Origin of the sequence: Nostoc sp. JL23 (genome assembly GCF_017115065.1) — a bacterium.
GTDB classification, from domain to species: Bacteria; Cyanobacteriota; Cyanobacteriia; order Cyanobacteriales; family Nostocaceae; genus Nostoc; species Nostoc punctiforme_A.
The window spans coordinates 115344-173014 of record NZ_JABXKN010000132.1 but is presented as its reverse complement, the minus strand read 5'-3'; the positions used below and the strand labels follow the sequence as shown (position 1 = coordinate 173014).

Sequence of the window (57671 nt, the reverse complement as noted above, 5' to 3'; positions counted from 1 at the left end):
CAGAATAAAAACCCTGATTATTTAGATAGACAGATATTGTTTGGATAAAGTTTCAAACAAGCTAAGTTAATTTTTTGGTTAAGCATAGAGATTACTATGCAGCAATTACCTAGTTACTTCAGGAAAATTACTACATTCTTAAGAAATTCACTGATTATTACTGATGGTAATTTTACAGAAGAATCGTTAATTTCTTGCCAAAGTTACTTTAAATATTAAGTATTCCTGCTCTTAAGCAAGCGACGCGTAGCATTCCCCAGAAAACCTGACTGTACTCCTTCCCTACGGGAGGCTGCATGAAGGGGAACGCAAGCTTCTGCCTCCAGAAGGCATCGCTTTTTTACATTTGAATAAAATAATAAAAGCTTTCAGATAAATTCAAGTTGATAGCTCATTTCTTCTGGCTCAAGAACTTCCCAGATTAAAATTGAACTCAGATATCTTGCACTCTAATTTGGTGTCCACCAATACGGGGTTTATCCCTATCTGGAGTAATTTTAATGTGTTCTGCGATTACTGGTATCTTAGACATATTATCCAAGACACGCTCCTATAAGAACAAATTATATTTTGATTATCGCTTGATTAGCGATCGCCAATCAAGTAATTTTATTTGTTTGCGCGATATGTGCAAAACTCCGTATTTTTAAATCCTAGATTGAATCGTTGAGTTTATAATTTAAAACTGTGACTCAGCACTCAAAACTTATAATTGGAGCGAAGCAACTGGTGAGCAGCTTATTACAAGGAGTCAACCTGTACTTAATTGGTATTATGGGCGTTGGTAAGACGACAGTAGGGCGCTTACTAGCAAAAGAACTGGGTTATGGGTTTGTAGATACCGATGATGTGATTGCCCAAGCCACAGGAAAATCTATCAATCAGTTATTTGCAGAAGTTGGTGAAGCCGGGTTTCGTCAGTTAGAAAGCGACGTACTTTCACAAGTTTGTGCTTTTACAAAGTTGACTATCGCAACAGGTGGGGGCATTGTACTACGGCGAGAAAATTGGGGTTACTTGCACCACGGTTTGATAGTGTGGCTAGATACGCCAGTGGAGATAATTTACAGCCGTTTAGCTGAGGATACCACAAGACCACTGCTGCAAGATGCCGATCCTAAAGCTAAGTTGCGATCGCTCCTCGAACAACGAACACCACTTTACTCTCAAGCCGATTTGCACATCATTGAGCGAGAGGGAGATACGCCTGAAGACATTGCCAAGCGAGTACTTGAAGGGATTCCTGGCATCCTGAAAAAAGCTGTTTCTAATTAATCGGGAATATTGATCTAACTGTGTCTGCAAAAGATGTTTTTCATGAATCAGTTTATGGTGTAGCGTAATGCGATCGCTCCTCGAACAACGAACACCACTTTACTCTCAGCGAATACTTGAAGCAATTCCTAACGTTCTCAAAATACAAGTTTCTCATTAAGAAAACTCAAGTTACCAAATTTTGCCCATCCGCAGGATAAACCCTGGTAATTCTGGATTGCCACTAACTGCTTCGGGATTATCCAAAATTTCAACTTCTCGATTCGGACGGTAAATGTAGACTTTTGTATTCTGCCGATCAATTAACCAGCCTAGTAACGCACCGTTATCGATGTACTCCTGCATTTTGTCCTGTAATTTTATCAGGCGATCGCTGGAAGAACGTAACTCAATCACAAAGCTGGGACAAATTGGTGCAAATGAAGCTTTTTGTGCATCTGTTAAGATATTCCAGCGCTCCAGTTCAATCCAAGAAGCATCAGGGGAACGCATTGCCCCATTGAGTAGTGTAAAACCTGCACTGGAGTCAAAGCCTATGCCAGTGCCATCTTGTTCAGTCCAATACCCAAGCTGTGCAGCAATGTTAAAGTTACGGTTGCCCGTATCTGAAAAAGCTGGTGGCATAATGATGACTTCCCCATTAGCAGTGCGCTCGATTCGCAAATCTTCATTGGCTTGGCAGAATTCGTAGAACTGCTCATTTGTCATCTGCACAAGGGAGGGGAAATTTACCATTAGGGGTGTGCTTTCAGTTTGGATTAGCAGCGTGGTCATTTTCATTCCCTAGCTTCAGCCGAATGATTTCAATTCTAGAGGTTTAAAGGAGCGATCGCTGTTATGTTGTGTCCGGTAATGTGGGAATAGTTAATTTGTAAGGTGTGTTACTTCGTTAACGCACCATCTTGATCTGTCTCATCCGTCGTATAGGATTGACTCTAGAGCTTGAAGTTTTACTGCTGTCTCACGAAAGAATTCAATGGATATTGAAGAGTTTTTTAGTCGTTTAGATGCTGGGGAAAATGATTTTTCAGGAGTCGATCTTAGTGGTGCAGTCCTAAGCGAAGTTGACTTGTCTGGCATTAATCTCAGTGGTGCTGATTTGAGTGGGGCGCTCCTCTGTAAAGCTAAGTTAGGGGGTGCTGATTTAAGAGACGCTAATCTGAGCGGTGCTGATTTACGTGGTGCTGATTTGAGAGTTACTCGTATGGAGGGCGTTAATCTTGAAAATGCTAATTTATTGGAAGTTAACTGGCACTGCGCGGAAATGTATGGGGCTTATTTCTACAATACCGTTATGCCAGATGGTGAACTCGTAACTGAACCAAACACCTATGAATGATTAGTACAAACATACTCGGCTTTGGCATCAGAGATTGTGAGGAGTTACAAAGTCTTCTACACTGACTGAAATAGGTTTTAACTCTCTCTGTTAGGCTCCTCATGACGGACAACGATTCTGAATACATCAGGCAAGATGAAGCCACTCGTGTGCGTGTACTAAGCGAAGCACTACCTTATATTCAACAATTCGCCGGTCGCACTGTTGTTGTCAAATATGGCGGCGCAGCGATGAAAGATAGCACACTCAAAGATAAAGTTATCCGCGATATTGTATTCTTATCCTGCGTCGGCTTGCGTCCGATTGTAGTCCACGGCGGTGGCCCAGAAATTAACAGTTGGTTAGATAAGCTGGGCATCGAACCACAATTTAAGAATGGTCTGCGAGTTACTGATGCCGCCACAATGGATGTGGTGGAAATGGTTTTAGTTGGTCGAGTTAATAAAGAAATTGTCTCCCTGATTAACCAAGCTGGTGGATTGGCTGTCGGACTTTGCGGTAAAGACGGTAATCTATTTACAGCCCGTTCCCAAGGTCAAGAAGGCATCGGTTTTGTGGGGGAAGTCAGCAATGTGAATATCAAGATTTTGGACACCCTCGCTAGCAATGGCTATATTCCGGTAGTATCTAGCGTCGCCGCAGATGAGACGGGGCAAGCTTATAACATTAACGCCGATACTGTAGCTGGGGAAATCGCTGCTGCATTAGGGGCAGAAAAGTTAATTTTACTGACCGACACCAGTGGAATTTTAAAAGATTACAAAGACCAATCTACTTTAATTCCGAAAGTAGATATCCGCGAAGCCCGCGAACTGATTGCCGATGGTATAGTTAGCGGTGGGATGATTCCCAAAGTGAGTTGTTGTGTGCGATCGCTTGCTCAAGGAGTTCGTGCAGCACACATCATTGATGGTCGCATTCCCCACGCCCTATTACTAGAAATCTTTACTGATGTTGGGATTGGGACAATGATTCTCGGTTCGCAGTTTACGTCGTAGAGGCAGGGGAGGCTGGGAAAATAATTTGTAACTGTAATTTTGGGTAAATTAAAACTCGTTTTTTACTTGTGGACAAGTCTTTGATATTCACCTCCCCTGCCCCTCTGCTTCCTAGCGGGGATAGGTAATAATAACTCGCGATCGCCCACCGCTAAATGGTGTACGACGCCATGAATTATTGATAATCACCGGATTAACTAGGGTTGAATCTCGAATTGTCGGATTAATCAGGGTGGAATTTCTGATGTTTTGCCTTACCTGGGGATAGGAATAATCGCGGTAATGATTGCGTTGTATCATTAGTCCCGTTGTTGGGTCTACAGGCATAGGCGTGGGAATCGGACTACCATAAATAAAGGAACCCACAGAAGGCGACGATCGCCTGACTCCATAACCACCATCAGTCCCGAACGCACGCTGGGCGGAAGCTGGAGCAATGGTTACACCGATCACTGCTAAAGTCATACCTGCTAAGAGCCAATTCAGTTGCGAATGCTTGATTTTCAACATAATTTTGCTCACTTGCATTTGATACCGGAATTTTTAATCAGAAAATAGTCGCAGCTACTTACTTAAAATTTTAGAAGTTTATCCACTTTCAGATTGCCAGCTTTTGAAAAGATTCCAAAAAGATTGCTGGCATTGGCAAAATGAAAATAGTGCTAATTTTTGTATAAGACGTGAGTACAGAAAGTTTAGAAATTGCTAAAACCCGCTACCAGGCTGGGAAAGTTGCCTTTGAGAATGGGCAATACCGTGAAGCCGTAGAAAATTTAGAAAAGGCCAGCGCTCTGTTAGCTCGTAATTCTCGCCTTGGGGGCGAAGTAGAAATTCATCTAGTGACAGCTTATGAAGCGGCTGGACGCACGGATGATGCGATCGCTCTTTGTGAAAGACTCAAACGCCACGCCCATTTTGAAATTAGCAAACAAGCGCGGCAGATGCTTTATATCTTAAAAGCACCAAAGCTGAAAAGACCCAGCGAATGGATGACTGAAATCCCCGATTTGGGTGCATTAGCCGATAATGAACTCAAAATTTCTGTACCTGCTAAGTCTCCAAAATCTTCTGGGGAGCAAAAGCCTAAACCTGCCGAGCCAGAATTTGTTGACCTCAGTCAGGTCAATACCAGAGATAATCGCTTTATCTGGGTGGCACTAATCGCCATTGGTTTAACCATCTCGTACTTGGTTTGGTTGAATTTTTCAGGAACTCCTGGCTGATAACAATTTTGGATTGGGGACTGGGAAGATTTGAATGAAGATTCAGATCCAAATCTTACTCATATTTTCTTACTCAGTCCCAGAGCGATCAAAATGGTATTTCAGGAATCTCAAACAATACTAAGAAGTCAAGATTGGTTAAAAAGTTTGACTTTTGGGGAGATTTATAGTTATGAATTCTTCAATTTTCGGAAAGATTTTCTTGTGGTTAGTCAGACCATTTAGTTTTGTGTTGGCAAAGATGAAATTTATCTCACCACTGAATGGTCGAAATCGAATGAATCGGGTCTTTCCCATGCGAAATCCTATTCTGTGGCTCGTGCTATTAACATCTTTGCTACTTACTGGCTGTGTGAAGTACGATGTGGGGCTTAATTTTGACAACTCAAATAGTGGCGAACTAGTACAGCATATTAAGTTGGGAGAACGGCTAACTAGTTTTAGTGGCGATTCTGTATATGAATGGTTAAAAAGCATAGAACGCCGCGCCCGTCAACTTGATGGTAAAGCACAGCGAGTTTCCCAAGAAGAAATCATCGTCACAATTCCTTTTAGCAGTGGTAGGGAATTGCAAGAGAAGTTCAACGAATTCTTTAACTCCCATACAAATCAACCCTCTGAGTCTGTGCAGAGCGAATCTGACTCAGAACTGCCGAAAATTGAATCAAACGTCCTCTTGGAGCAGAATAATTTTTTACTTTTAGTCCGAAATCGGTTAATTTATGATTTGGATTTGCGATCGCTCTCTCTAATTGCCAGCAAAGGTAATGTTCTGGCGAATGCTGGTTCAATTCTCGATTTGGAATTTAGCTTGAAGACCCCTTGGGGAGCCAAAAATATTCAACTAACTGAAACTGCAATTGAGCCAGAAAAAAATGGTAATCAACTAGTGTGGAAACTCCAACCTGGTGAGCTAAATCACATAGAAGCAGTTTTCTGGCTTCCTAGCCCTCTTGGAATTGGTGGGTTGTTAATTATCCTGTTTGTCTCAGGAGGATTGTACTTGAGATACAATTTCATGCCAGATCCTAGAATTCAGTTTCCTCCGAAAGCAGCAGCCATCCAGGAACAGTAGACTATTCATTTGTTCAATATTGTTAGTTAAGCCGATGGAAAATGCATCGGCTTTTTTACCTTTTCCCCAGCTTTTTGTAAAAATGAGTCATAGCGAATTAGCCAAAGAAATTGTTCGTGTTTCCTATTTAAAAGGCGAGTTTCGGTTACGTTCTGGTCAGATATCTGACCATTACTTTGATAAATATCAGTTTGAATCTAATCCTTTGTTACTGAAGCAGTTAGCTAAAGAAATGGTAAAAAAGATTCCACCAGACACGGAAATTCTAGCCGGACTGGAATTAGGGGGAGTTCCTTTAGCAACAGCAATTTCATTAGAAGTTGAATTACCAGTTGTCTTTGTTCGGAAGACAAAAAAAGAATATGGTACTGAGAAGCTAGCAGAAGGAATTGATATCCAAGGGAAAAAATTGTGTATCATTGAAGACGTAATTACAACAGGTGGTCAGGTTGTAAAAAGTACCGAAACGCTGCGTAATGAGGGAGCGATCGTGGACTTCGTACTCTGCGTAATCTGGCGCGGAAGAACGGAAGACAATAGTCTTGAAAAAGCTGGTATTCAAAAACTTCCTCTATTTGATATGGAGGAGCTTTCAGTGTGGATGGAACTGCCTTGAAGTCCGCAATGCAAATATCTTGGACAATAACCCTAAAAATACTTAGGTTTGAGATAAGACTTGTGTAATTTAGGGTTAAACATTAATATTGCTATGTTCTCGTTGTTCGCTGCCATACCAACGTTCAGCAAGTCCATTGAGTTGATGAAGGATTTCAACGAGTTCCTGTCCGCGTTCTGTAAGACCGTAAGTGACTTGAGGTGGGATAGTTGGTTCATACTGGCGATAAATAATTTCTGCTGCCTCAAGCATTCTCAGTCTTTCCGTTAGAACTTTGGTAGAAATGCCCTCTACTTGGCGTTTCAATGCACCAAAGCGAGTAGGCCCACTATTACACAACACCCACAGTATATACATTGTCCAGGGCCCTGATAATAAGGACATCAAAATATTTATTGGGCAAGCATCAGGATTTTTAGAAGCAGACATCGATAAGTTAGCCAAAATTATCCAATAGTTACTTTATGGTAACTACTTTACTTTAGTAACTAGTTACTTTTAGTATCTAATGTAATGCTTTGAAATAGAGACTCAAAAAAAGTAAAAGCAGTAAATCCTAGTTAATCAGGAGATATTTTGTGGTAAATATTCTACATATTGATTCCAGCCCCCGTGGTGAACGATCGCACTCTAGAGAATTATCTAAGGAATTCGTCAGTGCTTGGAAAGCAGCGCATCCTGAAGATGCGATCGCTTATCGAGATTTAGGGCATTACCCAGTTCCTCACGTTGATGAAGCTTGGATTGCAGCGGCATTTTCACCACCAGAAACCCATACCCCAGAATTAACTGAGGCACTTAGGATTTCTGACGAACTGGTTGATGAGTTTTTGGCAGCCGATCGCTACGTCTTTGGAGTGCCAATGTACAACTTCAATATACCTTCCACTTTTAAGGCTTACATCGACCAAATTGTTCGCATTAATCGGACTGTTGCAATAGAAGCTCAAGGTTTTAAAGGGTTAGTCGAGGGCAAAAAAGCGGTTATCATTACCGCTCGCGGTGGTGACTTTAGCGCGACATCTCCTTTCCTTGCTTATGACTTCCAAGAACCCTACCTGCGGGCAATTTTCGGCTTTATTGGGCTTACAGATATTCAATTTATTAACGCTAACAGCCTGAATGAGGGTGATGCCCGTACCCAATCTCTATCAGAAGCAAGACAAGCAATTCAAGATGCGATCGCCCAGTGGTAATGTGATGCGGGGCATTGAGCATGGGGCATTGGGCATTGGTTATAGATTCTTCTTCCCCTGCTCCCCCTGCTCCCTGCCCCCTGCCCCCTGCCCCTTCTTCAGGGTGACAATCGCTCAATTTTCCAAGTGCTATTATCTAAACGGCTATAGAGTAAGCGATCGTGCAGACGGCTAGGGCGTCCTTGCCAAAATTCAATTTCTGTAGGGATCACTCGTAAGCCTCCCCAATGAGGCGGTCGAGGAATCTCCTGATTTTCATATTTGCTCTGGAATTCCTGCACGCGTTGCTCAAGAACTTCTCGGCTTTCTATCACCTCGCTTTGATTAGATACCCACGCACCCAAGCGACTTTTGGCAGGGCGACTTTCAAAATACTGATCAGATTCAGTTTCGGAAACTTTCTCCACATACCCCGAAATTCTGACTTGACGTTCCAGTTCTGCCCACCAAAAGACTAAAGCCGCCTGGGGATTTTCAGCCAGTTGTTGTGCTTTGTGGCTGTTGTAGTTTGTGAAGAAGGCAAAGCCCCGTTCATCAAAATCCTTGAGCAGCACCATTCTGGCTGAGGGCTTACCGTCTGGTGTGGCTGTAGCAATAGTCATGGCATTGGGTTCGGGGAGTTGTGCTGCTAGTGCCTGATCGAACCATTTTTTAAATTGGATAAAAGGATTAAGTTCTACTTCAAGTTCGCTTAAACCTTCCAAGGTGTAGTCTTTGCGAAGGTCAGCTACCGTTTTGTCCATTGTGATTTGTTTCCTTGCTATCAGATACGCTTATATATATCTTTGTCAAAAATATCTATGATGATAATCAGTGCCATCAAGAATTTTACAAATTCTCTGAATAAATATCTAAAATAGGTTGCGTCAAATGCGCCGTTCAGCCTCCCTTCAACGCTTGTTAATTTATGGTCTGAGCGGTCCCATTATCGCTCTTAATGTCTGGTTGCTGTCTGTGCTTTTTCGCTATTTCCAGCATCCTCTTACTGTATTGAGCATTGCGACGATTTTGGCCTTTCTCTTAAATTACCCGGTTAAGTTCTTTGAACGTGCTCAGATCACCCGCACTCAGGCGGTGATCATAGTTTTACTGGCAACATTAACCCTGCTTGGGATTTTGGGCGTCACCCTAGTACCGTTGATTATTGACCAAACAATTCAACTGTTAAATAAGATCCCTGATTGGTTAACCGCCAGTCAAGCAAACCTAGAGCAGTTTGAGATGTTGGCAAAACAACGACGTTTGCCAATCGATCTGAGGGTTGTGAGCAGTCAAATCAATGCCAACATTCAGAATGTGGTGCAACAGCTAGCTTCTGGGGCAGTGGGATTTGCTGGCACACTACTGTCAGGATTACTTGACGTAGTATTAGTTATCGTGCTTGCATTTTATATGCTTTTATATGGCGATCGCGTCTGGCATGGTCTGATCAATCTTTTGCCCTCTAACATTGGAGATCCCCTTAGCGCATCCTTGCGCCTAAATTTTCAAAACTTCTTCCTCAGCCAGTTGTTACTAGGATTGTTCATGGTGCTAACCCTGACGCCAATTTTCTTAGTGATGAAGGTGCCTTTTGCCCTGTTGTTTGCCATATTGATCGGTATCTCAGAACTCATTCCCTTTATTGGGGCGTCTCTGGGTATTGGTCTGGTGACGATTTTAGTGCTGCTGCAAAATTGGTGGTTAGCAGTTCAAGTTGCCATAGCGGCGATTCTCATGCAGCAGCTTAAAGATAACCTGTTAGCTCCCAGGTTACTCGGCAATTTTATCGGACTGAATCCCATCTGGATTTTTGTAGCTATTTTGATGGGATTTGAGATTGCTGGTTTGTTGGGGACACTTGTTGCTGTTCCAATTGCTGGTACTATTAAGGGCACTTTCGATGCTATTAAGAGCGGCAAGCCGAGTGATTTTGTCTCAACTGTCACTATTGCCCATGATCCGCCTCCTGATTAAGAGGGCAGGTGAGACAAGGGGACAAGGGGGACAAGGGGACAAGGGGACAAGGGAGAATTATTGAACAAGTTTCTCCCTTGTCTTCTCTCTTTTCCTTGTCTACCTTGTCTCTTCTCCATGTCGAATGCCCAACTCAAAAGTTGCACAATCTAATATCACAATTCACAATGGTGATCGATTACAAATTTTAGAGGATACTGCCAGCAGGCAATTTCTGAATAAAAGAAGCGCAAGCGAATATATACAGTAAACGCTTTGCCAATAGTCAATTAGTTGAGTGTTGAATTTACAGTCTTTTGATTCTGATTAATTAACTTAGAACCTGTTGATGGAAGCTTCCGAGCTGTTAGAAACAATCACATTTTTGATTTATCAAGCCGAGCAGGGGGAAATTGATCCTTGGGATGTCCAAGTGATTGAGGTGATTGACCGCTATTTAGAACTGATGGCACCTGGGGCAATAACAAGAGGCTATGAAGCGGACTTGTCTCAATCTGGACAGGCATTTTTATCAGCATCAATGCTGGTATTGTTCAAAGCCAATACCTTGATGCAATTGTCAACAATAGGAGATGCACAAGATGGTTTAGAAGATGATGCCCTGTTGGAAGGTGAAGACGGTGTATTACATCAGGGTCATCGTCTACCATTAGAACGGCAATTGCGTCGTCGTCCAGCGGCAATGCCGCCACCAAAGCGCCGGGTGACTCTGCAAGAGTTAATCGAGCAATTGCAGATTATGGCTAACCAACTGAAGTTGGTAGAAAAAGTTAGCAAACCTATCCGTCCCAGGCGTCAACCTAGCGTCCAAAGTATGCGGGAGGCGCTGGAGTTAGCTCACCAGGAAAATCTGACAGAAGTCGCTGGGGAACTAGAGCAGGTGTTGAAATTGTCGACAAGAGAGTTAAGTTTAGAACAAAATTGGGTGAATTTAGAACAACTTGTAGAATTGTGGACTAAGACAAAGCTTTTCAAGCAAAGTGGGTCTGGACATGAGTCTGAACACAGTAACCTAGTTAGCGTTTTCTGGGCACTACTATTACTCTCGGCTCAATCGAAAGTAGAGCTATTTCAAGAGGACTTTTATCATGAAATTAAAATTCGCTTAATTAGAGATTCAGCTAATATCGGCAAACCTTTTGAGAATCCGATGAACTAAGTCCGTAAATTCGTGGCGAATTGAGAGTTTAAGTTTAAACGCAGAGGGGAGGCAGCGCGTTGCGGGGGTTTCCACGGCACTCGCTCATGGGGAGAACCCCCAAGACCGCGCTGCCTCACCGTTGTAACGGCTGCCGTCGTGCAAAGTATAGCGCAGAGTTTTTTGAGTCCATTCGCTATTAGAAAAATAGGAATTTATTTATGGGGTTTTCCTCCTAGCTTTCAGCATAGCTGCTTCCTACATTGTCATAGATTTTTGATTCAGCCCCAAAATCCGAGTAAATTGAAAAGATAAGCGATCGCTTGTCATCTAAGTATACCGATGGTTGTAATAACCACTAAATTCCTGTTATCCCTATTCTGGGGGATGACTTAGAGCAGAAATAAAAACTGATGATTAAGTATCACTCGATGAAAGTAAACTGGCTTGTGGTTGAGGAATAAATTTTTATGAAAGCGATGATTCTCGCGGCTGGCAAGGGTACTCGCGTGCGTCCGATTACGTACACTATGCCCAAGCCGATGATGCCCATCCTGCAAAAGCCAGTGATGGAGTTCTTGCTGGAACTGTTACGCCATCATGGATTTGACCAGATTCTAGTCAATGTTAGTCATTTGGCTGAGGAAATAGAAAACTATTTCCGTGATGGTCAGCGTTTTGGGGTGCAGATTGCCTATTCGTTTGAAGGAAAAATTGATGACGACGGTAAACTGGTAGGCGAAGCGATAGGTTCAGCTGGAGGGATGCGGCGCATCCAAGACTTCTCACCGTTTTTTGATGATACCTTTGTGGTTTTGTGCGGTGATGCTTTAATTGACTTGGATTTAACTGCGGCTGTTAAATGGCATAAATCCAAAGGAGCGATCGCTACTATTATTACAAAATCTGTCCCCAAGGAAGAAGTTTCTAGCTATGGTGTAGTTGTGACTGATGAAGAGGGTCGTGTCAAAGCTTTCCAAGAAAAACCTTCAACTGAAGAAGCCCTCAGCACCAACATCAACACAGGTATTTATATCTTTGAGCCAGAAGTTTTTGATTATATCCCCTCTGGCGTGGAATATGACATTGGTAGCCAATTGTTTCCCAAATTAGTAGAAATCAAAGCTCCCTTTTACGCCATTCCTATGGACTTTGAATGGGTAGATATTGGTAAAGTCCCAGACTATTGGCGGGCGATTCGCGGTGTGCTACTGGGTGAAATCAAAAATGTGCAAATTCCTGGTCATGAAGTCGCCCCCGGTATCTACACTGGCTTAAATGTCGCCGTAAATTGGGACAAAGTAGATATCACAGGCCCCGTTTACATTGGCGGTATGACGAGAATCGAAGACGGAGCTAAAATTGTCGGACCAGCAATGATTGGCCCCAATTGTTGGATTTGTAGTGGCGCAACAGTAGAAAACAGTGTGATTTTTGAATGGTCGCGGCTGGGTCCTGGAGTCCGGTTAGTCGATAAGCTGGTATTTGGACGTTATTGCGTAGATAAAACTGGCGCTGCGATCGATGTTCAAGCTGCTGCTTTAGACTGGCTGATTACTGATGCTCGTCAGACACCACCATCACATACCCCTGTTGAGCGACAAGCGATAGAGGAATTGTTGGGGACGAACGTAAATTAGGGGACAGGGAATAGGGAATAGGGTATAGGATATAGGGAACAAATCTGTAACCTATACCCTGTAACCTTTACCCTAACTATTTAAGTACGTATATCTTCTCAGACTCTGCTCGTAGGTTTGCAGTAGTCGTTGAGATTCTGCTAGGGTGATGCGATTTTCTTCTAATGCTTTCTCGCAGCGCTGGCGAATGTTTTCCACCATATCTTCGGAGTCATACTGGACGTAGCTAACTACTTCGCTCATGGTGTCACCTTTGACAATGTGTTCAATTTGGTAGCCTTTGGGGGTTAATTGGATGTGAACAGCGTTGGTGTCGCCAAACAGGTTGTGCAAATTGCCCATGATTTCCTGGTAAGCTCCATTCAAGAACATTCCCAAATAATAGGGTTGTCCGGGCTTATGGGTGTGTAGTTCTAAAACCGACTTGACATCGCGCAGGTCAATAAATCGGTCGATTTTGCCATCACTGTCGCAGGTGAGGTCTGCCAAAATTCCCCGCCGCGTTGGTTCTTCATCTAAGCGGTGGATTGGCATGATCGGAAATAGTTGATCGATCGCCCAGCAATCTGGTGCTGATTGGAACACTGACATATTCACGTAGTAGATGGAAGCCATGATTTTTTCTAGGTCTTCCAGTTCATCGGGTACGTATTCTTGCTGTCTAGTGATGGTAAGAATTTTTTGGCAACAAGCCCAGTAGAGGCGTTCGGCCTTAGCTCGTTCTCTGAGGCGTAAAATTCCTAAGTTGAAGCGGCTGATGGCTTCTTCTTTGAATTGTGCAGCGTCATGGTAGAACTCCTGATAATTCTCTTTGTTGATGGATTGGTAAGTTTCCCAAAGATAATTAATAATCGGGGATTCTCCCTCTTGTGGAGGTTCTGGGTTGTCGAGAGGGACATCACTAGTACTGAGAACATCAAAAATCAGCACCGACTGATGGGAAGCGATCGCTCGTCCACTTTCACTAATCAGTGTTGGTACGGAAATCTGCCGCTCTGCACAGGTATCTTTTAACTCTGCCACGATGTCGTTGGCATAGTTCTGCATGTTGTAATTTTTCGATGCATAGAAGTTGGTTTGGGAGCCATCATAATCCACACCCAAGCCACCACCAACATCAAGGTATTTCATATCCGCTCCCAGCATTGCCAATTCTACATAAATGCGGCTGGCTTCTTGGATAGCATCTTTAATTACATTAATGGCAGAGATTTGTGAGCCGATGTGGAAGTGCATCAACTGCAAAGAATCGAGCAGGTTTGCTTCCCGTAATTTGTCAACAGCCTCGATTACTTCAGGCATTGTCAAACCAAATTTAGCGCGATCGCCACTAGAGGCTCCCCAACGTCCCATGCCTTGGGTACTGAGTTTAGCACGAACACCTAATATCGGCTTAATACCTAACTGGCGATTGGCATCTATCACCAAATCAACTTCTTCAATCTGTTCTAAGACGATGATTGGTGTTTGCCCTAGTCTTTGGGCTAACATCGCCGTTTCGATGTATTCTCGGTCTTTGTAACCGTTGCAAACTAACAATGCTCCTGGTGTATCCAACACAGCTAGAGCAATCATTAATTCTGGCTTGGAACCGGCTTCTAAACCAAACTGATGGGGTTTGCCAAATTTCACTAAATCCTCAATCAAATGCCGTTCTTGATTGCATTTGACGGGAAACACGCCACGGTAGACACCAGGGTAATTGTAGCGAGCGATCGCTTTGGCAAAACAAGCATTCAACCGCTCAATCCGGTCTTCCAAAATATCGGAAAAGCGAATCAACATGGGAAGTCCCAAGTTGCGCTGTTTCATGGAGTTGACCAATTCAAACAAGTCAAGAGATCCCCCGCGATCGCCCTTGGGTGACACGGTAACGTGACCAGCAGCGCTAATGGAAAAATAAGGTTGTCCCCATCCTTCAATACGGTACAAGGCTTCGCTATCCTCAATTTTCCAGGAGCGAGGTAAATCTCCTGTGGTAGGACTCGGTGGTAAAAGTTTTTTGTGCTTATGATTTTTCACTTCTTTTTGTCCATTGGACGGTACTTGTACCACCTCGTCAGATGTAGCAGTTGACTCAACACCCATTTCTTCTTGACCTCTGTTTTTCACCCACGAGTTAACAATTTAGCGCATTCATCTGGGAACGTATATGCACCTAAAGATAATTTCTGAGATAAACTCTGATTGGTCAAGAGTCGTATGTCATTAGTCATTAGTCATTAGTCATTAGTCATTGGTCATTAGTGGAAAACCCTTGGATTCAAGACAAAAGACGACAAAGGACAAATGACAAATGACTAGATAAAAACTTTATTAAGCTTTGGGAGATAGCAATGGAGCGTACATTTTTAGCAATTAAGCCTGATGGAGTCCAACGGGGATTAGTGGGGGAAATTATCCGTCGCTTTGAAACCAAGGGTTTTACTCTAGTTGGTTTAAAGTTACTGAAAGTCAGCCGGGAATTGGCTGAACAACACTATGGTGTTCATCGAGAACGTCCCTTTTTTGGTGGTCTAGTCGAATTTATCACTTCTAGCCCAGTGGTGGCGATGGTATGGGAAGGTGATGGCGTTATTGCATCTGCCAGAAAGATTATTGGTGCGACAAACCCTTTAACAGCAGAGCCAGGAACGATTCGCGGCGATTTTGGACTGAATATTGGTCGCAATTTAATCCACGGTTCTGATGCTCCAGAAACCGCGCAACAAGAAGTAGCCTTATGGTTTAAGGATGAAGAATTGGTCAGTTGGCAACCACACTTAACGCCTTGGTTGCACGAGTAAGACATTAGGGGAGAGGTTACAGGTGACAGGTTACAGGGTATAGGGAATAATCTGTACCTGTACCTGTACCCTGTACCCTATTCCCTCTCCCCTCTTCTTATTTAGAGACTTCGCTCTTTTCCGGTTCTACTTGGGGTAATTCAGTACTAACGCGCTTAGAAAATCCCCAACCTAAAATCAGGAAGATGGCAGCAATCATGATCCATTCTGGTGGAACTAAACTATCGTTGACCACTTTCAACAACAAGCGTAAACCCACCAAGGCTACAGTTACATAGCCTGCGTCTTCTAGGTTTTCATATTCGTCTAGCCAACGGATAAACAATCCCGCCATGAATCGCAGCGTAATAATACCAATTGTTGCACCCGTTAGCACTAGCCATTTTTCTTGAGAAACTGCGATCGCAGTTGTCACGCTATCCAAAGAAAATGCCAAATCTGTAAATGCAATTACGGGTATGGCTTGCAACAACGAAGTAAAACGCGGTCCGTGATGGTGATCGTCCTTCGATTCTTCCGAGGTAAAGTGTTGGAATACCAACCACAGCAAATAAGTAGCGCCCAATAATTCAAATTGCCAGAATTGTTGTACCCAAGTGGCAGTAAGAATCAGGGAGATTCGCAGCACATAAGCAACGACTAAACCAAAGTTCAAAGCTTTACGCTCAAGTTCTTTGTCTTCCAGCCCCCTAGCGATCGCAGCGAGAGCGATGGCATTGTCGGCAGATAATAGCGCCTCTAAAAGCACCAGGATTACCAGAACTATAAGGGCTTCAAGGCTGAAATGAAAATCGAGGTAATCAAAAATTCGGTCTAGCATTCCGGGTTTCTCAAGCAGAAAAATTAAAATTTGACAAGAAGAGAGATTTGCATATTAAAAAGCGCAATAAATTGCCACTCTAATTCAGCTTAACGCGCTTGTGGTGCATTTTGAAGAGGGTTGAGTGTGTGCGATCGCAGTGGGACTGGGGTAATTTGCGTATAAGTCAATACACCAAAAGTTTTAACATCTAGCTTAGTGCGATCGCAATGGACTGCTGTTAGTTCGCATCTAAAATTAGAAGATGAGAACAAAAATATGGTAGTAACTTATGAATATTTCCTTAACAACCGAGCTTGAGCAGTTTATTCAAGGTCAAGTTGCAAGCGGGAAGTACACCTCAAATGAGGAAGTGATTCTTGCTGGTATTAGGCTGTTAGAAGAACGGGAACGTATTTACAAGGGTCGGTTTGAGGAACTGCAAAGAGAAATTGCGATCGGGGTTGAGCAACTCGATCGGGGAGAACGACTCGACGGTAGAGAAGTAATCGAGCAACTGCGTCAAAAAAACCAAGCTTTGAGAAAGACTCAGGCACAATAATAAGTTTATATTTTCTATCGCCTCAAGCTGCCCAAGATTTACAAGAAATTAACGATTACTTGTTTGCTGGAAATCTAGATTCCTCAGATAGGTTGCTCACACTCATTAATCAAAAGTTGGATACTTTGGCACAGTTTCCCAGTATGGGACGCAGACGAACGGTTATCACTCTTTTGAGCTTGAAGATTTTCTAGATTTTGCCGAACAGTAACCGTATTGGGATGATTTACCCCAAACACCTGCTGACGAATTTCTAAAGCTTGCAGAAACAGAGGTTCAGCTTGGTCATAGCGTCCTTGAGAATCATAAGCAGATGTTTACATTCCAGAGAGTTAAAGGCTAATCCTGTTTCTCTGCTTAAAGTCGGGTGTACTTTTTAAAGGAACAGTTTCAACCTGAATAACAATTGCTTCAGCATTGATAATAAAATATTTCATCTTTGTAAGAAATACTTAAACCTTTCTTATAAATGCTTCAATCTGAGTAACAATTGCTTCAACATTGATAATAAAATATTTAATCTTTGCAAGAAATGCTTAAACCTTTCTTATAAATGCTTTAACGTGAGTAACAATTGTTTTAACATTGATAAAAAAATAGTTAATCTTTGTAAGAAATACTTAAACCTTTCTTATAAATGCTTTAACGTGAGTAACAATTGTTTGAACATTGGCAATAAAAAATTGAAGGTTTGCAACAAATACTTAGGGTATGTGCAATTAAGATACCTCACCTTGATTTGATTATATAAAATTTTTCCCTCTCCTTAGTAACGCTATGGTGTACACACAAGTCTGAAGTAGCTGATTAACCAGGGTTTTACCCCACCCTAACCCTCCCCGTATGTATTGGGGAGGGAACTGGATTTCCGGCTTCCTCCCAATTCATCGGGGGGATTGAGGGGGGTAATTTGACTTGTTTAACCGTAGCCTCAGTAACAAGAGGGATGTCTGATAGGACAGGGTGAGTTTTTTTACTGTAAAATCAAACAGCGATCGCTCTTTTAAATGCTGTCTTATAGTAAAAATTAATAAAATCATGCGATCGCTACCATTATCTTTTAGTAGCTCAACATTACCATTGCGAATTCGATACTTTAAGGGCAATTGAATTTACCACTACTCAACTAAAAATCTCACAAAATCTCTGCTAACTTTCCCACCAAAGTGTTTGCCAAATCCAAGAACCTAATTTCATTTGTATCAATACTATTTCCTTCACCAGCTAATAAGTTTCTCACAGCAGATAACCTGTCATCTGTTTCAGAAATTCTCCAAGCTTCATCTAAGTTTACTGCAAAATCAAACAGCGATCGCTCGCCTAAATGCTCTCTTATCCTAACAGCTACACTATCATTACTTACCAGAAATTCTTTAATAGTATCTAATTGAAAATTACCTAATATTTCATCATGTCCCCACGTTTCTAGCCAGTCTCCCTCCACATCCTCAACGTAAATATTGACAAAATCAACCCCATAAGTTAGCCAGTTCTGCTGCATTTGTCGCGCCGTCGCTAAAGCTTCAGCAAATGTATCTACTTGATTGTTGCAGTGAGTTTCTCTTTTATTAGCCATAGAAGCTGTAATTAGCACGTAAGTATGTAGGCTAGACACAAATCTGAAATATCAAATTCCTGAAAGTTCACGAAAATTTTAAATATTTGCCACCAGAAAGGTAATCACTGTTATACAGGGCCACGTTGACTAACTGGTTAACAAAATTAGTATCCTTGGGATTGTAACTTAAGAACAATCCTCTCTCTATTTCCCACGATCGCAGTGTATTTTGCCAAGCTTCGTACTTTTGGTGATTGAGTTCTTCAGAAACACTGGTAATTTGAATGCACAGTGGTTGATTGTTACGACTAACAATTAAATCTGTTGCCATTGAAAGGTCGGCAATATAACGCTGCCAAAAACTACCTTCTCGCTGAACTATATCTTGAGCTATTGATCTAATGATATCATTATCAACCTGATTAAATTCGCCTGCCATCAATTTTTGCTTCCAAATATAAAACTTGGAGTCACTTGCATTAAACCATCGGGGAAAGAGATAACCATACCAATATCTTTCAATTGGCGTCATCATCTCGAATTTTGCTTTTTGTTCATCTTCTGAAGGTAAGGATTTAATCATCAGCCATATTGTCGAATCCGTAATCACCTCTAGCAGAAAGGCGATGACAAAAGGTTTTGCAGTCAGGGAACCTGGCTTGATGTTTTTTACCCAACGATTGATTTCATCTAATCTTCTCGCTAAATTATGATCTATCGAGGAGGCTTGCTCGATAAGGGACTTTAGCTTATCCTTAATTTCTTGTGCTTGCAATCGATGCCCTACTTTCAGAAGATTACGCTTTTTTTACACATTGATAACTAGATTTTAACTTGAAAATGTATTTAGTTAATTTTCTGATGTAATTAAATATTCTCTAGGTCGATGCCCTGTATACGTAAAGCCTCCCGCAGTCGAGCAATTTCTTGCTCTGCTTATTGGGCGCGTTCTTCTGCCTGTTCGGCACGTAAACATTCTTGTTCAGCCAATTCTTCTGATGATAGTATCAATTGATTTTCAGTAGTGAAGAATCTTAATTTACCTTCATAAACTCCTAAATAAAGTTCTAACTGCTGACTCCACAAACGTCCATCAGTGGTTACTTGGATTTCTTGATACTTACCATCAACTAAATGAAATCCCTGAAGTTCCATTGTTACAGGATAAAACCATAAATAATCTGGTGTACGGAAGGTATCTTGGTAAACTTGTTTTTTTAAACCTTTATCAACTGTTGCCGTTGATCTTGACAAAATTTCCACAGTAAACTTGTTTTTTTAAACCTTTATCAACTGTTGCCGTTGAGCTTGACAAAATTTCCACAATCAAGTTGGGATATTTGCCGTCTTGTTGCCAAACTACCCAACTCTTACGGTCTTTTTTCTGAGTTCCCAAAACTACAAAAAACTCTGGACCACGGAAGCTTTCTGGTTTTTTTTGGTTAGGACTGTAGTAAATTGTCAAATTGCCAGAAGCATAAAAATCTTGCCTATCTCGCCACCACAATTTAAGGATGCGAATCAGCAAATCGATTTGGTCGCGGTGTAGGTCACTTTCCAAGGATGGTTCGTCACTCAGTATATCACCAGGAGAAAAAATAACTTCGTCTTTTGAAATACCATCAGAGATGATTTCTAGAGTAGCAGGTTCAGACATCAGCGATCGCCCCGCAATTATACGTTAATTTTACTGAAAATTTGGTAACTTACAAATGCCTTTGAAAACTTGCAATAATTCAATTGCATCTGAAGATTGAATCAAATTTAATAATGGCATTAACTCATAAGTTGACTGGTTGTCATGTCTTAAATAAACAAATTGATAAAGCTGTCCATTAGTTACCAAACCCCAAACTGATGGTTGTTGATCTAAACTTTTAAAAGCATAAGTGAGTAATTGAGGTAAACCCTCAATCACATTGACCGAACTATTTTTTGTTTCAATCACTAGAAGCCAAAATGGCGGCGCAATATTACTTTGAGGCAGGGCTATTTCATTCTAAATGTAGACGCAATATGGTAAGATGCAGCGCCAGTTCTACTTCAAGCATCTATTACCGTGTCTGAAATCGAAATTATCAAAGCTTTTGCAGGTCTAAAAGACCCCCGTCGCCGCGCCGGACAGAGACATAATCTACCATTATCTTTGGCACTTTTCACATTGGCGATCGCAGCAGGGAACAAAGGATTTTTAGCAATTGGAGACTGGATTTCAAGCTACCGTGAGCCGTTGATTGAACTTTTTCAACCGCCAAAAAATAGACTACCATCTTATAGCACTGTACGTCGTGCCTTATTACACGTAGATTACAAAGATTATTCCGTATGTCTGAGCAAATTCTTTAATGTACAACCAAAGACTGGAGAAACTGTTGGGTTAGATGGTAAAGTCCTCAAAGGTTCATATCAGATTGAAAATGATAACCCTAACTCGGATTCGCATCCAGCGATTATGTTAGTTAGTTCTTATATTGTTGAGCGAGGCTTAATTTTAGAGCCATTTCAAGTTGATGCAAAAACTAATGATATTATTGCTTTACCTGAGTTGATTTCCAAACTGGCTCTCAATGGAGTTATCTTTGCAATTGAAGCTATTAATACTCAAAAAAAACTTGTGAGTTGATTATAAATAGTGGGAATGATTATATTGCCGCCTTAAAAGGCAATCAGCTTAACTTATTCAAAGATGTCAAAACAAATTTCACACCAGAATTGGCTTATGAGCAGATAAATAAAGGGCATGGTCGAATCGAAAAGCGTCATGTCAGTATTTGTAAAAATCTCGATGGTATTCGTCCTTGGCCTGGACTTACCACTTTGATTAAAGTCAAATCAGAGCGTCAGGTTTTCACACACAATGTGATTGAAGTAACTAATGAAACCCGTTATTATATTTCATCTTTAAGTGAAACGGCGCAAGCCTTTGCTGAACGTATCAGAGGATATTGGGGTGTTGAGAATAAAGTCCACTATGTTCGAGACGTTACTCAAGGCGAAGATAAATCTAGAATTCGCACTACTCCTCTTACTCAAATTTTTGCGCTTGCTCGCAATTTTTCACTTAATTTATATCGCAGTAATATGTTTGAAAATATGGCACAAGCTCAACGTTTATGTTCTTTTGGACTAGACACACTCAAGCAGCTTTTTAGAATGAAATAGCCCTGGTTTTAGAGCATCCCGAATTGCCATTACACAACAATCCTGCCGAGTTGGCTGCTAGGACTATGGTGCAGCGACGCAATATTAGCTATGCTACTCAAACTCCACAAGGTACAAAAGCGTGGGATATTTTTATGTCCCTTGTTGACACTACCCGTAAATTGGGTATCAGCTTTTTTCAATACATGCGTGACCGGATTTCTCGAATTGGAAATATTCCGTCTTTAGCAACCATTATTCGGGAGAAATCTTCTTTTAATCTATTTGGTGGGTCGTGGATGCCAGAATAATTTTCTACCCCGAACTATTGAGGGGATACTTGTAAAACGTCTTTAAATTTCTTGATCGCTTGCTTTTGCTAGATGAAAATGAATGTAAACTAAATAACTCGGCAATTTTTACCTAGCTTAACGAAAATCTAAACCCTGCATAGCACAACTGGGCTAAGAATAGTTTTTAGTAACAATAGCGATCGCACTCATAACTAACTATGTCTGAACCAAATATCGAATCAATCCTCCAAGAGCACCGCCTCTTCCATCCTCCCTCGGAATTCTCGCAGAATGCCCATATCAAAAGCCTGGAAGACTATCAGCGTCTCTACGACAAAGCCAAAGCCGATCCGCAGCAATTTTGGGCAGATTTGGCTGGAACAGAATTAGAATGGTTTCAAAAATGGGATACAGTATTAGACTGGCAACCACCTTTTGCTAAGTGGTTCGTTGGTGGTAAGATGAATATTTCTTACAACTGCCTTGACAGACATCTCACTACCTGGCGCAAAAATAAAGCAGCACTGATTTGGGAAGGAGAACCAGGTGATTCCCGTACTCTTACTTACGCCCAACTGCACCGGGAAGTTTGCCAGTTCGCCAATGTATTGAAGCAACTGGGTGTACAAAAAGGCGATCGCGTTGGTATTTATATGCCGATGATTCCTGAAGCTGCGATCGCAATGTTAGCCTGTGCCCGAATTGGCGCACCCCATAGTGTGGTATTTGGTGGTTTTAGTGCCGAAGCTTTGCGCGATCGCTTAATTGATGCTCAAGCGAAACTGGTAATCACGGCTGATGGTGGTTGGCGCAAAGATGCGATCGTTCCTCTCAAGGCACAGGTAGATAAAGCCTTAGCTGATGGTGCTGTTCCCAGTGTAGAAAATGTCCTCGTTGTCAAGCGCACCGGACAAGAAACTTATATGCAGTTGGGGGGACGCGATCATTGGTGGCATGATTTGCAAAAGGGTGTATCAGCAGATTGTCCCGCCGAACCGATGGACAGCGAAGATATGCTGTTTGTCCTCTACACTTCTGGCAGCACGGGCAAACCGAAGGGTGTAGTGCATACAACTGCTGGTTATAATTTGTATACCCATATCACCACCAAGTGGATTTTTGACCTTCAAGACACAGATGTATATTGGTGTACCGCTGATGTTGGTTGGATTACGGGACACAGCTACATAGTCTACGGTCCGCTTTCCAACGGTGCAACCACAGTGATGTATGAAGGTGCGCCCCGTGCTTCAAATCCTGGCTGTTTTTGGGATGTAATTGAAAAATACGGCGTTAATATTTTTTATACAGCACCTACGGCAATTCGGGCATTTATTAAGATGGGAGAACAACATCCGAATGCGCGAAACTTGTCTTCGTTGCGTTTGCTGGGAACCGTCGGCGAACCGATTAACCCCGAAGCTTGGATGTGGTATCACAAAGTAATTGGTGGGGAACGTTGTCCGATTGTCGATACTTGGTGGCAAACAGAAACAGGCGGTATCATGATTACACCGCTACCAGGGGCGATTCCCACCAAACCCGGTTCCGCAACTCTTCCCTTCCCAGGAATTATTGCAGATGTCGTAGATTTAGAAGGAAACACCGTACCTAATAACGAAGGTGGTTATCTAGCAGTGCGCTATCCGTGGCCAGGAATGATGCGGACAGTCTACGGCGATCCAGAACGCTTCCGCCGTACCTACTGGGAACACATTCCACCCCAAAATGGTAACTATACTTACTTTGCTGGTGATGGCGCAAGACAAGATGAAGACGGTTACTTCTGGGTAATGGGTCGTGTGGATGACGTACTGAATGTATCTGGACACCGACTGGGTACAATGGAAGTGGAATCAGCGTTAGTTTCACATCCAGCGGTTGCAGAGGCGGCGGTAGTGGGTAAACCCGATGAACTTAAGGGTGAAGAAGTAGTTGCTTTTGTGACTTTAGAAGGCACTTATCAGGGAAGTGAGGAACTGAGTAAAGAACTCAAACTGCATGTTGTCAAAGAAATTGGTGCGATCGCACGTCCGGGAGAAATCCGCTTTACAGACTCTTTGCCCAAAACGCGATCGGGTAAGATTATGCGGCGCTTGCTGCGGAATCTAGCTGCGGGGCAAGAGGTATCTGGAGATACTTCGACATTAGAAGATCGGGGTGTGTTGGATAAGTTACGAGAAGGTGTGTAAATAATTCCCAATGGCTTAATAGGGGCGCACATATATGCGCCCTTATCGTCTTTCTTGTGATGCATTACGCGCTAACGCAGGCCAATTTATCATAAAGATTAGAACATTATTGAGGCATTCAGGGCGATGAAGGTGAAGTGCAAATCCAAATCAGCATTTGTTCAACCTATTGGCTGCATGATGCTGAGTATTATCAGTGTAATGGGGATATCACCATTAGTCTTAGCGGTTCCTGGACAAGTTTCTTTGAATTCGCCACAACAGTCTGCACAGAGACAACCACAAAAACTAGCACAAGCTTCAGGTACAGATGCACCAGAGCGATCGCAACTCCTGCAACAAGCCAATGGTTTATTTAGTCAGGGAGACTTGACAGGTGCAGAGGAAAGTTTACGCAAATTAATTAAAAAATTCCCAGAAGATGCCTTCGGACACTTTCAACTGGGAAATGTACTTTTTCGGCAAAAGAAACCAGAAGATGCAATTAGCTCTTTTCGAGAAGCCATTCGCCTCAAGCCAAAATATGCTCTAGCTTACAATGCGATCGGTATTGTTTACGCAAGCCAGAGTCGCTGGCAAGAAGCCATTACTGAATATAAAAAAGCTCTGGAAATTAATCCTAATTATGGCGAAGGGCTGACTAATTTTGCACTGGCATTGTGGCAAACAAATAAAAAAGACGAGGCGCTATCTTCTTTAGAAAAAGCTTTAAATATTTTCAAAGAACAGAATAGAGGTGAAAAAGTTAACCAAGTAGAACGAATTTTAAAAGAGATCAAAACTGCTGATGAGCCTGGTGTTTCATAAACATCATAAGAATCTCACGTAGAGACGCAAGAGTTTTTTGTCTTTGCGTGAGGATTACAATAAGAATCAGACAAACCTTCGTTAAAGCCTATGACTTCCCTATCGGCATTAACTTTACCTGACCACACCCAGTTACCAGACTCAGATGGTACATTTGTGAAAAACTGGCAAGAGCATCCGCAAAGTATCTTACTCACTGACTCGATTAAACTTGTTTTAGAGGAACTTTATCCAGATAGTCAGTATTGTATTGGACAAGATTTAGGCATCTACTGGCGATTGACAGATCCTCCTGAAAAAGGGGCTGAAGCACCAGACTGGTTTTATGTACCCAATGTACCACCGACCCTCGACGGTAAAACGCGGCGTTCTTATGTGCTATGGAAGGAGTATGTCGCACCCTTGATTGTCATTGAATTTGTCTCTGGTGATGGTTCAGAAGAACGAAACAACACACCGCCATCTCAAGGGCAAGCTGGGAATGTTGGTAAATTTTGGGTTTATGAGCAGGCAATTCGAGTACCTTATTATGGGATTTATGAAGCCGCAAAAGCTCAAGTGGAAGTTTACCACCTAGTCGATAATAGTTATCAACTGATGCAACCCAATGAACGGGGACATTACTCAATTGTTCCTATGGGTGTAGAGTTAGGAATCTGGCAAGGATTTTATCAAAATGCAGAGCTACCTTGGTTGCGGTGGTGGGATGCACAAGGAAATTTACTGCTAACGGGTGAGGAACGTGCTGTGATTGAGCGAGAAAAGGCAGAAGTTGAGCGACAAAAGCGGGAGAGAATTGTAGAGAAATTGCGATCGCTCTCTGCTGAACAACTCAACGCTTTAGGAATTGAGCCAGAAATGTTAGATTAGGAAATATTCTCATCTACTAATATTACATCTTCATATATTTCTGCGATCGCACACAGAAAATCAACGCTAGCTAAATGCACCTTTTCCCCTTTATCGTAAGGGTAAAGTACCCAATGTCCATCTTTATTGCGGCGGAAGCATTCTACACTCATTCTGTCTGGTGAAATTAGCACATATTCTTGCAATGATTCTAAGTATCGATAACTAGCAAATTTCTTTCCTCTGTCATAACCTTCTGTTGATTCAGAAAGCACTTCAATGATTAAGGAAGGATAGCACTTAAAATATTCAAATTCTTTATCTCGTGTATCGCAAGTCACCATTACATCGGGATAAAAATAGCGATTTATAGCCTCGATTTGTGCTTTCATATCTAACATATAGACACGGCAACCGCTACCCCGGAGATGGTTTCGCAGTAGGGAAAACAAGTTTCCTACTATAGTGACATGAGCATCACTTGCTCCTGCCATTGCGTATACTTGCCCATCAATATACTCGTGTTTGATTTCACTAAATTTCTCGCCTTCTAGATATTTTTGTGGAGAGATATAGTACTCACTTTGGCTAATGACCATTTTAGTACCTTAGTAGTTTTATCAAATATTTTAACCCATAGAACAAATCTAATGAGCAACAGCGCCACCAGTTGGCTTCACCTTTTTGAGGAATAAAATAGCAATCCCACTGAGTAATAGTGCAATACCAATAAAGTAGAAACAATCGTTAAAAGCCATTACAAATGCTTCCCGACGGACGAGGTTGGATATAGATGCGATCGCTTGATTTTGGGCTGTACTTAAATCTGCCCCGCGACTAACAAAATACTGTGTCATTTGGTCAATTCGCTGCTGAGTTTCTGGGTTATATAAAGATACTCCATCACCCAATCTATTCGAGTGAAATTGCTCTCTATTTGCTAATAAAGTTGCTAAAGAAGCAATTCCGATAGAACCGCCTAAATTCCGCATCATATTAAATAAACCGCTTGCCGAACCTGCTTCTTTTGGACTCAAACCAGCAGTAGCAATAGAACTAAGCGGCACCATAATTAAGGGTTGTCCCATTGCGCGCACAAATTGCGACCAGCGTAATTGATCTAATCCTGTTTCATTAGTCATTCCAGAGTTCATAAATGCACTGATGGAAAACAAAGTCACACCAAAAGCTACCATGAAACGCACGTCAATGCGTTGCATCAATTTCGGTATGAGGGGAATAATAAACAGTTGGGGAATACCAGCCCAAATTAATACTTCCCCAATTTGCAGAGCATTGTATTTTTGAATTTGGGCGAGATACAACGGTAAAATATAAATTGAACCATACAATCCTACTCCCAACGACACATTAACAACACTGGCTAAACCAAAGTTTCGCCTAGACAAAAGCCGTAAATTAATAAATGGTTGTTTCCGAGTTAATTCTATATAGAAAAATATCGCCAAAAAAATTACTGCAATCACAGTTAAGCGCACAATCAAGGCTGAACCAAACCAATCTTTGCGGCTACCTTCTTCTAAAACAACTTGTAGGGAACCTAAGCCAATAGCCATTGCAATAATTCCCCACCAGTCACCTTGTTTAAGTAAATTAATTTGGGGTTTTTCTTGCTTAATTCCGTACCAAACACCAGTCAGCATTAAAACGCCTGGAATTACATTTATATAAAAGTTGTATTCCCAACCAAAATTTTCGGTTAACCAACCTCCTAATGTTGGGCCAATTGAGGGTGCAAAAACTGCACTAAACCCAAATGCAGCCAGTCCAACTGATTGTTTTGATTGGGGTAAAGTTGTTAAGACAACTGTCATAGCAGTAGGAATTAATACTCCTCCGCTAAAACCTTGTAAGGCGCGAAAGAAAATCATGGAATTAAGATCCCATGCCCAACCACAGCATATAGAAAAGAAAATAAATAGTGCAGTATTCACTAACAGATAACGCTGCAATGAAAACACCCGTGACAACCATCCTGTTAGAGGAATTACCACAATTTCTGCTACGAGATACGCGGTAGAAATCCAAGAACCTTCTTCGAGAGTTGCCCCTAAACTAGCTTGAATATCTTGCAGCGAAGCATTAGTTATTTGAATATCTAATACCGCCATAAATGCACCAAGCATACTGGCTAATACACCAATCCAGGTTCTTAGCGGTACACGCTCTGGTGGTAAAGCAGGATTTTGCCCTTGCTGACGAATTACACCTGTATTAGCCATAACTTTGTTCCAGTTTCAAGGTTAAGTAGCAAAAAACTTTATTATTAAATCTTATACCAATATGTTCTTGCCTCTGCGTGAGCTTGAATCAGCAACGCTAAAAATTAAAAAATAATTACAATGGAAAGTTTCATTAAGATAAATCTAAAGCAGATTTAAGCGCGGTTATTTATCTTAAACTTCTGGAGTTGTGATAATCCCCTTTTGCTCATAAATTGGGCGCATGATTTTTCTTAAAGCAGGCAACTGTCTGCTAAAAATAATTGACCCTAAAATACAAGCTATTCCATCAATAATTAAAGTGTTTGGAGCGCCAATATGACTTGCTAGGATACCTCCTAATAAATTACCCACAGGAATCATGCCCAAAAATGACATTGTGTATAAGCTCATCAATCGCCCACGTTTATCGTCTTCAACAATGGTTTGTAAAAATGTATTGCTAGCAGCAATCTGGAGAATTGTTCCTAGGCCAACAAATAACATTGTAAATAACGAGAGTGGTAAAAATTTAGATAAAGAAAAGGCAATTAAACCTATTCCTAAAATTGCTGGAGCTAAGGCAATCAATTTCCCAATTCCCAAGATTGTTTGGCGCGTAGCTAGATAAATACCACCAGTTAAGGCTCCAACTCCAGATGCCGCCATCAAAAAACCCAAACTTTCTGCCCCACCTTTGAGAACTTGTTCGGCAATAACTGGCACAAGAATAGTGTTTTGTAGTCCCATCAAGCTGACTAAAGCTGATAGCAATAATATAGATCGAATCGGTGGAAAGCTAAAGGCATATACAAATCCCTCTTTGACTTTTTGCAAGGGATTACCGTCAGTTACCGAATTTTATCCAAGGTTTAACTTGCATTGCTAATAAAGCGGCGATTACAGCAATGTAGCTCAAACCATCAATTAAAAAACAATAGCCAGTTCCAACCCTGGCAATTAATAAACCCCCGATCGCAGGGCCAATTAATCTAGCACCGTTAACCATCGTGGAATTAATCGCGATCGCATTGGCTAAATCTTCTCTGTGTTCAACCAATTCTGGCACAAAAGCTTGACGGGCTGGCGCATCTAAGGCGTTAATAAATCCTTGGAACAAACTCAAGGCGATGATCTGCCATACCTCAATCACTCCAGTTAGCGCCAGTGCTGCTAATGTTAATGATTGAATCATCGCCAAGATTTGCGTACCAATTAAAGTACGATACCGAGAAAAGCGATCTACAAATACTCCGCCAAAGGGAGCTAAAAAAAAGCTCGGAATTTGACTCGAAAATCCTACAACTCCCAGCATTAATGGGGAGTTTGTCAAGTCATAAACTAACCAAATCGTGGCAAGTTGCGTCATCCACGTCCCAATTAGGGAAATACCTTGTCCGGCAAAAAACAGCTGAAAGTTTTTTGACCTTAAAGCAGGTAGTAGCGGTTTTTTCATCTCAGGCTTGCTTTATACCAATCTGCTTTCATAGATATCATCTCACCTCATCTCTACACGCCTCTCTATAGGTGTAGGAAGATTTACAGCAAGAAAGAGGTTTTTCGTTTAGTTTGCAGACAATTTGGCATTACTTGACTTCTATAGCAACTTCCGCAGACATCCCCGGAGTAATTCGCGATTCGTATCCTTGAATGCTCTTTTGGTCGAAAACTACTTTTACTGGAATGCGTTGGACAACTTTAGTAAAGTTACCTGTAGCATTATCCGGTGGCAATAAGGCAAACTGAGCGCCGGAAGCTGGCGAGATACTGTCAACACGACCAATAAAGGTGTGATGAGGGAAACTATCTAGCTTGATTTCTACTGGCTCTCCTGGCCGCATCTTTTCTAATTGAGTTTCTTTGAAGTTCGCAACTACCCAATAGCTGTTATCCACGATCGCCATTAATGGTGTTCCTGCTGCGACGCGGTTGCCAATTTCGACGTTTTTTCTACCAACCCGTCCAGCACTGGGGGCGGTAACATTGGCATAAGATAGTTGCAATTGTGCGTCTTTGAGCGATGCTTCTGATTGCGCGATCGCTGCTTTTGCTGCTTCGTATTGGCTACGTTTGACTGTTGTATCTTGTCCGCCTGCGGTCGCTTGTTGCAATCCTCCCTTAGATGCTGCTAATTTAGCTTGGGCGTTGGTGACATTTTCTTGGGCTTGTGCAAGTTGAGACTGGGCTTTGGCGACACCAACTTTGGCGGAGGCTAACTTGGCTTGGGCTTGTTGTACTCCCTGAATCGCGGCGTTTTTCTGTGCGGTCGCCACATCATAAGCAGCCTTGGCTGTGTCTAGTTGCTGGCGAGCGATCGCACCTGATTGATACAACTGGTTGTAGCGATTGTAATCTGCTCGGGCATTTTCCAAATTTGCGTTTGTTTGGGCTACTTGCGCTTGGGCGGCGGGAATCCCTGCTTCGGCTAGTCTGACTTCAGCTTGTGCTGCTGGTATCCCCGCTTGCGCTTCTTGTACTGCTGCTTGGGCTGTAGAAATTGCTGCTACTGCACCACTGACATCTCCTTGCGCTTGAGTTGTCTTACCAGTAGTGGTTTGTGAACTTAAAGCAATATTTGCTTGAGCAGCTTGCGCCTGACCACGAGCATTTTCGAGGGCGGCTTGTGCTTGTTGCACCTTACTTTGATAGTCTCGTGGATCTAACTTCACTAACAATTCTCCCGGTTGCACCAGTTGGTTGTCATTCACCAGCACTTCACTTATTGTTCCAGGAATGCGGCTACTAACTTGGTGAATATTTCCCGCAACGGTGGCGTTGTCTGTTTCCTGGTGGGTGGAGGCATATTGCCAGTAGTGATAACCAAAAGTACCTGCGGCGATCGCACCTACACCTAATCCTGCCAAAATTAAGCCGGTCGGTCTTTTCCGTTTCGGTGGAACTTCTTTTTCGATCTCAGGAGTTACAACAGGTGCTTCTGCTGTTGCGCGTGTCTCTGTGGTGACAGTTTCTAAAGTCTCTAAATCAGGAATCACTTCTTTTTCTAAAACTGGGGTTTTGTGTCCGTTGCGTCCGTTAAAGGTATTAGCACCCATGATTCTTACCTCGCTTGTTCGTTCAATAACTTGATTAATAGTCGTTTATTTAGAATGCGTAATATTGTCTGAAAAAAATCCTTATTTCCTTAGTATGCGTAATATTATCTCAAAATAAATCTTTACACTGCCTCCCCCGGTCGGGTGATTATAAAATCATCTTTAAGACAGGTTAGCGATCGCTCGATTCAAGATTTGGGAAAACAGTTCTCGGTCAGCAAAGGAAATACCATCCATCGCTTCATCACGAACGGCTGCGGCGATTGGCGGTAAAATAGCTTCTAGTTCCTTACCTGCATCCGTGAGCCAGATCCGCCAGATGCGCCGATCTTGAGTGTCGCGTTCTCGACGCACCAAACCGCGTTCTTCCATTCGATCGAGTACGCCTGTTAAAGTCCCTCCCACTTGTTTGAGTTTGTCCCCAATACTAGAAGTAGGTAAACCATCTTCTTGCCAAAGACAGCACAACACCAACCAGTGAAATGGCGTCAGTCCAAAGGGTTCTAGCTTCTCAGTAAATTTGCGACTCAGCAGTTGTGAGACTAATTTGATTCTGTAGCCCAAATTGTATGGTGCCAGATTTTGCTGCCACGACTCTAAGGTTGGGGAGTGATTAGATGTAGAAACCATTTCAGATAATACTTAGTATGCGTACTATTATAACCAAGTTCATATTATTTAGCAATAGTTGCTTTGCATCTGTCTTAGGGAAGAACTTGAATCAGTTGGTACTCTTTTACTGTACCAAGAACGTGGTAAGCCCGAGATAATTTAGGGGACTGGTCAGTATAGATCAAAGCATAGCTCAAAGCTGGTACTTGGGAAATAGAGACTACTGCTTGGGGGCGAATAGCAAGATAGAAATTAAGCAGTACTTGGATTTTCTGGTCTATTTGCACAAGGTAGATAGGATGAGATTGGAGAATTAAAGCGATCGCACTTTGTTGTAAAAAAGTTCTTAAAACAGGGTTATAGTCACTTAACAGACCAATACTACCTGTCGTCGCCAAAGTTAGCCAACAGGGAATTAACCATCCTGCAATCCAGTAACGTGCTGTGAGAAACTTCTTGCCAAAGTGGTAACGACTAATCCACACCACAGGTAAAATTAACCAACCCAACCCCATAGCCAAGCCAATAGTTGCTTCCTTACGAATGTCAGAACCACCGCAACTAATAACGACAATACTTGCTATTACAAGTAAAACACCTAATCCACCAAAGCCATAACTGAGATTTCGAGGAAGATTCTTCCTTGCAAAAAGGTTTAATATCTTCTTTTGACTTTTTTTAAGAGGGAATTGTGGGGGAATTCCTGTCTGGTAAATATTGGCTAACCAGCTTAAACCCACAGATGCCAAAAAAGCTATAAACGGATAAAGACAAAGACTATAGTGAGATAAACGAGTGCTAAAAATAGTAAGTTCTACAAATAAAACAAGTGGAAAGCCAACTAATATTAACTGGTAACGAAAAATGGGGCGGCGGAGAGTTAAAAACAAACCTAAAACTCCAAAAAAAGCCCAAGGAAATGCTTTTAAAGGAATATTCCATAAATAGAATAGTGGCCCATTATGATTGCGATCTTCAGAACCTAGTTGCACAACAAACTTGAGCAACTCCTCAAAACTCTGATTTCCATAGTGCAGCCAGCTTAACCACAGCCAAACACAGGTGGGTATTAAACCTACGAAAAAGCCTAGATATAAAATTGGGTTACTCAGATGACGATGACGGTGATGTTCCCAAATTAAATAAGGTAATAAAGCGATAATTGGTAAAAAAATCATAAAGCTTCTGACTAAGAAGCCTAAACCTAAACTTAAACCAGCGAGAAAACTCCAAAAATAGTGATATTTAGGATGTAATTCTATTTTTAGTAAAGAAAAAATAGCTAAGAGTACCAAGAAAATCATCGGTACATCAGGCGTACTTAAGCGAGAGTATTGCAGCCAGAGAAATTCCACACTTAAAATTGTAGTAGCTAGCCAGGCTAATTTTTTGCCTAGCATAATTTTGCCAATTTCATACACCAGCCATAAGCTAAAAATGCTGGCAATCATACTAGGAAGACGTGCACTAGTATCACTGATACCAAACAACTTGTAGAAACTGGCAATTAACCAATAAGGGCCAGGTGTTTTATGATGTGCCTTTTCCCAAGGAGCTATCCAATTACCAGAATCAAACATCAGACGCGCACGCGAAGCGTAAAGCCCTTCATCATGTGCCATCAGACTATTGTGCCCAGAAGTAAATAGTAATAAGGGTAACATCCAAAGGAACAAACTTAAATAGGGTAACGATCCTACCAGGCGGATTTGTCGCCAAATGTGCTGCAAAAAGTGTAGTTTATGAAACATTGAATTGATAAAATTGAATGCTGCTATTTAGACTCGTTTAAGTATCCTGTTGTTATTAAAATATGTTACATAGTGATTGTTGAAAAATACTTGAAATTGCCACATCTTGCGGAAAAAGTTCTCCAAAACAGAGATTTATGCAGTTAAGACCGAATCAACGCCTGAAATTAGATGACACAGACGATAAGCTGTTCTACGCCTATCCTCGCTTCGTCACCCATGTCGATGAAGGATTTATTCAACAGCTAACGGATTTATACCGCGATCGCCTGAAACCCAATACCCGCATTTTTGATATGATGAGCAGTTGGGTGTCTCATCTGCCAGAAGAGATGGAGTTTGACCATGTGGAGGGACACGGACTCAACGCTGAGGAATTAGCACGAAATTCCCGCTTAAATCATTACTTTGTGCAAAATCTTAACGAAAATCCGCAGCTACCTTTACCAGATGGAGATTTTGATGCTGTTCTCAATTGCGTATCTGTGCAATATATGCAATATCCAGAAGCAGTATTTTCCGAGATTTACCGCATCTTGAAACCCGGTGGTGTTGCAATTATCAGCTTTTCTAACCGAATGTTTTTTGAAAAGGCGATTCAAGCTTGGCGAGAGGCTTCAGAAGCACAGCGGGTAGAATTAGTCAAAGCTTACTTTGCCTCAGTTCCAGGATTTACAACCGCAGAAGTTATAGTTCATAAATCAACATTACCGAATTTATTACAGTGGTTGGGTGCAGCTGGAGGAGATCCGTTTTATGCCGTTATAGCTTACCGCAGTTAAGTCCAATATTCACTAGTACAATGTCTAAGCTAGTGCAAGAAGGTTTGTAGTAAGCACTAAAGTGCTTAGAAAATAAGGACTTTAGTCCTTACTACGAACTTACTTACCTGCTCAAAATTAAAATACTTTTGTATATAGATAATTTGTGTAGATGAATTATTGGTTAATGAAATCAGAACCAGAAGCCTATAGTATTGCTGATCTCCAACAGCAGAAAGAGACTATCTGGGACGGCGTTCGCAATTATCAAGCTCGCAACTTTTTGCGCCAAATGAATGAAGGAGACTTAGCTTTTTTCTACCACTCCAGTACTAATCCTCCCGGTATTGCTGGGTTAATGCGTGTAGTGAAAAAAGATATTGCTGACCCGACCCAGTTTGAGCCAGAAAGTAAATACTACGACCCAAAATCGAGTTCCGAATCACCTCGCTGGCAAACAGTTGTAGTGGAATTTGTTGAGACTTTTTCTAACCCCATCTTGCTATCAATACTCAAAGAGAAGTTTAGCGCCGAAGAGTTAATGTTGGTGAGACAAGGAAATCGGTTATCAGTGATGCCTGTCCCTGAAGCAGTAGCTTTGAAGATTCTGGCGATGAAAAACTTCTAGTACCGCAAGGCGGAAGTCACTCATTCGAAAGTCAATGACACAGTTATTAAGTTGAAGGTTAAGAGCGATCGCCGTGTATTACTATTCAGCATTACCAATGCTCTTAGACGTTTCAAAAATTAATATAATCAAAACATAATTCCTGTAGTTATATTTTAGAAACAAGCTGTATAATCTTGATTTTCTAGATTAATTCCTATAAAATTTGAATTAAGTAGATTAGGCATTGACGGCTTAGTTCTACCTAATAAAATTAGGTGAAATAAAACTATAACTAAACCTACACTTTACTAAAGCTAGGGCGTGTCTGCAAAGTCAATTTTGTGAATATTTATTACGAGAACTAATAGCTTGCTGGAAAAGAAAGACGTACCCTTGAGATAATATTCACAAGCATAAGATCATTTATTTTGTACGTTGTAGACACACTCTAGCGCCATTCGTTTCAATCTCACAACTTTGATGGAGAAGATCATGTCAATCGCAAATACAAGTCAATTAAAGAAGCTGATAACGCTGATTCCTGCTGTTCTTTTTGCTGTTGCATCGTGGCCAAATAATGTGCAAGCTGCAACGGCGCCATCTTGTGTTAACCTTAGACAGTCGAAACAGGTAATACGACTGGCTCCTGATAAAATAGTAGCCACAGCTACGAATAATTGCAGTGGAACACAACGTTTTCGTATGATATGGGCTTTTGCAGTAGATGGTTCTTGCATAAGCATTCCGGCTGGTGGTTCGCGCACAGAGAGAAGGGGAATCCTGTCCCCGCCCTCACCTACAGTGAGCGAATTGCGAAAATGCTGATGAGGCTTACATAAAAATCTAGGCGTTGGTGAATTGTAACTGGAAGCATAAGCTTTCGCTAGCGGAAAAGTTATGGTTCTAATTACAGCGGACATCTGCCCCAGCTTCTACGCTTTCTCCAGCACTCGGCACAGCACCGCTATTATTTTGTTATTTGAGGTCATACAATCCCTTGGGGCTGAATCAAATAGTTGAAATGGCGTTGTCTAACTTTACCACTCGGCTGGGCAAGCTTGTATCAGCGATCAAAATTAGTATATTGCCTAACTCCACTTCAATATTTTGAACTTAAATCTAGTAATTCAAGGTTTTTAAACTTCTTTTTTATGCATAATTCAAAGATTTATGTTTTTATTACTATTCCGACTCATGCAATCTGAAGCAGAGGTTATATTTAGTAGCTCATGGTCGTAGTTTAAGCCCATTGCACAGGATCTAATTGATAGTAACGTTGCAGTTGCTCATAAAGTGCCGGATGCTTAGACAGCAATTGGTGCGGTTTCTCAAAGAATGTCTCAGTCGCTACGGCGAAAAATTCTGCGGGATTCGTTGCGCCATAGCTATCCATTACCGTCTTTGCACCTTGTAGAACATCATTACAAAGTTGCTGATATGCTTCTGTCATCACCTTCGCCCAAATAGCATAGTCTGAGTTGTGTTGCAGTACCGGAACTCCTTCAGCTTTACCATCTTCTTGATCCAATTGATGGGCGAATTCATGAAGCACAACGTTACGTCCATCTTTCCAGTTATCAGTGTCTTGTTTCACCTGTTCCCAAGACAGAACTAATTGGTCATTTGTCCACGATTCACCTAGTCTTGCTACACGCCTTTCTTCAACAACATATTTTCCGATGGAAGTTGTTTCCTGAACAAAATAAGCATTGGGATACACCAGAATTGAACGAAGCCTGGGGAAGTACTGCCCACGTTCATTTAATAGAAGTAAACAGGCGATCGCAGCAAGAGTAACTTTCATTTCCTCTGTCACCTGTAATCCTCTACAGCCAATAAATTGCTTTTCTGCTAAGAACACTTGAATATGTCCCTGAAGTCGTCTGATTTCATCGGGAGAAAGACACAGATAAATGGGAAGATTATTCTCAATGATCGCATTCCAAAGTGGGTGAAAAGGACGATGTTTGAGACGGTTCCTTCGCCTTTTTACTACATTCGGATTGAGTAAAATCCCAGTGATAATCAGCCCAATCATAAGAAAGAAAACTATGATTTTAATCATTGGCTTTTGAGCAGCTTACATATTTAATTCACTGGTAAGCAGAAAGTTTAGAATAATTGTTATTGTTTTCGCTCACTAACTACCGCTATTGGATTAGAATTATGCAAGATTGAACCTTGGTGGAAAGGCTATTTTGAAGTTCTTGCTCAACTTTGACAATCAGTTTGTCAAAAGCCTCTTGATTTGCTGTCAGTTGCTCTTGAAGAACTTTCTCTAACTCAGGTTTTATTTGCTCACATATATCCTCAATTTTTTTGTCGTTCAAAAAACTAGAACGAATCCAACTAGGTACATCCACATTTGTCTTAATTACTTCTTGAACACTCTTACGATTTAGCTCCATTCCTGCCGCCATCACCGAAGCCCCATATACTAATGCAATTGGCCAGGTTAAATGTCCAGTTAGTATTAGAGTGATAATGCTAGCCACAGCGCCTCCACCAATTACTACATTGACGATAAACGCTACTGTCTCAGCCAAGATAGCATCTCCAATTTGTAACTCTGGGTTAACAAAATTTGGGTCAATGCTATCCTCGAACCGTAAGCTGCTTCTAGGTATCTGAAACTTTCGACAGATTGGATCGGTTTGTGCGGCTAAATCTGGTTGGATTTTATTGCTAAACCAAGAAGCGGATTGATGATTAATTATCTGCACGGCGCGTTCGCTTTTGAGCCACTGTTCTGCCCGACCAATCAAAGATGTTTCTAAATCGGCTAAAGTCCGTATTTTGTTTTTTTGCCAATCTTTTAAACCTGGTTTAACTGCATTGACAATCAAGCCATCTGCCAAAGGCTTAGTTAATGATTCGATTAACTCTGGAATATGCCTTTCAATCAAACCTTTGAGCTTATTCGAGCTAAATAGTTTGTTGACTTCTTCTTTAAAAGCAGCAGCACGCAAATCCCATCGTCCGACTCGTGCTAAACCCATTGCAATGCAGCGTTCCGGTTCAGGATCGGGGCGAAGCAGGGTTTCTGGTTCGGGAAACATTTCCTGACAAAGAACGTGCGTGAACTTCATGCGAGATGCACCGCCAGTCATCAACAAAAGTTTCGGCACGATTCCAAGTTTTTCTAGCTTTTCTTTCGCCTCGGTTAAAGAGTTGCGAAATGATTTAATCCAACTATGATGCTCCAGTTCAGGTAAGGGTTGGTTTAAGATTTCCTCTATCATCAATTTATTCACTTGGGGAATAAAATAAATCTGTTCGTTGATCGACTCGAAGCCACGCGCAAAGGATTCAGGATCGCTGTATAGCTGTTCATTAGAAAAGTAATCTTCTTTAGCTTTGCGGCAAGCAAGTTCACAACGAGCTTGGTGATGGGGATATTCCTGAAATACTTTTTCGAGTAATGCTTTTTGTTCGTGGTTGGCGAGAGTCCGGGCAAAAATAGCTTTGTCAATTAGAGATGCACCTAAAGTATTACTCCCGAAATCTATCGGGATTTCTTCTAAGCTTTTAACCAAAGTAAAATCTGTGGTTGAAGAACCAATATCGACAATTAGCACCGATCCAACAAGTTTGTCATACTCCAACTTCCCGGCTTCTTTGGCTTGCATGAAAGCAGCCCGCGATTCGGGTACGACATTGAGTTGAGAAATGCCAGCTTCTTGAAGTAGCTTTTGGTATTCGGTGCGATCGCTAATTGTCCATCCTGATGGACAACCAATGTAAAAATAGCTACCTTCCCCACCTTCAAGTTGTTTACTTTCTTTCAAAAGGCGGTAGTAGGTTGCTACAAAAGTGCTAATTGTTTCCCGATATTTGGGATCGTTGTTGGGTTTTTGCTTGAAAGAGATTGTCAGTTGGGTAACGCCAGCTTGAATTAATGCTTGTTCGCCGACAAGATAACCGAGTTTGGGATGCCAGCCAAGGGCTGTAATTTGGTTCTTCTTGTTATTAATCTCCAACATCTGGGGAGGTTCGATGCTTTCCACTACAGCTTTGGCTACAGCCGTTTCACCGTGTCCTAAATCAAAACCGATTGTTTCTAAAATTTCCATACCCTTATTGTCTATTATTCTCTAGAAGAAGAATACGCTGGCTCAATTACCCTACCGCGCCGAATTAAGCGATCGCCTTTCAACAAAGCCGGCGTTAGAGTCACGTGTTCTTTGGTATCGGGGTCGATACTTGGCTCAAAGTCAAAATACTCGCGATCGCTATTCGATCGGTAAATTTGAGCGTTAATTCCCTGAGACATTAAAATCTGTGGTAGAAGTTTCGCCAGTTCATAAGCCATTTGGGGTTTATCAAGTTTGGATGCGCCCATTAGTCTTTGGAGAAAATTCAATAACTCTGGCAGTTCTTCTATTGCTATGTCGCCTTCATGTTTATTTGATTCTTCTAATCTAGCCACTGCTAGGTCGATAGTGTTGAGAGCATCGCCAAGGTGATCTAGAAATACTTTGCTATCAACCCGAAGAATTGGTTGAGGTAATTTTAATACTCCTTCAGATATAGAATTATTTTGCTGGTTGTTTGATTCGAGTTGAAGTACAATTTCTAGTCCGATAAGTAGAGAGGTTAATAAGATAGCCATCCACGCACCTGGGGTAGTTTTAGTTAAGGAAAACAACGAACCTAAGATGCCTATATAAATTATTCCCTTTAGCAGTTTTAGGATGAATCTGCTGCTAAACAACTTTGTCCCTGTATTAGTAATTTGCCTTTGTTCGGTTGGAGCAACTTGAAGATAGTTAGCCGCAGCCAGAGTAGCGATAGACTGCCGCAGCGTATCCAGGAAAAAGGAAGCCAGACGAACTTGAGCTAAATTAAGCTTTTCAATGTAAATTCTTTCGAGATTATCGAGCCGGTTTTGAACCAGTTTAACTATTTGCTCAATGCCGATTGTATTATCAATATCTGTCTGGAGTTGGTTGCGTTCTTCGCTAAAAAGTGAAGTGATTGTTTTCATTGCGTTGACTAAGACTTTAACGTTATTAATTAGGAGTGAAATTAACACTCGTTTTTTCATTTCACCCTGTAATCACATCATGACGGAATAATTCATAATTACTAATTATGAATTAGGTTGATTGCAAATTACTACCCATCAAAAGGAGGAGCAGAATGTTTATCTGCGTCATTGCAGACTACGGTACAGGAGATCCGGCATTTACTGAAGTCACACAACGTCTGCTGATGACTTTTCCCCATGCCCAAATTCATTTGCTTTCGGTTCCAGCATTCAGTACCTTAGCAACGGGATTCTGGATTGCCCAACTAGGACTTAATCCAGGCCCTAGCGATCGCCTAATTTATCACAACTGTGCGCCTCGTCAGGATGATCCTGAAGCCCGTCGAGACAATGAAGGTGAAGGGCTAACTTATGCCCTTCTATCCAATGGTGTAAAAGTAGTGGGTGTAAATGCGGGCTACACCCTCTCCTTTATCAAAGACTATACAAAGGAGTTGCGATCGATCAACGTTTCTCGTGGTGGCTCGCAGTTTCGCTCACGGGATGTATTTCCTCCGGCTGCGGCTGCCATTATGAATGAAGATTTGAGCCTTCTGGGAGATAGCCTCAACAGTGAGCAAATCCCAGATGTTCCACCAGATCGCATTGCCTGGATTGATGGCTACGGCAACATAAAAACAACTATTGGGGCGCATACACTTAACTTGGAGCCTCAAACCAAGATCGTGATCCGAATTGGAGATGTGGTCAGTGATGCAGTGTATTCTGATGGTAGTTTCAAGGTATCTGAAGGAACTTTAGCCTTTGCTCCTGGTAGTTCCGGTTGGTCAAGAGGCGATTCTGGGGAACCATTACGCTTTTTAGAGCTATTTTTGCGAGGAGGGAGTGCTTGGGAGCGCTTTGGCCGTCCCCGTGTGAATCAGCAAGTAACTCGAATTGCGTGAAATCGGGTAATTGGCTTCTGTTACTGTGGCTGAGTGCGGGCTGGCTTTATGGAGTTACCCTGACCAAAAGTGATTAGATTAGTGCCACACCGCCATCGGCAAACAATTCGATGCCAGTACTAAAACAGCTGTCGTCTTAAGCCAGAAACACGACAGCTTTTGCCACTTCATCATGACATTTAGTCTTGGCGTAAGTCTTAACGTGTTATTATTTGCTTCGAGATTCTTAGCTGTTTGTTCTGATAAAATACAGTGCTTGTTTTTGTTATCCCACTCAAAAGTGCGCAAGTTTCCAATTCCTGGGAGCGTGTTATACAATTATTTGAAAGATGCATTAAATCAGTTTGCAATCAAACCTCACCTAACTTTCACGTTATTGTTGTTTGTCACGAAAAGCCCAAAATAGAATTCACTCATTCTCATATTACATACATTACAGTTGATTTCCCCCCTCCAAACGAGCCTACTCCTGTAGCCAAAGGAGACACAGATAAAGGGCGTAAAATCTTAAAAGGATTGATGTATGCTCGTCAATTTTCTCCCACTCACACTATGACAGTTGATGCTGACGATTGTGTGAGTGAAAAGTTAGCTAAATTTGTTCAACAACACCCTGATTCTAATGGATGGTTTATAAATAAAGGTTATAAATATCAAGAAGGTAGTAATTACATATATATCAAGAGAAGCAATTTTTATAAAATGTGCGGAACTTGTAATATTCTTCGATATGATTTGAATGATTTGCCAGAAACCGCAGAATATAATCGTGGCTACGGATACTATAAATATTATATAGACCACGCTAAAGTCAGAGATATTTTAAAGAACAAAGGGAAATCCATTAAATCATTACCATTTCCAGGGGCGGTTTATATTTTGGCAACAGGAGAAAATCTTTTTGAAAATTCAAAAAGATTAAGATTTAGCATTTTCAATCGTAAATTATTAAATCAATCATTGAGAGACGAATTTGAATTATACAAGCTACAGCAATCGAAAGAGATTTATCAACTATCAAATTTGTAAATTGTTTGTGAAAAAATCTCATAAATAGTCTTATATGGTGTGTTAACTGAGTGTAACGCACCAAAAGCTTGAAATTGTGCCGTAGTTTCGACGCTAACACAACGCCAGTTGCTACAAGGGATAGCGCAGCATTAGCGAGTTATGGAGCGTCGGGAACCTGCGCAACGCACTGGCTCCCCTACGTGTATTTTAAAATCAAATCAAATATTAGTCCTATATAATGGAGTATTTTGCGAGGCTGATAGGCTACAGTGCCACTATGCCAAAATTCAAATCAAAATCTCAGAAATCTAAAAAATCGAAAAAGCAGGCTAAAAAGGAAACTTCTACCCTTAGCCTCAAAGAACAGTTAGCCCAAAAGCGCAAATCTGCCCAAGTACGTAAAGAACTCACTAGCTTACTCACCACCGCCACTTTTGGCGGTGTCTTCGTTGGCATTCTACTTTTTTTCTTAGTTGGAATTAAAGCAGCAGTTCCCGGCGTGTTAGGGATAATAGTCATGTCGCTTTCCTACAAATATCCGCGCCAAGCCCTATATGCTTTCATCATTTACATACCTATAGGAGGTACTGTCACCTACTACTTGGGTAATAGTCCCATACTCCAATTAGCTAAAGATGCCTTTTACGTTCCAGCGCTAATTGGACTTTGGCAGACTTGCCGTAAACAGGGGCTACCTATAATTATTCCCAAAGGCATTAGAATCCCACTTTATATTGTTTTGGCTTGCAGTCTGCTAACACTGTTGTTTGTCAATGGTGGACAGCAATTTAACCCGCAGAGTGTGGGACTATTAGAAAAAGCACCCCAAGAAATACCATTAGGTATGGGCATTCTGGGACTAAAAGTATTTTTAGGCTATGTCCCTCTGATTGGTTGTGCCTACTATCTAATTCGCGATAAGCGGGATTTTCTATTTTTATTGCGCCTCCAGATTGTCCTCACACTGATTTGCTGCGCGCTGGGATTTCTTCAATATCTATTACTACTAACAGGTGTATGTCAAGGCACTAGAGGTCTGGAAGGAGATGCCTTATTTAGAGCAACACTCGAAGCCCGGTGTTATTTTGGTGGAGCGCTAGTATATAGTCCCGAAGAAGGGGTTATTCGCCTACCAGGGACATTTGTAGCTCCTTGGCAGTGGGCTTGGTTCTTAATTTCTAGCACCTTTTTTACCTTTGCCACCGGCTTCACCGATCCCTCGCCAATATGGCGGATCATCGGTTTAGCTTCTATAGTGGGAGTCTTTATCGATGCTGTAATCTCTGGACAGAGAATCGCCTTAGCTTTAGTACCAATCTGCTTCGGGATTTTGCTATTGCTTACCGGACAACTTGGCAACCTGAAACGATTTATCCCCATAGGCGTGGGACTTGCCTTCATTCTAGGAATTGCGATGGTGACTAACCCTGCTGTCGTACAAGAGAGAACAGAGAGTTTTGTCAGTCGTTGGAACGCTTCACCACCTCAAGATTTTATCATCCAGCAATTTGAAGAAAATTGGAAAAACGTAGACGGGCCCTTGGGAAGCGGCTTAGGACGAGCCACAAACTCTGCTCGTGTGATGGGTGAAACTAAGCTTGTGGAAACCTACTACCCCAAAGTACTTTATGAAGTGGGAATTTTGGGATTACTAGCATTTCTGGGTTTGGTAACAAGTTTAACAATTCTGGGCTTTAAAACCTATCGCTCCATAAAGAACCGTAATTTCCGTAGTTCCGGAGCCGCTTTATGGGTGTTTATATTATTTATTAGCACCAACACTTACTACTATCCTCTGGATGTTGATCCTGTTGCGGCCTATTATTGGTTTTTTGCGGGAGTTCTTTTTAAGTTGCCAGAACTGGAGAAACAAGATAAGGAAGATGCCAACCCTCAGCAAAAAAACAAGAAAAAACGTCTAAAAACAATTTAAATGAAATAAAAATGGCTAAAGATATGATTTGAGGTCAAAAATACCTCAGTATTCTCAACCTACCTCTAAATTATCGCTATACACTTATTTTTCGATGATACTTCTTGATGAGTAAGCAATTTCGCAGTCAGAGAAAGGGATAGAAGTGAGGTTTTTCAGAGCCCGTGAAAATACAGCATGTAAATTAAAGCAATAACCACTTACTGAATTTCATGAAAATTAATTTCTACAAGGCTATTATTGTAGAAGTAGTAAAATTACTTAATAAAAATTGTGAATAATTGGCCATTAATTACTGTAGTTATCCCGACCTACGGACGGGAAGAAGCGCTACGCGATAGCATTGTGGATGTCTTAAAACAAGACTATCCAAATTTTGAAGTTTTAGTTGTAGACCAAACCGCAAAACACCAACCAGAAATTCAAGCTTACCTAGAAGAGATAGCAAATGCAGGTAAAATTAAATGGTTGCGTTTAGATTGGGCAAGTTTGCCAGGGGCGCGAAATTATGCTGTGCGGCGGTCATCTGGTGAAATAATATTGTTTATTGATGATGATGTTCAGCTAACCCCTGAATTGTTAGCAGCCCATGCGAAAAATTATGTGCAAAACCCAGAGGTGGGGGCTGTGGCTGGACGGGTGTTTGACAGAATGAAATTAGGTGATTCTGGAGGAGATTTACAGATTGAATATCTGCCTCCCGAAGCTATGGACCCAGGAATTGCTTGGTATCATATTGATTTAGTACATACCACCAAACCTCAGCAAGTACTGACAGCTAGGGGCTGTAATATGTCATTTCGCCGCGAAATATTTACTAAGTATGGGCTGAGGTTTGATGAGAGGTTTCGCGGTAGTGCAGTGCGCGAAGAGTCAGATTTTTGTTTGCGGGTGCGACAAACCGGATATAAAATTTGGTACGACCCAGAAGCCCATTTGGTGCATTTAGGCGAAGAAACAGGGGGTTGTCATGATATTAGTATGCGATCGCTAAAATATCAACTCACCTTTTATCACAACCATTTCCTACTAGGGCTGAAAAACCTGACTGCGACTCAAGCTTTACGACTATACGGTCGTTTATTTGACTGTCACGTTCTGGGACGACCACCTTGCCATAAAAGTGGTTCCCCCATCAAAATTGCCACTCGCGGTATTTTCTACATTTTGGGTTTTTTCAAAGCCTTGGGTACTGTCATCCAATCACTATGGAACGATGGTCAAATTTACAGTCGATTGGATAAACAAGTTTAGTTATTAGTCATTTGTCATTGGTCATTAGTCATTAGTGAATAACAAAGGATAGATGAAAATCTTAGTTGCTAGTCACACTTATATCGTAGACCTCAACTGTGAGAAATTACGCGCTTTATCTCAACTAGAACCTGACATTGAAGTGACAGTTGTAGTCCCAAAGCGCTGGAAACCAGGCGGTGTACAAAACAGAATTATTGAAACTAAATACCGCGATGAAGGCAAATTTAGAATAGTTCCAGTTTCTAATTTTAGTCAAAATCATCAGGGACTTCTTACCTTTGGCGCTGATTTGATATCTTTGTTAAAACAATTTCGCCCCGAAATCATCCAAGTGGAACAAGGGTCTAGAGCCTTAGCTTATACTCAAATGATTGTCTTAAATCAGCTCTTAGGACTCAAGGCAAAAAATATATTTTTTACTTGGTGGAATCTTCCTTACCAACTGAAACTACCAATTTCTTTATTAGAAAAATATAACCTCAACCACAGCCACGGCATTATTTCTGGCAATCAGGATGGAGCAGAAGTTTTGCGGCAACGAGGATATACAGGAGCAATTAAAGTCATGCCGCAACTGGGCGTAGATGAAAGTTTATTTACTCCCAAAGCTCAACCAGAGTTAGCAGCTAAGTTTGGCATTGAAAAAGAGGATTTTGTAATAGGTTTTGTAGGGCGATTTGTGCAAGAAAAGGGTTTATTAACGCTTTTACAAGCCTTAATTAAATTGAAAAATAAACCTTGGAAATTACTGTTATTGGGACGAGGAGAGTTGCAAAGTGAATTAATGAAAATTGTGGCAGAAAACAATATTAAAGAACGGTTAATTTTAATCGAAAGTGTTCCTCACGATGAGGTTGCAAGTTATATCAATTTAATGAGTACTTTAGTATTACCTTCAGAAACAACTTACAAGTTTAAAACCTTAACTTCTGCTGGCTGGAAAGAGCAATTTGGTCATGTGCTAATTGAAGCGATGGCTTGCCAAGTTCCTGTGATTGGTTCTGATTCCGGGGAAATTCCCTATGTAATTGGCGATGCTGGCTTAGTATTTCCTGAAGGTGATGTTCAAGCTCTTGCTAATTGCTTAGTTCAATTAATGGATAAACCAGATTTTGCTCATACTCTCGGTGAAATAGGTTATCAAAAAGCAATGATTCAATATACAAATAAAGCTTTGGCTAAACAGCAATTGGAGTTTTATCAAGAGTTGGTCATTAGTCATTAGTCATTGGTCATTAGTGAATAATAAAGGACAAATGACGAAGGATAAAAGACAAATGACAAATGACAAAAAAATGAAAGTATTACAAATTGTTCCCTCAATTTCTCTAATTTACGGTGGCCCCAGTCAAATGGTACTAGGGCTAACTCCAGCTTTGGTAAAAGAGGGAGTGGAAGTTACAATTCTCACAACTGATAGTAATGGCGATAATGGTCAAACACCTCTAGATGTTCCTTTAAATCGCCCAATTAAACAAGATGGTTATGAAATAATTTACTTTCGTTGTGCGCCGTTTCGTCGCTACAAATTTTCTCTAGATTTACTAAACTGGCTAAAACTTCATGCTCACGAGTTTGACATAGCACATATCCATGCTCTATTCTCCCCAATAATTAGCGCTGCTGCGATTGTGTGTCGCCAGCAAAAGCTACCTTATATTTTCCGTCCTTTGGGTACTCTCGATCCGGCTGATTTACAGAAGAAAAAGCAATTAAAACAGCTTTATGTTGCAATTATAGAACGTCAAAATTTAGCTGGTGCAGCAGCAATTCATTTTACTAGCGACCAAGAAGCTAAAATATCAGAACGATTTGGAGTATCTACGCCAGATTTGGTGATTCCCTTGGGTGTGATTCCCCGTCAATCTCCTATTAAAAATGTATGTAGTCAGCTAGAAATACCAAAGGATGTGCCTTTGGTGCTGTTTATGTCACGAATTGACCCGAAAAAAGGGTTAAATTTGTTGATTCCGGCGCTAGAGAAGCTGTTAACGGTTGGTTATAAGTTTCATTTTGTCTTAGCTGGGACAAATCCTCAAGATCCAGATTACGAACAAAAGATAATATCCCAAATTCAAAATTCACCATTGCGATTGCACACTACAATTACAGGCTTTATCACTGGTGAACTCAAAGTTAGTTTACTACAAGCTGCTGATTTATTTGTCTTACCTTCTTACTACGAAAATTTTGGAATTGCTGTAGCTGAAGCGATGGTTGCAGGTGTACCCGTAGTCATTTCTGACCAAGTGCATATTTGTCAACAAATACGTGATAGCGAGTCGGGTTGGGTAGGCGCAACAGATGTTCAAGCACTGGTAGAGTTACTACAAGAGGCTTTGGAAAATCCCGCAGAACGCCAACGCCGGGGATTAAACGCCCAAAAGTACGCCTTAGAAAATTTTAGCTGGGATGCGATCGCAAAGCAAACGATCCAAGCCTACCAAAAAATTCTGGCAACCAAATGAATGAAGGATGACTTTTGCTGCTGTTTCTGGTGCGTAGGCGTAGCCCGTCGTAGACATCGCAGTTGCTACAATTACGGCAATACTCTGCAACACTCCCCACAATAACATCCACCAAAAAGCACTTTTATATTGTTGACGACGTAATTTGTAACAAGAAAATGGGATAGGGAACAGCAGTACCTAAAATCGGCATCAACCAAGGAACTTCAAAAACAAAACTTGCAGTTGTGCTGACAATAACACCAATAACCAAAAGGATTACTATCATCATTAATTCAAAATTCAAAAATAATAAATATATTTGTAATTTTTATTCCCATTACTTGTTTTGTGACAATTAAATTTGTCATAGCTTATAAATTTCTTATAATATTGTATCGATGCGAAGAAAAATTATCGGAATTTTGCAATAATGTGGAAATGTTGCAACTGAATAAGCCAGACGTGCAATAGCTTATAGTCAGCTATCGCCCTGATATTTGCAATCTTCTATGTAAAGAAAAACCTATAGGGAAAAAATAATAAACTAAAGCATGTATGTGTATTTTAGTCAATAGTTTTTACCTCCTTTTAATCACTTATCTGAGAGCGCTGACAACCTAAAATTTTGTTTCAAACTGCTAAAGTCCGATTGGGAAATCGGGGTTTTATGTCATGATGGCATACTAGAATATATATGCCTTTCTAACTACAGGGAATCTCTCATGGCTCTCCGTCTAGGTGACACAGTACCTAACTTTACGCAAGCCTCAACACACGGCGACATCGATTTTTACCAATGGGCAGGTGACAGCTGGGTTGTGCTGTTCTCTCACCCTGCTGATTTTACACCTGTTTGTACAACAGAACTCGGCACAGTTGCCAAGCTAAAACCAGAATTTGACAAGCGCAATGTCAAAGCGATCGCACTCAGCGTTGATGACGTAGAATCTCACAAAGGGTGGGTGGGAGACATTGAAGAAACTCAAAGCACCACCCTTAACTACCCAATTTTGGCGGATGCAGATCGCAAGGTTTCTGAGCTTTACGACATGATCCACCCCAATGCTAATGCGACTGTGACAGTGCGATCGGTTTTCGTGATTGACCCCAATAAGAAACTCCGCCTAAGTTTCACCTATCCTCCCAGCACGGGACGTAATTTTGATGAAATTTTGCGGGTAATTGATTCTCTGCAATTGACTGATAATTACAGCGTGGCGACACCAGCTGACTGGAAAGATGGAGAGGATGTTGTAATTGTCCCCTCACTCAAAGATCCAGAAGTACTCAAAGAGAAATTCCCCAAAGGTTACGAGGAAATCAAACCCTATCTGCGGATGACTCCTCAGCCTAACAAGTAAATCTGAAAATGATTTCGGATAAAAAGCAAAGGCGCAAAGTTATATCTTTGCGTCTTTGTTTATTTGGGTAAGAATATAGTTAGTGGACTAGGCATCTAAAGCTGGAGAAAATCCCGATGTTTTCATCTCCTTTGGTTTTGCAAATTCCGTCATCAATGCAAATGACAGACGAACAATTTTTTGATTCATAAGTTTTTAGCAAAGCTTCAAAAGTAACGAAGCTGCGGTGAAGATTGGTAATTCTGATTTTTTACAGATTGAATATTGCAGAAAAATCGAGTTTACTAGGTTATTGTTCTTGAGTAACAATCCACAACAAGTCTAACCACAACTGTGGATAAGCTTGCTTGAGATTTGAGAGTGGATCGCGCATCAAGTTATTGGCATTCAAGCAAACAACTTCAACTAGGCCCAAGTATTCTGCTACTTCTTTAAGTAGGTTTTTTTGTTCTACTACAGCACTAATTAGTCTATCAGGGCAATAAATACCAATGTATTTTGCTTGGCGGATGCATGTTTTTATACTCACTCTTTTTAAGTGAGGGTGAGGATTGATTATCTTCACATAACATTGGCTTAACAGTTTCCATAGCTGTGGGTGAGTGTGTTCAATAATTACGTTAAATTGCTGGGCTAAGTCTTCTTCAGTAATCATTACTCTCTCCATTGGTTTGTTGGAATCTATTGCATACTTTGGTAAATACCTAATTGATTGTGTAAAAATTTAAAACAGCAATTCCTTGCTGATGCTATATGCATATTCACTTTAGTCAAATAGGTAATTTTTTATTAGGGCAAAATTTACCCCTAAAAGCTAAATTGGTTGGTATGTTTTCTACTGTTTGTGTTACTCGTCTATCAAGCATCAAAGCTGAAACTAATCTCTAAAACTGTATTAAATACTACTATTTACCAATTTAATTAGTAAATAGTAGCTGCTAAATAAATACTCTGTTTCTTGGAATTTGGGGCTTTTAAGCCAAGATAGTAAGTAAAAAACAAACACCCGCAAAAATAATTTGCGTTTCGCAAGCAAATTGGCAATTGATGTGATAGTCTTTTTATATGGGGAATCAAGACAGCGAAAGCACAAAAAGTCTTCCAAGAGAAATGATATAAACTCAAAGACCACACTTTCGCCTTGGCAGATGCAATGTTTAAATCCGCTACGGCTTTTTGAAACTAAGAGACAAAGCCAATGAAGCAGGATAGTGACCTCCGTAATAACTTGAAGTCGATTAGAACTCGCTTAGGCATGAGTCAACAAGATTTGGCTAACATCGCTAATGTGACTCGTCAGACAATTAGTGGTGTAGAGTCGGGACTATATGCTCCCTCAGTAGCCATAACACTTCGCTTGGCCAAAGCGCTTGGCTGTCAAGTTGAGGATCTATTCTGGTTAGAGCGGGATTTACCTGAAATTGAAGCCGTTCTTGCCAAACCTGTTCCGAATGGTCAGCAACTACGAGTTAGTGTGGCTCGTGTGGGAGGACAATGGATAGCTTATCCCTTGATTGGTAAGGATGCTTTTCGCCAAGATATGATTCCGGCTGATGGTGAAGGCACTAGTCAAATAGGTACAAATAAAGTTCGAGTCCGTCTTTTAGACGATAATCTCGACACACTTCACAACACCGTTGTGATTGCTGGTTGTGCCCCTGTAATTTCACTATGGGCAAGAGCCACCGAACGCTGGCATCCCCAACTGCGAGTCCAATATAACTTCGCCAACAGCATGGCTGCATTGCACAGTCTATGCAGAGGTGAGGCGCACATCGCGGGGATGCATCTGTACGATCCTGAAACTGGTGAGTATAATACTCCCTTTGTTCGAGATGTTCTGGCTGGAAGGGAAGCAGTTCTGATTACCCTTGGTGTCTGGGAGGAGGGACTTTTGTTAAAGTCAGGGAACCCAATGGGAATTAGAACAGTTAGTGACTTAGTTGCTGGGGGAGCGACTATTGTTAACCGCGAAATCGGTTCTGGTAGTCGGATGCTTTTGGAACAAACACTCCAAAAGGAGCAGATACCGTTCGATGCTGTTCAGGGCTTTGACAATATACTCAAAACTCACCAAGATGTTGCTCAAGCTGTAGTCAGAGGAGTTGCCGATGCAGGTATAAGTACGGCATCTGTCGCTACCGCCTTTGGGCTGGGATTTATCCCTTTACATCAGTCACGATATGATTTGGTGATTCTCAAGGAATATTTAGAAGAAGCACCAGTACAGCAGTTACTCAGTACTTTGGGACATCGGATGGTTCACTCCCAATTTGAAATTCTTGGCGGTTATGATATCAGCAAAATTGGGGAAGTTGTAGCGACTGTTTAGAGTGGATTGCAATGGTTGGTTGTGTGATTTAGGGAAACTTGGCGTAAATTTAAATCCTGCTGCAACCACTCTTTAGGTATGAGCAACCTTCAGGGGATTACAACTAATTCGTAATTCGTAATTCGTAATTAAGGAATTCGGATTGAATTTGGGTTTCCAGTTTGGAATCTGTAGCTTTTTTCCAATTGGTATTACTACCGCCAGAGAAATCATTTGAGTGAGGATCTGGTAATACTTGCAATATTCTTTGAGTGATGTCTTATCGCTCTAGCTATTAGTCAGAAAAAACAATGACTAATGGCCAACGAACACTGACTAAAACTTGAATATGTTCTTTCTTCAGACTCTTTTTGCTGTAGAACGAGCGCCTCCAACGACGTTCTACATAAGGTCACTGCTGTAACTTAACAGCACAATCGCCTCATCAACCGACAGACTCACCAAACAAACAATTACAGGATCAATCATCATGTCCGATGGCAAAATTAGACAAATTGCTTTCTACGGTAAAGGTGGTATTGGGAAATCTACTACCTCCCAAAATACGCTCGCTTCTATGGCAGAAAAGGGTCAACGCATCTTGATTGTGGGTTGCGACCCCAAAGCTGACTCTACCCGATTGATTCTCCACTGTAAAGCCCAAACCACCGTGCTGCACTTGGCTGCGGAACGAGGCGCTGTGGAAGATATCGAACTCGAAGAAGTGGTAATCACTGGCTTCCGGGATATCAGATGCGTAGAATCTGGTGGACCAGAACCTGGTGTAGGTTGCGCCGGTCGGGGTATCATCACTGCCATCAACTTCCTCGAAGAAAACGGTGCTTACTCAGACGTAGATTTCGTATCCTACGATGTATTGGGCGACGTTGTGTGTGGTGGTTTCGCCATGCCTATTCGTGAAGGTAAAGCCCAAGAAATCTACATCGTTACCTCCGGTGAAATGATGGCGATGTTTGCTGCCAACAACATTGCTCGTGGCGTTCTCAAGTACGCTCATACTGGTGGTGTACGTTTGGGTGGGTTGATTTGTAACAGCCGTCAAACTGACCGGGAAGACGAACTGATTAGCACCCTGGCAGCCAGATTGAATACCCACATGATTCACTTCGTCCCGCGTGACAATATCGTGCAACACGCCGAATTGCGCCGGATGACAGTGAACGAGTATGCGCCTGACAGCAAACAAGCTAATGAATACCGGACATTAGCGGACAAGATTATCAACAATACAAATCTTACCGTTCCCACACCCATTGAGATGGATGAGTTAGAAGATTTGTTGATTGAGTTTGGCATCCTTGAAAGTGAAGAAAATGCTGCAAAAATGATTAGCCAAGCAGATGCTGCAAAAAAGCTAGAAGACGTTCAAGGCGAAGCGCTAGAAGCAGTGAAAAAAGGAAACGTAGAAATAGTTTCTGGTAGCTAATACTCAACTGCTAAATACAAAGTAAATATTAGGTGGGCTATTCTCGCCCACTTTCTCAACAATCTTTTAAAATGGAGGTACTCGAATAGCTAATCTTAACCTCTGAGTATTTTATCAGTACCGTGTTAACACTAATATCCTAAAGTATACACAGCGAAATTAATACTTTAAGAGTTTAGTTCATGTTTTTGTTTTCTCCTTCTCTAACCTAGTTGATGTTTATATTTTAGGGAATGACAAATTCTCTTGATCATTCCCTTTTATTTCATGTTTTAGATAGATTAATAAATGAAAGTCCTATAAAAGCCTTGGGGAATTCAGTTAACATCTAACAAATTCTACCTATTGTCACCAAACAAATGAATCCCACTTCAGGAAAAATCAACGATTCACTCAGTGACTCCAATTCCGAAGATGCTCGTCAGCAGCAGAAACTGCATAAAAAAAAGTCCTCCACACAATTACCCCAACCTGGAACTACTCAAGGGAGTTGCGCTTTTGATAGTGCGATGATTACCCTAGTACCAATCACCGATGCTGCTCATGTAGTTCACGGGCCAAGTGGCTGTGCTGCCAGTATTTGGGGAAGTTACAGCAGTCTTTCTTCTGATTCGATGTTGTACAAAATACGTTTTAGCAGCGACATCGATGAGAACGATATCATCTTCGGTGGAGCCAAAAAGCTGTACAAAGGCATTTTAGAATTAGCAAGACGCTACAAACCGACGGCGGTATTTGTTTACTCCACTTGCATCACCGCCCTGATTGGAGATGATATCGAAGGAGTTTGCAAAGATGCTACCGAAAAAACAGGAATACCTACTATCCCTGTACATTGCCCTGGCTTTATTGGGAACCAAAATTTGGGCAACCGTGTCGCTGGTGAAGCGTTGCTAGAACACGTTATTGGAACAGCTGAACCAGACACTAGTACACCTGATGACATCAACCTAATTGGTGAACATAACATTGCAGGTGCAATATGGAATGTTCTACCGTTATTAGAGAAATTAGGTATTAGAGTTTTGGCGAAAATTACAGGCGATGCTATCTACAAAGAAGTTTGCTATGCCCATCGTGCCAAACTTAACGTCATACTCTCCTCCAAAGCACTAATTAACATTGCAAAAGGGATGGAGAAAAAATATGGCATTCCCTATATTGAAGAGTCTATTTATGGCATAGAGCAAATCAATCAGTGTTTAAGGAATATTGCTGCAAAGTTAGATAATTCTGATTTGCAGGAACGTACAGAAAAACTAATTGTAGAAGAAACTGCTGCAATAGATGAAAAACTCGCTCTGTATATTACCCGATTGCAAGGTAAACGCGTTATCCTTTCTACTGGAAGTTTCAAGAGTTGGTTGATTATCTTTGCCGCTAAAAAATTGGGGATGGAAGTTATTGCTATTCTTACTAAGAAGAATACTGATGAGGATAAAATTAGAGTCAAAAGTTTGCTCGGTCAAGATGGCATAATCTTAGAACAAAATAGTCCTGAAGAAATTTTACAGCTAATTAACTCTAATCTTGCTGATATGTTAATTGCTGATAAACGCCATCAAGACACCTCTCTCACAGCTAGAATTCCATTCCTAGATATTAATACTGAACGCAACCATCCTTATGCAGGGTATGTAGGAATTTTAGAAGTAGCACGAGAATTGTATGCCGCTTTTTACAATCCTGTGTGGGAACAAGTATACCAGCCAGCCCCGTGGTCAGTAGGAAATTCTTCTGAGGAGGATATTTGATGGCGATTATTAGCGTTACGAGTACATCTGTTGCAGTTAATCCCCTGAAGCAAAGCCAAACTGTGGGTGCAGTTTTAGCCTTTTTGGGGTTGAAGGGAATCATGCCTTTATTACACGGTTCTCAAGGTTGTACTGCTTTGACTAAAGCGGTATTAGTACAACATTTCCGTCAAACGATTCCGCTTTCGAGTACGGCGATGACCGAAGTTGCAACCATTTTGGGTGGCGAGGAAAGAGTTGAACAAGCAATCTTGACTTTGGTGCAGAGATCCAAACCAGAAATTATCGGTCTTTGTAGCACTGGACTGGTGGAAACCAGAGGTGATGACATGGGGCGTTTTGTTAAGGAGATTCGCTACCGTCACCCAGAACTGGATTATTTACCAATTGTGCTTGTCTCTACACCGGATTTCAAAGGTACATTACAGGATGGCTTTGCTGGCGCAGTTGAGAGTATAGTCAGGGGAATCCCTCAAAAAAGCTCTAAGCAAGACGCTTGTCCCACACAAATCACTATTTTGGCGAGTTCTGCCTTCACACCAGGGGATGTCCAGGAAATCAAAGAAATTGTTACCTCTTTTGGACTTGTACCTATCGTTGTACCTGACCTTTCTGGCTCACTAGATGGTCATATAGAAGATTCTTCTAGTGCCATTACAGCTAATGGCACAAATGCAGCACAGTTGCGCTCAATTGGTAGTTCTGTATTCACTTTGGCGCTAGGTGATAGTATGCGGGCTGGGGCACAAATTTTGGAGCAGAGATTCAATATACCCTATGAGGTATTTAGTGAATTGACGGGACTAACAGCAGTAGATAAATTCCTACAAGCATTGGCGGATATCAGTGGTGTCAGCGTACCGGAGAAATACCGCCGTCAACGCCGTCAGTTACAACATGTGATGTTGGAGAATCATTTTTACTTTGGGTGCAAGCGAGTTGCTTTGGCGCTGGAACCAGATTTACTTTGGTCAACAGTTGCTTTTTTGCGATCGCTAGGAGTTGAGATTCACGCAGCAGTGACAACAACACGCTTTCCTCTGTTAGAAAAACTCCCAATTAAGAGCGTTACTATCGGCGATTTGGAAGACTTTGAGCAATTGGCGGTTGGGTCTGATTTATTAATTACCAACTCTCATGGAGTAGCGATCGCTCAACGCTTAAAAATTCCTCTCTACCGTCAAGGGATTCCCATTTTTGACCGCTTAGATTATGGTCAGTTCACCAAGGTTGGCTATCGAGGTACTATGCAACTTTTATTTGATATTGGCAACCTGTTTTTAGAGCAGGAAATAAAGGTTAAGCATTAAACAGAACTAACTCTAACTGTTCAGTACAATATTACCAATAATATTGGTAATATGTAGCACAAGATACAATCTTGCCGATCAAGTTCAGCTTTGATAGTTAGTATCAACTCCTATACTCCATCGAAAATATACCAACCAATGCCAATAAACTAGGCACAAGTTTTTTCATGAATCCAACACAGCTAAAAAAAACAACTGTCAAAGCGAGTCGTGTTACAAAAAAACTTCGTCGCCGTTTTGACCTTACACAATCTGCAATACCCCTACTCAAAAGCGAGCAACACAAACGTAGAGAAGCGATGCCTGCGGCGGGCAAAGCCATCGCACCATATGCACTCACTTGGTTTGAGGTTATTGGCTACATAGTTTTATTAGAGTCAGATATTGCTTTGGGTAAGCATCAGATTGGCCGAAGTAGTTATAGTGAGGTGGTTTTGTATCAGCGCCTCCATAACGCTTTGCAGAAAATTAACCCGAAAAAACCTGATGAGGCGATCGCCGCAGCTATCTATCAGGTTACTTGCACTCATGGTTCCGACTTGCTGGAAAATAACCGTCGCTTTCACAAATTTTTGACCAATGGTGTGGAAGTCGAATATCTGTATAACCAAGAAATAGTTCATGACTTTGTGTGCCTCATAGATACGTCTAATCTACTAAACAATGATTGGCTAGCTATTCATCCCTTGACTATAGTTGAGGGGAGTTATACTCACTGTCCTGATGTAGTTGTCTTTATCAACGGTTTACCCTTGGCAGTTATTGTCTCGATTCAGCTAAGTGATGAACAGGCGACTTTCAAAGAAGGTTATCAGCGAATTCAGACCTACTGTCAACAAATACCAAGGCTGTTTGACTACAATACATTCCTAGTTGTTACTTATGGAAATCGGGCACGAATCGGTACATTAACCTCAGACTGGCAGGAGTTTTTACCCTGGCGCACCATTGATGGAGAAGATTTTCCTGCCAAGGGCGCAACTGAACTAGAAGTGCTGATTCAAGGCATTTTTGACAAACGGCGTTTGCTAGAGCAAGTATTGCACTTGATAGTGTTTGAGGAGAACGGAAGCAGCATTAGTAAAAAATTGCTTCGCCGACCTTTTTGTACTACACAGTACCCCAAAAAATCTTCGTGCCAAGGCTAGTAAAGGCTTAGTTATCAGTGATTAGTAGAAAAGCTAACTCACAATTCAAAATTCCCAATTGCTACTTTCAGCATGAAAGTTATAACTATGAACACAAGTTGGTATGAACAAGAGCTAGTCAAAGAATTCAAAACGGTTATTGCTCATTCTTTCCCACAAGTCGATGAATTGCTAAAACACTGTCATGTTAAACTCATTGAGTCTTATTGGGGAAGACCTCGTGTTCACTTTCTGCCATACTTCACTATTTATTGTCCTGACAATCTGATTGCTGATGTCAAAGCCAAAATATCTATACTCAGAGAAGTAGCAGAATATGCAGGATTAGTTGAAGTTGTCTGCCTAAATGCTACACATCTGCTGCGAGATCCGATGTCGAAGGTAAAGCAGACAGCTCCGCATTTGTGGTTAGAACTGCAATGGCTTGCAACACAAAAACAAGAACATTTACTATGATTTCCCGACTTTGGGTGCAATTAGAAAAGTGTCTGTTGCGCCATCTTTGAATAGATAGCGTGATAAAAACATGCAGAAGTATTGTATTTTTTTTGACCAATAATTCCCAATCCCTAATTATTTACTATGAATAAATACCCCCTTCCCGCAGATGATTTGCCTCCAACTGGAGCACCTATACTTAACGAGTTATTCTACAGGCAATTAGAAGAAGCTACTTGCAGGCGATTTTATCAAGCTTGCGGCCCAATTATGCGAGTTTTACTATCAAATTGTCACTGGTATTTCAAGATAAATACTAGTCCTCTGATGTTACTCATTATCTGCTATGACATAGAAAGTTATCTGCATATAGTCGATGCTATTCCCCAGCTCATCAAAAAGCTGAAGCAGTTTTCCAATAAAGCCAAAATTCACCTTTTTTCAGCAGATTATAAAGAAGAACCTTGGAAAATCGAGATTGAAGAAACATCAGATGATGAAGCTTAGTCAAACAGGTAAATGACGAAAATTTGGTATTAACCAAGGCAGTAGTATTTCACTTTTTTAAGTGCTTACCCCTTATAAGCTGTTCCACATTTCAATTGCATGAACTAGGCGGGCTTTTCGACCCATGCCACAAAAATTATAAAAATTTGAGATATGCAAAGCAGATATGGTTTAGCTGACTATTCCATTAAAATTAATTCAAACGCTCCCAATGCAGTTTTATACATTAATTAGGAAGGAAACAATTGTAGCTGCGATCGCAGGCTTCCGATGTCCCAAGATAGTGATAAACTGCTGTACTAGTAATTGTTCCAAGTATTCTTTGAGAATTATCAAGTCATATCGCGCACTATGAAAG

53 protein-coding genes and 5 pseudogenes (1 of these 58 only partly in view) are annotated in these 57671 nt (G+C 41.3%); 34 read left to right on the top strand and 24 right to left on the bottom strand.

Features of this window, described 5'->3' with window-relative positions:
• The first annotated feature begins 729 nt into the window (after nucleotides 1-729).
• Nucleotides 730-1275: a shikimate kinase gene (locus tag HWQ42_RS28585; protein ID WP_292817821.1), complete on the top strand. Its 546-nt coding sequence runs from the start codon at nucleotides 730-732 to the stop codon at nucleotides 1273-1275.
• Nucleotides 1276-1446: 171 nt separating this feature from the next.
• Here the strand turns inward: HWQ42_RS28585 and HWQ42_RS28580 are convergent, their stop codons facing one another.
• Nucleotides 1447-2049 carry a Uma2 family endonuclease gene (locus tag HWQ42_RS28580; RefSeq protein WP_292817819.1) on the bottom strand — a complete coding sequence of 201 codons (603 nt, stop codon included), beginning with the start codon at nucleotides 2047-2049 and terminating at the stop codon, nucleotides 1447-1449.
• A gap of 202 nt (nucleotides 2050-2251) precedes the next feature.
• Here HWQ42_RS28580 and HWQ42_RS28575 point away from each other — a divergent pair, with 202 nt between their 5' ends.
• Nucleotides 2252-2614 (top strand): pentapeptide repeat-containing protein, encoded by a 363-nt coding sequence (locus tag HWQ42_RS28575; RefSeq protein WP_292817817.1) that lies wholly within the window; start codon nucleotides 2252-2254, stop codon nucleotides 2612-2614.
• A gap of 101 nt (nucleotides 2615-2715) precedes the next feature.
• Nucleotides 2716-3612: an acetylglutamate kinase gene (argB, locus tag HWQ42_RS28570; RefSeq protein ID WP_292817815.1), complete on the top strand. Its 897-nt coding sequence runs from the start codon at nucleotides 2716-2718 to the stop codon at nucleotides 3610-3612.
• Nucleotides 3613-3723: 111 nt separating this feature from the next.
• Here the strand turns inward: argB and HWQ42_RS28565 are convergent, their stop codons facing one another.
• On the bottom strand, nucleotides 3724-4122 hold the full coding sequence (locus HWQ42_RS28565; protein ID WP_292817813.1) for a hypothetical protein: 399 nt from the start codon (nucleotides 4120-4122) through the stop codon (nucleotides 3724-3726).
• 170 nt (nucleotides 4123-4292) lie between these two features.
• Here HWQ42_RS28565 and HWQ42_RS28560 point away from each other — a divergent pair, with 170 nt between their 5' ends.
• The 3 genes from HWQ42_RS28560 to pyrE all read left to right on the top strand — a co-directional run bounded on the left by HWQ42_RS28560 (nucleotide 4293) and on the right by pyrE (nucleotide 6526).
• A complete protein-coding gene (locus tag HWQ42_RS28560; RefSeq protein WP_292817811.1) occupies nucleotides 4293-4835 on the top strand; it encodes a tetratricopeptide repeat protein in 543 nt (180 codons plus the stop codon).
• A 172-nt stretch (nucleotides 4836-5007) separates the two neighbouring features.
• Nucleotides 5008-5910, top strand: coding sequence for a DUF3153 domain-containing protein (locus HWQ42_RS28555; RefSeq protein ID WP_292817809.1), 903 nt, complete (start codon nucleotides 5008-5010; stop codon nucleotides 5908-5910).
• Between the two features lie 34 nt (nucleotides 5911-5944).
• Nucleotides 5945-6526: an orotate phosphoribosyltransferase gene (pyrE, locus tag HWQ42_RS28550; protein WP_292817807.1), complete on the top strand. Its 582-nt coding sequence runs from the start codon at nucleotides 5945-5947 to the stop codon at nucleotides 6524-6526.
• A gap of 75 nt (nucleotides 6527-6601) precedes the next feature.
• On the opposite strand, the gene HWQ42_RS28545 is transcribed toward pyrE, so the two are convergent.
• Nucleotides 6602-6955 (bottom strand): helix-turn-helix domain-containing protein, encoded by a 354-nt coding sequence (locus HWQ42_RS28545; RefSeq protein ID WP_292817805.1) that lies wholly within the window; start codon nucleotides 6953-6955, stop codon nucleotides 6602-6604.
• 149 nt (nucleotides 6956-7104) lie between these two features.
• Between HWQ42_RS28545 and HWQ42_RS28540 the strand changes: the two genes are divergently transcribed.
• Nucleotides 7105-7722, top strand: coding sequence for an FMN-dependent NADH-azoreductase (locus tag HWQ42_RS28540; protein ID WP_292817803.1), 618 nt, complete (start codon nucleotides 7105-7107; stop codon nucleotides 7720-7722).
• 98 nt (nucleotides 7723-7820) lie between these two features.
• Here the strand turns inward: HWQ42_RS28540 and pdxH are convergent, their stop codons facing one another.
• Nucleotides 7821-8465 (bottom strand): pyridoxamine 5'-phosphate oxidase, encoded by a 645-nt coding sequence (pdxH, locus tag HWQ42_RS28535; protein ID WP_292817801.1) that lies wholly within the window; start codon nucleotides 8463-8465, stop codon nucleotides 7821-7823.
• Nucleotides 8466-8592: 127 nt separating this feature from the next.
• On the opposite strand from pdxH, the gene HWQ42_RS28530 reads away from it, so the two are divergent.
• The 3 genes from HWQ42_RS28530 to HWQ42_RS28520 all read left to right on the top strand — a co-directional run bounded on the left by HWQ42_RS28530 (nucleotide 8593) and on the right by HWQ42_RS28520 (nucleotide 12456).
• Nucleotides 8593-9678: an AI-2E family transporter gene (locus tag HWQ42_RS28530; protein ID WP_292817800.1), complete on the top strand. Its 1086-nt coding sequence runs from the start codon at nucleotides 8593-8595 to the stop codon at nucleotides 9676-9678.
• Nucleotides 9679-10006: 328 nt separating this feature from the next.
• Entirely contained in the window at nucleotides 10007-10837 is an 831-nt protein-coding gene (locus HWQ42_RS28525) for a ScpA family protein (protein ID WP_292736955.1), read from the top strand.
• A gap of 449 nt (nucleotides 10838-11286) precedes the next feature.
• On the top strand, nucleotides 11287-12456 hold the full coding sequence (locus HWQ42_RS28520; RefSeq protein WP_292736957.1) for an NDP-sugar synthase: 1170 nt from the start codon (nucleotides 11287-11289) through the stop codon (nucleotides 12454-12456).
• Nucleotides 12457-12528: 72 nt separating this feature from the next.
• On the opposite strand, the gene speA is transcribed toward HWQ42_RS28520, so the two are convergent.
• Nucleotides 12529-14544: a biosynthetic arginine decarboxylase gene (gene speA / locus HWQ42_RS28515; protein WP_292817837.1), complete on the bottom strand. Its 2016-nt coding sequence runs from the start codon at nucleotides 14542-14544 to the stop codon at nucleotides 12529-12531.
• Nucleotides 14545-14792: 248 nt separating this feature from the next.
• Between speA and ndk the strand changes: the two genes are divergently transcribed.
• Nucleotides 14793-15242, top strand: coding sequence for a nucleoside-diphosphate kinase (gene ndk / locus HWQ42_RS28510; RefSeq protein WP_104910011.1), 450 nt, complete (start codon nucleotides 14793-14795; stop codon nucleotides 15240-15242).
• Nucleotides 15243-15339: 97 nt separating this feature from the next.
• Here ndk and HWQ42_RS28505 read toward each other — a convergent pair whose 3' ends face one another.
• Complete coding sequence (locus HWQ42_RS28505; RefSeq protein WP_292817798.1) at nucleotides 15340-16062, bottom strand: TerC family protein; 723 nt, start codon at nucleotides 16060-16062, stop codon at nucleotides 15340-15342.
• Nucleotides 16063-16333: 271 nt separating this feature from the next.
• Between HWQ42_RS28505 and HWQ42_RS28500 the strand changes: the two genes are divergently transcribed.
• Both HWQ42_RS28500 and HWQ42_RS35655 read left to right on the top strand, forming a co-directional pair.
• On the top strand, nucleotides 16334-16603 hold the full coding sequence (locus tag HWQ42_RS28500) for a type II toxin-antitoxin system ParD family antitoxin (protein ID WP_292817796.1): 270 nt from the start codon (nucleotides 16334-16336) through the stop codon (nucleotides 16601-16603).
• A 59-nt stretch (nucleotides 16604-16662) separates the two neighbouring features.
• Nucleotides 16663-16797, top strand: a complete 135-nt coding sequence (locus HWQ42_RS35655) for a hypothetical protein (RefSeq protein ID WP_367119071.1) — start codon at nucleotides 16663-16665, stop codon at nucleotides 16795-16797.
• Here the strand turns inward: HWQ42_RS35655 and HWQ42_RS35650 are convergent.
• From HWQ42_RS35650 to HWQ42_RS28475, 5 genes and pseudogenes are all read right to left on the bottom strand, one after another.
• Nucleotides 16774-16902 (bottom strand): annotated as a pseudogene (locus HWQ42_RS35650) (tetratricopeptide repeat protein); the annotation flags it as partial. The gene HWQ42_RS35655 and the pseudogene HWQ42_RS35650 overlap by 24 nt on opposite strands.
• A gap of 836 nt (nucleotides 16903-17738) precedes the next feature.
• Nucleotides 17739-18179 carry a hypothetical protein gene (locus tag HWQ42_RS28490; RefSeq protein WP_292817794.1) on the bottom strand — a complete coding sequence of 147 codons (441 nt, stop codon included), beginning with the start codon at nucleotides 18177-18179 and terminating at the stop codon, nucleotides 17739-17741.
• A gap of 67 nt (nucleotides 18180-18246) precedes the next feature.
• Nucleotides 18247-18936, bottom strand: coding sequence for a hypothetical protein (locus HWQ42_RS28485; protein ID WP_292817792.1), 690 nt, complete (start codon nucleotides 18934-18936; stop codon nucleotides 18247-18249).
• Nucleotides 18937-19028: 92 nt separating this feature from the next.
• Nucleotides 19029-19818 (bottom strand): annotated as a pseudogene (locus tag HWQ42_RS28480) (Uma2 family endonuclease).
• A gap of 30 nt (nucleotides 19819-19848) precedes the next feature.
• Nucleotides 19849-20109, bottom strand: a complete 261-nt coding sequence (locus HWQ42_RS28475; RefSeq protein ID WP_334813292.1) for a hypothetical protein — start codon at nucleotides 20107-20109, stop codon at nucleotides 19849-19851.
• A gap of 111 nt (nucleotides 20110-20220) precedes the next feature.
• Here HWQ42_RS28475 and HWQ42_RS35645 point away from each other — a divergent pair.
• From HWQ42_RS35645 to HWQ42_RS28445, 5 genes and pseudogenes are all read left to right on the top strand, one after another.
• Nucleotides 20221-21323: pseudogene (locus HWQ42_RS35645) on the top strand (ISAs1 family transposase).
• A 23-nt stretch (nucleotides 21324-21346) separates the two neighbouring features.
• Complete coding sequence (locus HWQ42_RS28460) at nucleotides 21347-21613, top strand: hypothetical protein (RefSeq protein ID WP_292817786.1); 267 nt, start codon at nucleotides 21347-21349, stop codon at nucleotides 21611-21613.
• A 200-nt stretch (nucleotides 21614-21813) separates the two neighbouring features.
• Nucleotides 21814-23787 carry an acetate--CoA ligase gene (gene acs, locus HWQ42_RS28455; protein WP_292817784.1) on the top strand — a complete coding sequence of 658 codons (1974 nt, stop codon included), beginning with the start codon at nucleotides 21814-21816 and terminating at the stop codon, nucleotides 23785-23787.
• A 126-nt stretch (nucleotides 23788-23913) separates the two neighbouring features.
• Nucleotides 23914-24594 carry a tetratricopeptide repeat protein gene (locus HWQ42_RS28450; RefSeq protein ID WP_292817782.1) on the top strand — a complete coding sequence of 227 codons (681 nt, stop codon included), beginning with the start codon at nucleotides 23914-23916 and terminating at the stop codon, nucleotides 24592-24594.
• 90 nt (nucleotides 24595-24684) lie between these two features.
• Nucleotides 24685-25464, top strand: coding sequence for a Uma2 family endonuclease (locus HWQ42_RS28445; protein ID WP_292817781.1), 780 nt, complete (start codon nucleotides 24685-24687; stop codon nucleotides 25462-25464).
• Here the strand turns inward: HWQ42_RS28445 and HWQ42_RS28440 are convergent.
• The 6 genes and pseudogenes from HWQ42_RS28440 to HWQ42_RS28415 all read right to left on the bottom strand — a co-directional run bounded on the left by HWQ42_RS28440 (nucleotide 25461) and on the right by HWQ42_RS28415 (nucleotide 33081).
• Entirely contained in the window at nucleotides 25461-26042 is a 582-nt protein-coding gene (locus tag HWQ42_RS28440) for a Uma2 family endonuclease (RefSeq protein ID WP_292817779.1), read from the bottom strand. The genes HWQ42_RS28445 and HWQ42_RS28440 overlap by 4 nt on opposite strands.
• A 48-nt stretch (nucleotides 26043-26090) precedes the next feature.
• Nucleotides 26091-27686, bottom strand: coding sequence for a DHA2 family efflux MFS transporter permease subunit (locus tag HWQ42_RS28435; RefSeq protein ID WP_292817776.1), 1596 nt, complete (start codon nucleotides 27684-27686; stop codon nucleotides 26091-26093).
• 174 nt (nucleotides 27687-27860) lie between these two features.
• Nucleotides 27861-29121 (bottom strand): annotated as a pseudogene (locus tag HWQ42_RS28430) (MFS transporter).
• 130 nt (nucleotides 29122-29251) lie between these two features.
• Nucleotides 29252-30718, bottom strand: coding sequence for an HlyD family secretion protein (locus tag HWQ42_RS28425; RefSeq protein WP_292817774.1), 1467 nt, complete (start codon nucleotides 30716-30718; stop codon nucleotides 29252-29254).
• Between the two features lie 162 nt (nucleotides 30719-30880).
• Nucleotides 30881-31348, bottom strand: a complete 468-nt coding sequence (locus tag HWQ42_RS28420) for a MarR family winged helix-turn-helix transcriptional regulator (RefSeq protein ID WP_292736982.1) — start codon at nucleotides 31346-31348, stop codon at nucleotides 30881-30883.
• Between the two features lie 74 nt (nucleotides 31349-31422).
• Nucleotides 31423-33081 (bottom strand): glycosyltransferase family 39 protein, encoded by a 1659-nt coding sequence (locus HWQ42_RS28415; RefSeq protein WP_292817772.1) that lies wholly within the window; start codon nucleotides 33079-33081, stop codon nucleotides 31423-31425.
• 137 nt (nucleotides 33082-33218) lie between these two features.
• On the opposite strand from HWQ42_RS28415, the gene HWQ42_RS28410 reads away from it, so the two are divergent.
• Both HWQ42_RS28410 and HWQ42_RS28405 read left to right on the top strand, forming a co-directional pair.
• The gene (locus tag HWQ42_RS28410) at nucleotides 33219-33863 is read left to right on the top strand and encodes a class I SAM-dependent methyltransferase (protein WP_292736986.1); all 645 of its coding nucleotides are present in this window, start codon (nucleotides 33219-33221) and stop codon (nucleotides 33861-33863) included.
• Between the two features lie 151 nt (nucleotides 33864-34014).
• Entirely contained in the window at nucleotides 34015-34470 is a 456-nt protein-coding gene (locus HWQ42_RS28405; RefSeq protein ID WP_292817769.1) for an EVE domain-containing protein, read from the top strand.
• 494 nt (nucleotides 34471-34964) lie between these two features.
• Here HWQ42_RS28405 and HWQ42_RS28400 read toward each other — a convergent pair whose 3' ends face one another.
• From HWQ42_RS28400 to HWQ42_RS28385, 4 genes are all read right to left on the bottom strand, one after another.
• Complete coding sequence (locus HWQ42_RS28400) at nucleotides 34965-35372, bottom strand: hypothetical protein (RefSeq protein ID WP_292817767.1); 408 nt, start codon at nucleotides 35370-35372, stop codon at nucleotides 34965-34967.
• A 320-nt stretch (nucleotides 35373-35692) separates the two neighbouring features.
• A complete protein-coding gene (locus tag HWQ42_RS28395; RefSeq protein ID WP_292817765.1) occupies nucleotides 35693-36517 on the bottom strand; it encodes a M90 family metallopeptidase in 825 nt (274 codons plus the stop codon).
• An 85-nt stretch (nucleotides 36518-36602) separates the two neighbouring features.
• Nucleotides 36603-38525, bottom strand: coding sequence for an Hsp70 family protein (locus HWQ42_RS28390; RefSeq protein WP_292817763.1), 1923 nt, complete (start codon nucleotides 38523-38525; stop codon nucleotides 36603-36605).
• A 14-nt stretch (nucleotides 38526-38539) separates the two neighbouring features.
• On the bottom strand, nucleotides 38540-39439 hold the full coding sequence (locus HWQ42_RS28385) for a hypothetical protein (protein ID WP_292736995.1): 900 nt from the start codon (nucleotides 39437-39439) through the stop codon (nucleotides 38540-38542).
• A 155-nt stretch (nucleotides 39440-39594) separates the two neighbouring features.
• Here HWQ42_RS28385 and HWQ42_RS28380 point away from each other — a divergent pair, with 155 nt between their 5' ends.
• From HWQ42_RS28380 to hpsP, 6 genes are all read left to right on the top strand, one after another.
• On the top strand, nucleotides 39595-40386 hold the full coding sequence (locus HWQ42_RS28380; RefSeq protein WP_292817761.1) for an S-adenosyl-l-methionine hydroxide adenosyltransferase family protein: 792 nt from the start codon (nucleotides 39595-39597) through the stop codon (nucleotides 40384-40386).
• 252 nt (nucleotides 40387-40638) lie between these two features.
• A complete protein-coding gene (locus HWQ42_RS28375) occupies nucleotides 40639-41415 on the top strand; it encodes a glycosyltransferase family A protein (RefSeq protein ID WP_292817759.1) in 777 nt (258 codons plus the stop codon).
• Between the two features lie 259 nt (nucleotides 41416-41674).
• A complete protein-coding gene (gene hpsL, locus HWQ42_RS28370) occupies nucleotides 41675-43330 on the top strand; it encodes a hormogonium polysaccharide biosynthesis protein HpsL (RefSeq protein WP_292737001.1) in 1656 nt (551 codons plus the stop codon).
• A gap of 273 nt (nucleotides 43331-43603) precedes the next feature.
• The gene (gene hpsN, locus HWQ42_RS28365; protein ID WP_292817757.1) at nucleotides 43604-44584 is read left to right on the top strand and encodes a hormogonium polysaccharide biosynthesis glycosyltransferase HpsN; all 981 of its coding nucleotides are present in this window, start codon (nucleotides 43604-43606) and stop codon (nucleotides 44582-44584) included.
• Between the two features lie 52 nt (nucleotides 44585-44636).
• Nucleotides 44637-45812 carry a hormogonium polysaccharide biosynthesis glycosyltransferase HpsO gene (hpsO, locus tag HWQ42_RS28360; protein ID WP_292817755.1) on the top strand — a complete coding sequence of 392 codons (1176 nt, stop codon included), beginning with the start codon at nucleotides 44637-44639 and terminating at the stop codon, nucleotides 45810-45812.
• A gap of 70 nt (nucleotides 45813-45882) precedes the next feature.
• Entirely contained in the window at nucleotides 45883-47055 is a 1173-nt protein-coding gene (gene hpsP / locus HWQ42_RS28355; protein ID WP_292817835.1) for a hormogonium polysaccharide biosynthesis glycosyltransferase HpsP, read from the top strand.
• A 124-nt stretch (nucleotides 47056-47179) separates the two neighbouring features.
• Here hpsP and HWQ42_RS28350 read toward each other — a convergent pair whose 3' ends face one another.
• A complete protein-coding gene (locus HWQ42_RS28350; protein WP_292817753.1) occupies nucleotides 47180-47326 on the bottom strand; it encodes a hypothetical protein in 147 nt (48 codons plus the stop codon).
• Nucleotides 47327-47759: 433 nt separating this feature from the next.
• Between HWQ42_RS28350 and HWQ42_RS28345 the strand changes: the two genes are divergently transcribed.
• Nucleotides 47760-48398, top strand: coding sequence for a peroxiredoxin (locus HWQ42_RS28345; protein ID WP_114085723.1), 639 nt, complete (start codon nucleotides 47760-47762; stop codon nucleotides 48396-48398).
• A gap of 289 nt (nucleotides 48399-48687) precedes the next feature.
• On the opposite strand, the gene HWQ42_RS28340 is transcribed toward HWQ42_RS28345, so the two are convergent.
• The gene (locus HWQ42_RS28340; RefSeq protein WP_292817749.1) at nucleotides 48688-49053 is read right to left on the bottom strand and encodes a hypothetical protein; all 366 of its coding nucleotides are present in this window, start codon (nucleotides 49051-49053) and stop codon (nucleotides 48688-48690) included.
• A gap of 543 nt (nucleotides 49054-49596) precedes the next feature.
• Here HWQ42_RS28340 and HWQ42_RS28335 point away from each other — a divergent pair.
• The 7 genes from HWQ42_RS28335 (at nucleotide 49597) to HWQ42_RS28305 (ending at nucleotide 57313) form a co-directional block, all read left to right on the top strand.
• Nucleotides 49597-50730 (top strand): substrate-binding domain-containing protein, encoded by a 1134-nt coding sequence (locus HWQ42_RS28335; RefSeq protein WP_292817747.1) that lies wholly within the window; start codon nucleotides 49597-49599, stop codon nucleotides 50728-50730.
• A 469-nt stretch (nucleotides 50731-51199) separates the two neighbouring features.
• Nucleotides 51200-52156 (top strand): nitrogenase iron protein, encoded by a 957-nt coding sequence (nifH, locus tag HWQ42_RS28330; protein WP_094331809.1) that lies wholly within the window; start codon nucleotides 51200-51202, stop codon nucleotides 52154-52156.
• A 359-nt stretch (nucleotides 52157-52515) separates the two neighbouring features.
• A complete protein-coding gene (nifE, locus tag HWQ42_RS28325) occupies nucleotides 52516-53910 on the top strand; it encodes a nitrogenase iron-molybdenum cofactor biosynthesis protein NifE (RefSeq protein ID WP_292817744.1) in 1395 nt (464 codons plus the stop codon).
• On the top strand, nucleotides 53910-55220 hold the full coding sequence (gene nifN, locus HWQ42_RS28320) for a nitrogenase iron-molybdenum cofactor biosynthesis protein NifN (RefSeq protein ID WP_292817742.1): 1311 nt from the start codon (nucleotides 53910-53912) through the stop codon (nucleotides 55218-55220). The genes nifE and nifN overlap by 1 nt, the downstream gene beginning before the upstream one ends.
• A gap of 167 nt (nucleotides 55221-55387) precedes the next feature.
• A complete protein-coding gene (locus tag HWQ42_RS28315) occupies nucleotides 55388-56368 on the top strand; it encodes a type I restriction endonuclease (RefSeq protein ID WP_292817740.1) in 981 nt (326 codons plus the stop codon).
• A gap of 87 nt (nucleotides 56369-56455) precedes the next feature.
• A complete protein-coding gene (locus HWQ42_RS28310; RefSeq protein WP_292817737.1) occupies nucleotides 56456-56824 on the top strand; it encodes a hypothetical protein in 369 nt (122 codons plus the stop codon).
• A gap of 126 nt (nucleotides 56825-56950) precedes the next feature.
• Nucleotides 56951-57313: a hypothetical protein gene (locus HWQ42_RS28305; RefSeq protein WP_292817735.1), complete on the top strand. Its 363-nt coding sequence runs from the start codon at nucleotides 56951-56953 to the stop codon at nucleotides 57311-57313.
• A gap of 267 nt (nucleotides 57314-57580) precedes the next feature.
• On the opposite strand, the pseudogene HWQ42_RS28300 reads toward HWQ42_RS28305, so the two are convergent.
• A pseudogene (locus tag HWQ42_RS28300) lies at nucleotides 57581-57671 on the bottom strand (substrate-binding domain-containing protein); its annotated part runs 65 nt beyond the window's last position; the annotation flags it as partial.

Excerpts from the sequence above, each read along its gene's own strand:
- HWQ42_RS28580 (WP_292817819.1), bottom strand. The coding sequence starts at position 2,049 with ATGACCACGCTGCTAATCCAAACTGAAAGCACACCCCTAATGGTAAAT.
- HWQ42_RS28575 (WP_292817817.1), top strand. The coding sequence starts at position 2,252 with ATGGATATTGAAGAGTTTTTTAGTCGTTTAGATGCTGGGGAAAATGAT.
- argB (WP_292817815.1), top strand. The coding sequence starts at position 2,716 with ATGACGGACAACGATTCTGAATACATCAGGCAAGATGAAGCCACTCGT.
- HWQ42_RS28565 (WP_292817813.1), bottom strand. The coding sequence starts at position 4,122 with ATGTTGAAAATCAAGCATTCGCAACTGAATTGGCTCTTAGCAGGTATG.
- HWQ42_RS28555 (WP_292817809.1), top strand. The coding sequence starts at position 5,008 with ATGAATTCTTCAATTTTCGGAAAGATTTTCTTGTGGTTAGTCAGACCA.
- pyrE (WP_292817807.1), top strand. The coding sequence starts at position 5,945 with ATGGAAAATGCATCGGCTTTTTTACCTTTTCCCCAGCTTTTTGTAAAA.
- HWQ42_RS28545 (WP_292817805.1), bottom strand. The coding sequence starts at position 6,955 with ATGTCTGCTTCTAAAAATCCTGATGCTTGCCCAATAAATATTTTGATG.
- pdxH (WP_292817801.1), bottom strand. The coding sequence starts at position 8,465 with ATGGACAAAACGGTAGCTGACCTTCGCAAAGACTACACCTTGGAAGGT.
- HWQ42_RS28530 (WP_292817800.1), top strand. The coding sequence starts at position 8,593 with ATGCGCCGTTCAGCCTCCCTTCAACGCTTGTTAATTTATGGTCTGAGC.
- HWQ42_RS28525 (WP_292736955.1), top strand. The coding sequence starts at position 10,007 with ATGGAAGCTTCCGAGCTGTTAGAAACAATCACATTTTTGATTTATCAA.
- HWQ42_RS28520 (WP_292736957.1), top strand. The coding sequence starts at position 11,287 with ATGAAAGCGATGATTCTCGCGGCTGGCAAGGGTACTCGCGTGCGTCCG.
- speA (WP_292817837.1), bottom strand. The coding sequence starts at position 14,544 with ATGGGTGTTGAGTCAACTGCTACATCTGACGAGGTGGTACAAGTACCG.
- ndk (WP_104910011.1), top strand. The coding sequence starts at position 14,793 with ATGGAGCGTACATTTTTAGCAATTAAGCCTGATGGAGTCCAACGGGGA.
- HWQ42_RS28505 (WP_292817798.1), bottom strand. The coding sequence starts at position 16,062 with ATGCTAGACCGAATTTTTGATTACCTCGATTTTCATTTCAGCCTTGAA.
- HWQ42_RS28500 (WP_292817796.1), top strand. The coding sequence starts at position 16,334 with ATGAATATTTCCTTAACAACCGAGCTTGAGCAGTTTATTCAAGGTCAA.
- HWQ42_RS28490 (WP_292817794.1), bottom strand. The coding sequence starts at position 18,179 with ATGGCTAATAAAAGAGAAACTCACTGCAACAATCAAGTAGATACATTT.
- acs (WP_292817784.1), top strand. The coding sequence starts at position 21,814 with ATGTCTGAACCAAATATCGAATCAATCCTCCAAGAGCACCGCCTCTTC.
- HWQ42_RS28450 (WP_292817782.1), top strand. The coding sequence starts at position 23,914 with ATGAAGGTGAAGTGCAAATCCAAATCAGCATTTGTTCAACCTATTGGC.
- HWQ42_RS28445 (WP_292817781.1), top strand. The coding sequence starts at position 24,685 with ATGACTTCCCTATCGGCATTAACTTTACCTGACCACACCCAGTTACCA.
- HWQ42_RS28440 (WP_292817779.1), bottom strand. The coding sequence starts at position 26,042 with ATGGTCATTAGCCAAAGTGAGTACTATATCTCTCCACAAAAATATCTA.
- HWQ42_RS28435 (WP_292817776.1), bottom strand. The coding sequence starts at position 27,686 with ATGGCTAATACAGGTGTAATTCGTCAGCAAGGGCAAAATCCTGCTTTA.
- HWQ42_RS28425 (WP_292817774.1), bottom strand. The coding sequence starts at position 30,718 with ATGGGTGCTAATACCTTTAACGGACGCAACGGACACAAAACCCCAGTT.
- HWQ42_RS28420 (WP_292736982.1), bottom strand. The coding sequence starts at position 31,348 with ATGGTTTCTACATCTAATCACTCCCCAACCTTAGAGTCGTGGCAGCAA.
- HWQ42_RS28415 (WP_292817772.1), bottom strand. The coding sequence starts at position 33,081 with ATGTTTCATAAACTACACTTTTTGCAGCACATTTGGCGACAAATCCGC.
- HWQ42_RS28410 (WP_292736986.1), top strand. The coding sequence starts at position 33,219 with ATGCAGTTAAGACCGAATCAACGCCTGAAATTAGATGACACAGACGAT.
- HWQ42_RS28405 (WP_292817769.1), top strand. The coding sequence starts at position 34,015 with ATGAATTATTGGTTAATGAAATCAGAACCAGAAGCCTATAGTATTGCT.
- HWQ42_RS28400 (WP_292817767.1), bottom strand. The coding sequence starts at position 35,372 with ATGTCCGCTGTAATTAGAACCATAACTTTTCCGCTAGCGAAAGCTTAT.
- HWQ42_RS28395 (WP_292817765.1), bottom strand. The coding sequence starts at position 36,517 with ATGATTAAAATCATAGTTTTCTTTCTTATGATTGGGCTGATTATCACT.
- HWQ42_RS28390 (WP_292817763.1), bottom strand. The coding sequence starts at position 38,525 with ATGGAAATTTTAGAAACAATCGGTTTTGATTTAGGACACGGTGAAACG.
- HWQ42_RS28385 (WP_292736995.1), bottom strand. The coding sequence starts at position 39,439 with ATGAAAACAATCACTTCACTTTTTAGCGAAGAACGCAACCAACTCCAG.
- HWQ42_RS28380 (WP_292817761.1), top strand. The coding sequence starts at position 39,595 with ATGTTTATCTGCGTCATTGCAGACTACGGTACAGGAGATCCGGCATTT.
- hpsL (WP_292737001.1), top strand. The coding sequence starts at position 41,675 with ATGCCAAAATTCAAATCAAAATCTCAGAAATCTAAAAAATCGAAAAAG.
- hpsO (WP_292817755.1), top strand. The coding sequence starts at position 44,637 with ATGAAAATCTTAGTTGCTAGTCACACTTATATCGTAGACCTCAACTGT.
- hpsP (WP_292817835.1), top strand. The coding sequence starts at position 45,883 with ATGAAAGTATTACAAATTGTTCCCTCAATTTCTCTAATTTACGGTGGC.
- HWQ42_RS28350 (WP_292817753.1), bottom strand. The coding sequence starts at position 47,326 with ATGATGATAGTAATCCTTTTGGTTATTGGTGTTATTGTCAGCACAACT.
- HWQ42_RS28345 (WP_114085723.1), top strand. The coding sequence starts at position 47,760 with ATGGCTCTCCGTCTAGGTGACACAGTACCTAACTTTACGCAAGCCTCA.
- HWQ42_RS28340 (WP_292817749.1), bottom strand. The coding sequence starts at position 49,053 with ATGATTACTGAAGAAGACTTAGCCCAGCAATTTAACGTAATTATTGAA.
- HWQ42_RS28335 (WP_292817747.1), top strand. The coding sequence starts at position 49,597 with ATGAAGCAGGATAGTGACCTCCGTAATAACTTGAAGTCGATTAGAACT.
- nifH (WP_094331809.1), top strand. The coding sequence starts at position 51,200 with ATGTCCGATGGCAAAATTAGACAAATTGCTTTCTACGGTAAAGGTGGT.
- nifE (WP_292817744.1), top strand. The coding sequence starts at position 52,516 with ATGAATCCCACTTCAGGAAAAATCAACGATTCACTCAGTGACTCCAAT.
- nifN (WP_292817742.1), top strand. The coding sequence starts at position 53,910 with ATGGCGATTATTAGCGTTACGAGTACATCTGTTGCAGTTAATCCCCTG.
- HWQ42_RS28315 (WP_292817740.1), top strand. The coding sequence starts at position 55,388 with ATGAATCCAACACAGCTAAAAAAAACAACTGTCAAAGCGAGTCGTGTT.
- HWQ42_RS28310 (WP_292817737.1), top strand. The coding sequence starts at position 56,456 with ATGAACACAAGTTGGTATGAACAAGAGCTAGTCAAAGAATTCAAAACG.
- HWQ42_RS28305 (WP_292817735.1), top strand. The coding sequence starts at position 56,951 with ATGAATAAATACCCCCTTCCCGCAGATGATTTGCCTCCAACTGGAGCA.